Origin of the sequence: Streptacidiphilus jeojiense (assembly GCF_000719095.1) — a bacterium.
In the GTDB taxonomy this organism is placed as follows: domain Bacteria; phylum Actinomycetota; class Actinomycetes; order Streptomycetales; family Streptomycetaceae; genus Streptacidiphilus; species Streptacidiphilus jeojiensis.
The window spans coordinates 1-57,094 of sequence record NZ_JOEH01000008.1 but is presented as its reverse complement, the minus strand read 5'-3'; the positions used below and the strand labels follow the sequence as shown (position 1 = coordinate 57,094).

Here is a 57,094-nt window from a genome sequence, read left to right as displayed (position 1 = left end):
GCCCTCGACGCGGACACCCCGTCGTAGCGTCATCGGCCGGTCGGCTCATCTCGTGTGGCCCGGGCAGCACGCTCGTGAGAGCGTCGGCGACGAAGGAGGATCATGACTGACTACGCACACCGGATTCGACGACTGAGCGGGCTCGGACCTAGATACTCCGGAAACGACGCCCATCGCACCCTGATCGAGGACGTGGCGAGTGAACTCTCCGCGCTCGGATACACCGTTGAACGCGATACCCATTCCTTCGAGCGATGGGATGTCGCGGATGGCGGTAGTGCCCTCAGGATCGGCCAGAAGAACATCACCGTCTCCTCGGCCTGGCCGTACTCCGGCGAGACCGGCCCCCGGGGAGTCACAGCGCCGCTGACACTCGTCACCGGTCTACAGAAGAACTGGGATGCGGCCGCTGGGAAAATTGCCGTCATCGACGTGCACAACCTCGACGTGCCGTCGGAGCTCCTGTTCGACACCTGGTCGGACGAGCTCCCCTTCGAGACCGTGGCCAACCCCGTTGTCGGATCCGAGTTCGCTGGAACCGACCTGACGAAAGCCCGCGAGGCCGGAGTCGTGGGAGTCATCGCGGTCTGGAACGGGCTCGCGGATGAAGCGGCACGGGGGCAGTACCTGCCCTTCACCCACGACTACCAGGGCATACCCGCCGTCTGGATACCGGAATCCGAACGCGACATCGCTCTCACCGCCGCCAAGCACGGTGACCTGGCCACCCTGACCCTGGACGCGGCCAAGACCCCGGACGCCTCCATGGACACCCTGTGGGCGGTATCTGCCGGATCCGGGCCAGACGCTGACGAAGCAGTCCTCGTTGTCACGCACAGCGATGGCGGCAACGCCGTCGAAGAGAACGGACACCTCGGACTCCTCGCGCTCGCGCGCGATGCAGCGACAACCGATCACAACCGGACCATCGTCTTCGTCTACACCGCCGGGCATCTGCGCATCCCCGCTGTCACCGAGCACGGACAGGCAACGACCGCGTGGCTCAACGCCCATCCCGGGCTCTGGTCCCCCGACGCCGACGGCCTCACGGCCGTCGCCGGACTGGCCATCGAACACCTCGGCGCCAAGCACTTCGGGATCAGTCCCGTTTCCGGGCGCTACGAACCCGATGGCACTCTCGAGCCAGAGATACTTTACGCGACGACAGGCGAACTGGCAGAACTGACCCGCGCGACGTGGAGTGGTGTCTCCATCGACTCCTCCACTCCCCTGAAGCCGGGAGCACTCGTTCACCTGGGTGAGGGCGAGCCACTCCATGACCAACGCATCCCTGCTGTTGCGCTGGTCACCGGCCCCCTCTACCTACTCGCGGAACTCGAGGGAGACCTCGTCGACATCGACGCCCTCACCCGCCAGATCGACAGCTTCCGCCGCCTGCTGACCCACTTGGCAGGACCCGCAGAAAGCTCGTCATTCGGCACGGTCAAGCTGCCGACGAAAGAGGAGAAGGCCCTCGCCGGCGAACGAGTCCTTCGTTTCGTCGAGTCCCTGCACTAGGGCGCGATACGCGCGCTAGGCGGCGGGGCGTTGCGAGTGCGGGTCCGGCGGGTCGGCCGGTCTGCCGGACCGGGGCCGCAGGTCCGTCGCAGCCGCGGGTGTCTCCCGCAGTGAACGCAGCGGTGAGCGGAGCGCGACGGCCGCCCCGAGCAGCATGACGACGCTGCTGACCACCAGGGTCAGCCGCAGGTCCACGGAGCCGAGCAGGCCGCCGAGCAGCGCGCCCACGGGCTGCAGCCCGTACACCAGGAAGCGCCAGGTCGCATTGGTGCGCGACAGCAGTTCGGGCTGCACCAGCGTCTGACGGAGCGTCTGCTGGTTGACGCCGTAGAGGGAGGGTCCGGCTCCGCGCAGTACCTGGGCCAGGGCGACCACGGCGAGCACGACCGGCCGCGGGCCGGCGGCGAGGACGAGTACGAGGCCGGCCGACGCGGAGACCAGCATGCCCGCGATGAAGGCCGGCCCCGGCCCCAGCCTGCGGCTCACCCGCGTGGACGCGACCGCGGACAGCACGCCCGAGACGCCGACGAGCGTGATGGCCAGACCGGTGAACCCCGCCGACAGCTTCAGCCCCTGCACGAGGAAGAGGACCAGCATGACACTCTGCATCTGACCGGCGAGCGCGCCGAGTGCCGCGGCCGACATCACCGCTCGGAGGGTGGGCCGGGTGAGCACCGCGCGTAGGCCGACCGCGATCTCGGCCCCCAGGCGCTGCCGCCCGACGGTGCGCCGAACCGGTCCCGTGGAGCTGATCCGGGCCTTGCAGGCGCCGGCCACGGCGAAGGAGACGGCGTCCAGCGCGAGCGCGAACGGCGCCGCGAAGAGGGTGACCAGCGCGCTTCCCACGGCGGAGCCGGTGGTGCTGACGGTGGCACTGCCGGCCATCAACGCGCTGTTGGCCGAGGCCAGTTGGTCCCTGGGCAGCAGGCTCGGAGTGAAGGACTGCGCGGTCACGTTCTCGAACAGGCTCGCCACGCCGGCCAGGGTGACGACCAGATAGAGCTGCCACAGGCTCAGTGCGTGGAGCAGAGCCAGCACCGGCACCGCTCCGATGAGCACGGCCTGCGCGATGTCCGCGCCCACCAGGATGCGCCGGTACGGCAGCCGGTCCACCCAGACCCCCGCCGGCAGCCCCAGGACGAAGTGCGGCGCCAGGGCTGCCGCACCGAGCAGCCCCATCTGGAAGGGCGAGGCGTGCAGGTAGACCACCGCGGACAGCGGCAGCGCCACGGTGGTGACGCTGGAGCCCAGCTGAGAGACCGAGTTGCCGATGAACAGCCTGCGGAAGTCGGCATACCGCACCAGCACATGCGCGGAACGCTCACGGCGCACAGCGGCGCCCCCCTCCTCGGAACCGTCAGTTCCGCCAGCGGCGACAGGGAAGCCTAACCTGGTGCGGGGTGTCGGTGGTGTTGGATCATGGTGATGGACCTTCTGATCGAACAAGGGAGCCATCGATGGCACAGCTCAAGGGTGATGCGGACTACGGGCGGATCGGCGCGGGGTATGCGCGGCGGCGGCGTACCGACCCGCGGATCGCGGCCCGTGTCCACGCCGCGCTGGGCGGGGCCCGGACGGTTCTCAATGTCGGGGCGGGGGCCGGGTCGTACGAGCCGTTGGACCGTCATGTGCTGGCGGTGGAGCCGTCGGCCGAGATGCGGGCCCAGCGTCCGCCGCAGCTGGCGCCGGCCATCGACGCGGTCGCGGAGGCCCTTCCGCTGGACGACGACGCGGTGGACGCCTCCATGGCGATGGTGACCGTGCACCAGTGGCCCGACGCGGTGGCCGGGCTGCGCGAGATGCGCCGGGTAACCTGCGGGCCGGTGCTGGTGCTGAGCTTCGACCCGGCCGAGCTGGGACGGCTGTGGCTGATGGACTACGCCCCCGAACTCCAGCAGGTCGAGGCCGGACGCTTCCCCAGCATCGACACGCTCACCGCTGCGCTGGGTCCCGGCACCGAGGTCGTGCCGGTCCCCATCCCGATCGACTGCGTCGACGGATTCACCGAGGCCTTCTACGCCCGTCCCGAGGAATTGCTGGACCCGGAGGTCCGTCGCTCCCAGTCCGCCTGGAGCTTCCTGGAGCCGGGCGTCGAGGACCGCATCGTCGGGGCCCTGGCGGCGGACCTGGCCTCCGGCGCCTGGGACCGGCGGTACGGGGAGCACCGCACCCTGCCCGAGTTCCACGGGGCCGTCCGCCTGGTGGTCGGGCACTGACCCTTCGATAGGTTGAGGGCGGCGGATGATCACCGACGCCCGCCCGAGCCGACACGAGGACGTACCCGACCATGAGCGCAGAGGCCGACCAGATGTTGTTCTCCTACGGAACGCTGCAGTTCCGTGAGGTCCAACTGTCGCAGTTCGGCAGGATCCTGGAGGGCCGGCCGGACACTTTGCCCGGGCACCGGTTGACCATGATCGCGATCACCGACCCCGGGGTGATCGCGGCCAGCGGCACCGATCGGCACCCGCTGGTCGCGCCCTCCGAGGACCCGGGCGACAGGGTCGAGGGGGTCGTCTTCGCGATCACCGACGCCGAACTGGCCGCGGCCGACGCCTACGAGGTGGACGACTACGCCCGGGTCCGGGTCACCCTGGGCTCGGGCACCACGGCGTGGGTCTACCTCGACGCCGCCACCTCGGGGAACGAGTAGTAGTAGGGCGGCGCTCAGTCGGCGAGGCGCTCCAGGGGGATCTTCTGGCCGGCCTCGATCGCCACCGGCAGCCGGTTCTCGGCCGGCGGCAGCGGGCAGGTCGCCAGGTCGGTGTAGGCGCAGGGGAGGTTGGCGGCCCGGTTGAAGTCGAGCAGTACGGTGCCCTCGTCGTCAGGGGCGGCCACCGCGAGGCTGCGGTTGGCGGCGTAGGTGGTCACGCCTGAGGTGGCGTCGGTGAAGAGCACCAGCAGGCTGCCGGGCTCCCGGCCGTTGAAGGCGGTGAGCCGGTGGACTGCCCCGTCGAGCTGGAACTCGATCTGCCCGGGGGAGTCATAGACGTGCTGCAGCCCCTCGACCGCCGCTCCCACGGTCGTCGGCCTGGGCGTCTCGAACGGCAGGTAGTGGCCGGTCACGGCCCACTTCGGGTCGGGCCGGTAGGCCGGGGTGCCGGTGAACGCGGTGCGCAGGGCGTTCTCCGGGTGGCGCGGGCGGATGATGTCGTGGCCACCGCGCTTGGCGACCTCGATCACCGCGTCGCCGGTGGCGGGGTAGATGCTGGCCCGCTCGGCGATGACGCCGAAGCTGTGCCGTCCGGTGATCGTGACGCCGTCGAGGGTGAGTTGTTCGCCCTCGTCCAGGTCGACCACCACCCCCTCGTCGGAGGTGGACCAGGCGCCGGGTGCGTCCTCGAACCGGGTGGGCTGCGGGTCCAGCCAGTGCAGGCCGGTGATGGCGAGGAAGCCGTGCGGGTCGGCGAGGACCCGCGCGTGGGTGGTGCTCCACTCCTCCCACTGCTGGGTGAAGGCGGTGGGGTCGATCTCCTGAATGGTCGTCATGTCAACCATTCTCCTGCTCGATTGTGAACGGTGTACTGCGGCAGTGTGTGCGGAGCAGCGCCAGGCCGCGGGCATCCGGGCCGCCCGGCTCGGCGGTGCCGACCAGGAGGTGCTGGCCGGGGGCGTGCTGGACCTCGAAGGTCTGGTAGCTGAGGGTCAGCCGTCCGGCCTGCGGATGGTTGAAGGTCTTGGTCCGGCTGCCCAGTCGGCCGACGTCCTGGAGTTGCCACAGCGCTGCGAAGTCCTCGCTGTCGGCGAGCAGTCCGTCGATCAGGGCGGCGGTGCGGGGGTCGTGCGGCTCATGGCCGTGGGCCAGCCGCAGGGCGGCGGCGGTGTCCCGGGCCACCGAGTGCCAGTCGGCGAACAGCTCCCGGGCCGCCGGGTCGCAGAACAGCGAACGGGCCATGCCGCGCCGGTCCGCCAACGGGGACAGCAGAGCGTCGGCGAGGGCGTTCGCGGCCAGCACGTCCAGGCGACGGTTGATCACATAGGCCACGGCCGCCGGAAAGGCGTCCATCAGCCGGAGCAGCTCCGGGGCGACCCGCTCTGCGGCGGGGGAGGGGGCTTCGGGCTTCGGTACGAGTCCGGCCAGCCGGTAGGCGTGCCAGCAGCCGTCGGTGTCCAGGCGCAGGGCGCGGGCGAGCGCGTCGACCACCTGGCCGGAGGGGTGCCGTTCGCGGCCCTGCTCCAGCCGGGCGTAGTAGTCGGCGCTGACTCCGGCCAGGACCGCGACCTCCTCGCGCCGCAGCCCACTGACCCGGCGGTCCCGTGAGCGGGGGAAGCCCACGTCGGCGGGGCTGACGCGGGAGCGTCGCGCCAGGAGGAATTGCCCCAGTTCGTTACCGCTCATGTCGTGATCGTACGCCGGGGCTTCCTAGGAGCGGTGCACCCAGGAAGACCGGTCCTGCCCCCTGCGCGCGATCGGCCCCATGCTGACGGAGCCGGCCGGCGCAGCGCCGCGCCGTCGACATTGCGAAAGGGCAGGTCATGACCACTCCATCCACCGAGGCCGTTCCAAAGGTGGTCCTGATCACCGGGGCCGGCAGCGGGATCGGCGAGGCCACCGCCCGAAGGCTCGCCGCCGCGGGGTACCGGGTGGTGCTCGGCGCCCGCCGCGCCGACCGCCTGGCCGTTCTGGCCGAGGAGATCCAGGCCCGGGGCGGCAGCGCCCTGCCGCACCGGCTGGACGTGACCGACCCGGCCGCGATGCGGTCCTTTGTCCGCGCCGCGCAGGACCGGTACGGGCGGGTCGACGTCCTGGTCAACAACGCCGGGGTGATGCCGCTGTCGCGGTTGGACGCACTGCGGGTCGACGAGTGGAACCAGATGATCGACGTGAACCTGCGCGGGGTGCTGCACGGCATCGCGGCCGTCCTGCCGGTCATGGCGGCCCAGGGAGCCGGGCACATCGTGAACATCGCCTCGGTCTCCGGGCTGAGGGTCGATCCCACCGCGGCCGTCTACAGCGCCACCAAGCACGCCGTCCGGGCCCTGTCCGAGGGCCTGCGCCAGGAGAGCCGGGAGCTGCGGGTCACGGTGATCAGCCCGGGGCTGACCCGCAGCGAACTGACCGGTTCCATCGCCGACAACGGCGTCAAGGACGCGGTGGAGGCGCAGATGGGCATCGCGATCCCCGCCGCCGCGATCGGCGAGGCCGTCCACTACGCGATCAGCCAGCCCGCCGAGGTGGACGTCAACGAGCTGGTGGTCCGACCCACCGCCCAGGGCTGAGCGGAAGGAGTACCGATGGTGACCGAGCAGCAGGTGCGGGCCTGGGTGGAGGGCTATCTGCGGGCCTGGAGCAGTAACGGCAGGAAGGACATCGCCGCGCTGTTCACCCCGCAGGCCGAATACCACGAGCGCCCCTACGAGACCGACTGGATCGGCCGTGAGGCGATCGTCGACGGCTGGATCGACCGGGCGGGCTGGCAGGAGGGCGGCTGGGACTTCGACTGGTCCCTCCTGGCCATCAACGGGGACACCGCGGCGATCGAGGGCACCGGTCGCTACAAGGAACTGGGGACCTTCGCCAACCTCTGGACGGTCACCTTCGCCAGGAACGGCAGGTGCAGCGTCTTCCGCATGTGGAACAACCAGATCTGATCGATTGCGATGGGTCGTAGCATAAGTTACAGTCTATAACTGAGACGGTCGGTGAGTGGCTGAGAAGGAGATACGACCATGAGCACTGCACCCAGGGGCATCGACGACCCGATGGCGACGGAGACGGAGATCGCGACGGAGGTCGTGCTGCCCGGTGTCGTGGAGCCGGCCGGTCTGATCGTGCGTCAGCGCGCGCTCGGTCGTCCCGGGCCCGGTCAGGCCCGGGTCCGGGTGGAGGCGAGCGGGGTGTCCTTCGCCGAGCAGCAGATGCGGCGCGGCAAGTACTACGACCAGCCGCCCTTCCCGTTCGTCCCGGGCTACGACTGCGTGGGTGTGGTCACCGCGGTGGGTGAAGGGGTGGACGCAGGGCTGGTCGGCCGCCGGGTCGCCGCGCTGACCAAGGTCGGCGGCTGGAGCAGCGCCGTCCTGCTGGACGCCGCTGACCTGGTGCCGGTGCCCGACGGGGTCGACCCGGCCGAGGCCGAGACGGTCGTGGTGAACGGGATCACCGCCTGGGCGATGCTGCACCGCACGGCCAAGGTCCGGCGCGGGCAGACGGTGCTGGTGCTCGGCGCCAACGGCGGTGTCGGCAGCACCCTGGTGCAGCTCGCCCGGCACGCCGGGATCCGGGTGATCGGCACCTGCTCGCCGCGCAACGCCGACGCGGTCCGCGCGCTCGGGGCCGAGCCCCTGGACTACCGCGCCCCCGACCTCTACCAGCAGGTCCGCGCGCTCGCGCCGGAAGGCGTGGACGCGGTCTTCGACCACGTCGGCGGGGCCGGCATCGTCGACTCCTGGCGCCTGCTGGCCCCCGGCGGCTCGCTGGTCTCCTACGGCACCGCCTCGACCCGGGACGCGGCGGGCTCGTCCAGGCTGCCGGTCCTCAAGCTCTTCGCCCGGCTGATGCTGTGGAACCTCGCGCCCAACGGTCGGCACGCCTCGTTCTTCAACATCTGGGCCGGGCTGCGGCGCAGGGACGCCTTCCGTGCGCGGCTGCGTCAGGAGCTGACCGCGGTCCTGGAGCTGCTGGCCAAGGGTGTGCTCACCGCGCAGGTCGCGGCGCGCGTGCCGCTGGCGGAGGCCGCGGCGGCGATGGAACTCGCCGAGTCGGGCACCGTGGTCGGCAAGGTGGTGCTGGTCCCGTCCGGGCCCGACGGCGACTGACCCGGGGTCAGGCCAGCTGGAAGGCGTCGGCCAGGATGTCGATCTGGACAGCGAGCAGGGTGGCCGGCCGGTGTCCCATGCCGGTGAACTGACCGGCCGTCTCCAGGCTGACGGTGCCGTGGATCTGCGGCCAGGCGGTGATGGCGCCGGTCAGCGCGACGGCGGCGGCGGGATCGTCGGCGTCCAGTCCGGTCCACTGCCCCACCCAGGCCGCGACCTCGGGCTCCTCCCCGAGCCAGCGTCCGAACTCGTCGATGAGCGGGTCCAGCGTGCGTAGCGGTCGTCCCTGGGCGAAGACGGCGAGGAAGGGCCCGATGACCGCCCGTGCCAGCAGCAGGGTCTCGGCCGGCGCGGTGAAGCCGGGCACCGGAGTGCCCTGGATCAGCAGGTACAGATGCGGCTGGGCCACCGCCCACTCGCGGAAGGCCGCCGCCAGCGCGTGCAGCGCCGTCCGTCCGCCCGCCGAGGTGTCGACGGCGTGGATCGCGTCGGCGGCCTCCTGGTAGGCGTCGACGACCAGCTCCGACAGCAGTTCGTCCCGGCCGGCGAAGTAGCGGTACAGGGCCGGACCCGACATGCCGATGTCCTTGGCGATCCGCAGCAGTGCCACACTGCCCACGCCGCCCTCGGCGAGCTGGCGCACAGCGATCGCCTTGATCTCGGCCCGGGTCTGTTCGCGGTAGCGCTCGCGCGGGCTGCGGGTCTGGGCCGCCATGGGTGTACTCCTCCGCTGCGGGCGCCGGGCGCCAGGGCATAGCAACAGCTTCACTCTATCGCTATTGCGATACCAGCTGTCGCCCGGTCGCCCGCCGGAGTCACCGCGGGCGGTAGCGGATCTCCAGCATCACGCAGCCTGTGGTGGTGCGGTAGGGGCCGTGCGGCATGCCGGGAGGACGGCAGGCGTAGTGGCCGGCGGTGAACACGGTGCCGAGCGTGAGGTCCTCCAACTCGCCTTCCAGGATCAGGACTTCCTCGCAGTACCGGTGCCGGATCACCCCCGCGGCCGAGGTGTCGAGCCCGGGGGCCCAACGGGCCAGCCGGGTCAGTACGTCGCCGTCGCCGGAGGGCGCCGCACTCAGCACGCGCTCCGAGACTCCGGGCGAACCCGGCGCGTCGCTCCAGGGCAGGCTCTCGACGGCGAGGAACTCCAGGGCGCGCTTCAGGTCGAGACCGTCGGACACCGGCCCGCCTCCTTCCGGTGGTCAGCGGAATGCCGGGAGGCCGGTGAGGGCGTTGCCGATGACCAGGGAGTGGACCTCGCTGGTGCCCTCGTAGGTGAGGACCGACTCCAGGTTGTTGGCGTGGCGGATCACCGGGTACTCCAGGGTGATGCCGTTGGCGCCCAGTACGGTGCGGCACTGCCGGGCGATCTCCAGGGCCTCGCGGACGTTGTTGAGCTTGCCCAGGCTGATCCGCTCGGGGGTGGCCTGTCCGGCGTCCTTGAGGCGTCCCAGGTGCAGCGCGAGCAGCATGCCCTTGCCCAGTTCCAGGGCCATGTCGGCCAGCTTCTGCTGGGTGATCTGGAAACCGGCCAGCGGGCGGTCGAAGACCCTGCGGTCGGCCGCGTAGGCGATGGCGGTCTCCAGGCAGTCGCGTGCGGCGCCCAGCGCGCCGAAGACGATGCCGAAGCGGGCCTCGTTGAGGCAGCCGAGCGGCCCGGACAGGCCGCGGGCGCCCGGGAGCATCGCGTCGGCGGGCAGCCGGACGTCCTCCAGGACCAGCTCGCTGGTCACCGAGGCGCGCAGGGAGACCTTGCGCTTGATGTCGGAGGCGCTGAAGCCCGGCGTCCCGGCGGGGACCAGGAAGCCGCGGACGCCGTCCTCGGCGCGGGCCCAGACCACGGCGACGTCCGCGACCGAGCCGTTGGTGATCCACATCTTGGTGCCGTTGAGCACCCAGTCCGTGCCGTCCCGCTTGGCGTGGGTGCGCATGGCGCCCGGGTCGGAGCCGGCGTCCGGCTCGGTCAGGCCGAAGCAGCCGATGAACCGGCCGGCCGCCATGCCGGGCAGCCACTGCTGCTTCTGCTCCTCGGAGCCGTACTTCCAGATCGCGTACATCGCCAGCGAGCCCTGGACCGAGACCAGGCTGCGCAGACCGGAGTCGACGGCCTCCAGTTCCAGGCAGGCCAGGCCGTAGGAGACGGCGCTGGTGCCGGCGCAGCCGTAGCCCTGCAGGTGCATCCCGAGGACACCCAACTCGCCTAGCTTCAGCGCGAGTTCACGGGCCGGCACCACCCCCTGGTCGAACCAGTCGGCGACCTGGGGCCGCAGTTCGCGGTCGCCCATGGCGCGGACGGTGTCGCGGATGTCGCGCTCCTCGTCGCTGAGCAGGGTGTCGATCCCGAACAGGTCGAAGGGGTGGACGGGCTGGGCTGCCATCGAGGTCTCCCGACTGCTGACAAGGGCGCGCGGCCGACGCTAGAGTGGATATCGGATGTTGGATCCAATGTGGATCGTAGCCCGATGCCCGGTACTTGCCAAGGTATGAGCCACGGTACGAGCCAAGGTACGAGAGGAAGCCCGTATGTCGCCTCGCAGCGCGCAGCCCGAAGGGGCCCTGGCCGGGATCGTGGTGGCCGACTTCGGCCGGGTGCTGGCCGCCCCGTACCTGACCATGCTGCTCGCCGACCTCGGCGCCGAGGTCGTCAAGATCGAGCGCCCCGGCAGCGGCGACGAAACCCGCGCCTGGGGCCCGCCGTTCGCGGACGGGGAGGCGACCTACTACCTCGGCGTCAACCGGAACAAGCGCTCCGTCGCCCTGGACCTGGCCGAGGAGCAGGACCGGCAGGCCGCCAGGGCGATCGCCGCCCGCGCGGACGTGTTGGTGGAGAACTTCCGCCCCGGCACCATGGAGCGCCTGGGCCTCGGCTACGAGGAACTGCGGGCGCTCAACCCGGGGCTGGTGTACTGCTCGGTGACCGGGTTCGGGACCGCGGGCGGCGCCGCGCTGCCCGGCTACGACCTGCTGGTGCAGGCGATGGGCGGGCTGATGAGCGTGACCGGGGAGCCGGAGGGCCCGGGCACCAAGGCCGGCGTCGCCCTGGTGGACGTGATCACCGGTCTGCACGCGGGGATGGGCGTCCTCGCCGCCCTGCGCCATCGCGAGCGCACCGGGGAGGGGCAGCGGGTGGAGGTCTCGCTGCTCACCTCACTGCTGTCGGCGCTGACCAACCAGGCGTCCGCCTATCTGGCCGGCGGTGTGGTGCCGCGGGCCATGGGCAACCGCCACCCCTCGATCGCACCGTACGAGGTGGTCGACGCCAAGGACCGCCCGCTGGCGCTCGCGGTCGGCAACGACCGTCAGTTCGCAGCGCTGGCAGGTGAGTTGGGGCTGCCCGAGCTCGCTCGGGATCCCCGGTTCGCCGGCAACGCGGCGCGGGTGGCCCACCGCGAGGAACTGCTCGCGGCGCTCGACGGCCCGCTGCGTACCCGCTCGGCGGACGCCTGGTTCGAGGCCCTCGCCGCCGTGGGCGTTCCCTGCGGTCCGATCAACGACCTGGAGGCGGCGTTCGCCCTGGCCGAACGGCTGGGCCTGGCGGCCAGGGTCACCATCGACGACCCCGGCCGTGACACGCCGGTCGAGCAGGTCGCCAACCCGATCCGTCTCGGCGCCACCCCGGCCGCCTACCGCACCGCGCCGCCCCGGCTGGGCGAACACACCCAGCAGGTGCTGGCCGAGCTGGACCTGCCGTGTCCGCAGGACGTCAAGCGGAACCCCCTAGGATGAACGCGCCCGGCAAGATCCACCCCGGCACCGATGGAGAGAGAAGAGACCCGCGATGACCAGCCCCGTGCAGCGGCGGCGCCCGCCGACCGCCCAGCAGTTCGTGCTGGGGGAGCTGCGCCGGGCGATCACCAGCGGACAGCTGAAGCCGGGGGCGCCGATCCGTCAGGAGGCGCTGGCCGAGGAACTCGGCGTCAGCCGGGTCCCGCTGCGCGAGGCGCTGAAGACCCTGGAGGCCGAGGCGCTGGTGGTGCACGAGGTGCACCGCGGCTACTTCGTCGCCGAGCTCTCGCTGGCCGATCTGCGCGAGGTCTACCGGATCCGCGAGATCCTGGAGGCGGAGGCCGTACGGCAGGCGGCGGGGCGGATGGACGAGCAGGCCCTCGCAGCGCTCGAGGCGGCCCAGGCCCAGGTGGAGGAGGCGGCCGGGGCGGCGGACGTGTCCGCGATGACGGCCGCCAACCGCCGCTTCCACTTCGCCCTGTACGAGGCGGCCGGGATGCCGCGGCTGGCCCGGCTCATCGCCACGCTGTGGGATGCCACCGACGCCTACCGCTCGCTCTACTACGTCGAGGCCGCCAACCGCGACCATGTGGTGCAGGAGCACCGTGCGGTCCTGGCCGCGCTGCGCGGCGGGGCGGCGGACGAGGCGGTGCGCCTGCTCGACCGGCACCGGGCGCAGGCGGTCGCGGCGCTGGCGGAGATGCTCGAACAGGGCTGAACGCTCGGAGCGTCACCAGAAGCGCGGCTGGCCGGGGATGGATTCCAGGTCGGTGAGGACCAGTTCGCGGTCCTCGTCCTCGGCGATGTCCTCGGCGGCGGCCAGAGCCTGTTCGGTCCAGGTCCGGGCCTGCTCCTTGTCGCCGGCCACCGCGTGGGCGCGGGCCAGGGACTCGTAGGCGTAGGCCAGGTCCCAGTCGCCGATGTCGTTGGCGCGGCAGATCTCCAGGCCGCGCGTCGCGTGGTGCAGTGCGGGCTCGGAGCGGCCCAGCACGGCGTAGACGCGTGAGCACTGCCACTCGCCGCGGCTGAGGTTCACCGGGGCGCCGATCTGGCCCCAGTGGTAGCGCGAGGCGTGCACCATGTGCAGCATCCGGTCGTCGTCCTCGACGCTGCGGTCCTCCTGCTCCAGCAGTCGCCAGACCCCGTTGAAGAGGTCGACTGCGATGCGGCGCTCGTCGCCTGCGGTCTGCGGGGTCTGCTGCTGGGTGTCCTGGTCGGTCATGGGTGTGGTGACTCCGTCCTCGATGAGATGGTCGGTGCGGTGCAGGTCGCCGCGGACCCGGTCCAGGCGGGCCTGGAGCCGGCGCCGGTGCTGCAGCAGCACCTGCTGGACCACGGCCTGGTCCTGCGGTGCCGCCAGGCACGCGCGGACCTGCTCCAGCGGCACGTCGACCGAGCGCAGCAGTCCCACCAGCCGGGCGTCGGCGACCTGGTCGGGTCCGTAGAAGCGGTAGCCGGTGTCGGGGTCGACCACGGCCGGCGCGAGCAGCCCCACCCGGTCGTAGTGCCGCAGGGCCTTCGCGGTCAGGCCGACGCGGCGCGCCAGCTGACCGACCGTGATCAGTTCGGGTCCGTCCGCCATGTCCCGAACCTATGACCTTGCCCCGGGGCAACCTCAAACGCAGCGCCGATCGGGTCGGTCACGCGGAGGAACCCCGGGTCTCGACGCCTTGACGCAGTCGTGAGCATGACACTACGGTGAGTCCGCTCGAACGACTTGAATCGTTTTAATACCCCCACCGCATTCAAGGAGGCGAGTCCCGATGTCCTCACCCCGCGCCGGTGTGGTTGCCGGCTTCTCCCGTCTGCTCAGGTTCCTGTTGGTGGCCGCCGTGGTGGCGGTCGCGCTGGTCCCGGCCGCGGCGCCGGCCAGGGCCGCCACCACGGTGTGCGTGCTGGCCTGCGACACCCAGGACCCCTCGCTGGCCAAGCAGGAGAGCTTTCCGGTACCTAATCTGAACCTGAACGGCCGTCAGGTCGAGCTGCACGTCTCCGACGCCGACGACATGGCCTGGGCCAGCATCGACGGCGGCGTGACCGGCGACTCGGTGTGGATCGACCGGTCCTGGGACGGCGGCGCCAGCTGGGACGGACTGCTGGGCAAGGCCAGTATCCCCAGCACCTGGACCGGTACCAGGACGCTGATGTACAACATCACCGACGCCCGAAACCACAGGCGCGGCCTGGTCCGGGCCTGCGGCGACGCGGCCGCCGTCGGCTGCACCAACTGGGCCTACCCCACCGTCTGCGACACCCTCTGCGACGGCACTGACCCGGCCCAGGCGGCCGGCGACGTGCAACCGGTGGCCTCGACCACCCTGTACGGCCGCACCATCCGGCTGCACGTCGACCAGAAGAACGCCATGGCCTGGGCCAGCATCGACACCGGCGGCGCCGGTGACGAGATCTGGCTGGACCGCTCCTGGGACGGCGGCGCGACCTGGCCGGACGGCTCCTCGCTCGGCCGCACCAGCACCCCGTCCGGGGCCACCGGCACCCGCACCGCGATGTACGCCACCCGCGACCCGCGCGGTCTGCTCTACGGCGGCGCGGTACGCGCCTGCGGCCGGGAGGCCAGCCACCAGCAGGGCAGCTGCACCGCCTGGGTCCGCCCGGCACCGACCCCGGCCCGGGGCGCGGCGGACGCGCTGATGTCCGCCTACGACCCCTACAACGGCTGGTGGCCCAGCAGTTGGTGGAACTCGGCCGCCACCCTCACCGCCCTCATCGACTTCGCCAGGACCACCGGCACGCACGACTACGACTGGGTCGTCGCGCGCACCTTCGACCAGAACAAGGGGGTCTTCGCCGCCGGCGTGCGCAGCTCGGACGCGATCGAGGGCGACTTCATCAGCCGGGCCAACGACGACGCGGCCTGGTGGGCCATCGCCTGGCTGGACGCCTACGACTACACCGGCAACTCCCGCTACCTCAACGAGGCGGTCACCATCATGAACTACCTCCAGCAGTACTGGGACAACAGCACCTGCGGCGGCGGCATCTGGTGGGACCGCGAGCGCACCTACAAGAACGCGGTGATCAACGGTCAGTACCTGTGGCTGGCCACGGCGCTGCACCAGCGCATCCCCGGCGACACCGTGTGGCTGCAGCGGGCGACCACCGCCGCGGCCTGGTACCGGTCCAGCGGGATGATCGACTCCGCCGGACTGGTGAACGACGGGCTGACCTCGTCCTGCGCCAACAACGGCTCCACCGTGTGGAGTTACAACCAGGGGCTGGCCATCGGCGGCTTCACCGAGCTGTGGAAGGTCACCGGTGACAGCTCGCTGCTGGCCACCGCGCGCACCCTGGCCGACGCCGCCGTCAGCAGTACCGCGCTGACCAGTGGCGGAGTGCTCACCGAGTCCTGCGACACCGGCTCGGCGAGCTGCGACGACAACCAGGAGCAGTTCAAGGGCATCTTCATGCGGAACTTCGCCGACCTGGCCAGGGCCACCGGATCCAGCAGCTACCTGAACTACGTCCAGCAGCAGTCGACCACCCTGTGGGCGCAGGACCGCACCCCCCTCAACGTCCTCGGCGAACGCTGGGCCGGCACCAGCCCCGACCCGGCCGACTGGCGCACCCAGGCCAGCGCCCTGGGCGCGCTCACCGCGGCGGCGGGGTGACGTTCCGTCAGGGATTGAGGTAGGGGTCCTTCGCCATCCGGGCGTAGGCGGCGAGGGACGACGCGGACGAGTTGACCTGCCAGTGTCGTTCCTTGTCGACGTCGAACCAGACCAGGGCCTTGATCAGCGGGAACTTGCTCTTCAGGGTCGGGACGATCGAGTCGATCCACTGGGCCTTGGAGCCGCCGACCTCGTCCGAGGCCATCTCGCCGATGATGATGGGCTTGCCCTTGGCGGCGAGCTTCTTGTAGATGTCGGCGAAGAGGTCGTTGAAGCCCTGCCACTCGAAGTCCGGGTCGGAGGTGCCCCAGTTGTAGCCGTCGACCCCGGTCCAGTCGACGTAGCTGTCGCCGGGGTAGTAACTCATCGTGGTGGGGGCGTCGGGGCTGTCGGTGACGTTGGGGCACCAGGCCCAGACGACGTTGGTGGCGCCGCGGGCGACGAAGATGTCGTGGATGTGGCGGTAGGCGGCGATGTACTTCGCCGGGTCGTGGCCGCCCCAGCCCTCCTCCTCGTTCATCTCGGCCGCGAAGTCCAGGAAGAACTTCTTGCCCAGCGCCTTGGCGCCGTCGGCGCGGGCCCGGATCGTCGCGTCCAGCTTTCCGCTGACGATGTCGTCGAAGTCGACGTCGAACGGCTCCCAGTTGACCAGCGGGATGCGGCCGTCGGCGAAGTCGGCGCGGGTGGCTGAGGAGCTGGTCCAGTTGTCGGTCCAGCCGTAGTAGGTGAGGTGGACGGCCGGCTTGCGGCCGATGCGGGCGTCGGTCTGGGCGATGCTCCCCGCGCCGTAGTAGTGGCCGAGGAGCGCGCCCTTGGCGGGAACGAGGATGTCCCTCGACCTGCTCACCGTCAGATCGGCGCCCTGGGCATGGTCCAGCACCCGGTGGCCGATGGCCGGCCCGGAACCGGAGCATGCGGTGGTGAGCGCGGTGAGCGCCAGCAGCAGGGCGGATGTGCCGAGGAATGAGGTACCGGAGATCTTCACGGGCCCAGGATGGCGACCGGTTGATGAGGAGACGATGAGGTGGGTCAGGACGGGATGTGCTCGGGGATCACCAGGGTGAGCAGGGCTCCGCCTCCGGGTGCCTCGGTCGCGTCGGCCGTTCCGCCGTGGAGTTCGGCGACCCACCGCACGATGGCCAGGCCGATACCGGTGCCGCCGGGCCGCCCGGCGACCCGCTCCCCGAAGATCCGCTCGCGCTCGGCGGCGGCGATGCCCGGACCGTGGTCCCGGACCCGCACCGTGCCCGCCGCGACGTCGACCTGCACCGACGCCGCCCGGTCGGCTGCGGCGCCGTGGCGCAGTGCGTTCTCGATCAGGTTGCGCACCGCCTGCGCGAGCAGGTCGGGATCGCCGCGTACGACGGTCGGCTCGGTGCGCACGGTGACCTCGGCGCCGTCGTCGGGCAGCTCGTCGACCACCTGCTCGACCAACTGGTCCAGCCGCAGCGGGGTGAGCTCCAGTTCACGGCTGCCCGCCTCGATCCGGGCCCGGACCAGCAGCCCGGCCACCAGGCGGCCCATGTGGTCGACCAGCCGGACCGCCTCAGGCGTCGCCGGGGCCGAGCGGTCCGGTTCGGCGCTGCCGGCCTCCAACACCAGGCGCAGGGTGGCCAGCGGGGTACGCAGTTCGTGGGCCGCCTCGGCCAGGAACTGTTCCTGCTGGTCCAGCGCCCGCAGCGCCGGACGCATGCTGCGTCCGGACAGCAGGTGACCGGTTCCGGCCGAGATGAGCACCAGCGCGGCGCAGCCGGCGGCGAGCCAGCGGAGCAGTTCCTGGTGGCTCTGTTCCCGGGGCCCGGGGTCGATCGCGGTGAGGACGACGGCGCCGATGTCGTCGGCGTCCCACACCGGTGCCGCGGCCCAGCGCAGCTTTCTGCCGTCGGCTGCCGCCACCGTGGCCAGGTACGTCGTCTGCGTCCGGACCGTGGCCGCCCACAGTGCGTCGAGCCCCGCCGCTGCCGGCAGCGCGGTGCCGGAGGAGGGGCGGACCCAGCGGACCCGGACCGGGCTGTCGCCGCTGCGCTGGATCACTGCGGTGACGGTGGAGGCACCGGCCAGCTCGTCCTCCGACAGCGGCTCCAGGTGCAGCACGCCCTGGTCCATCCAGACGGCACGGGACAGCGCCTCGGCGTGGCCGGCCACCTCGGAGTCGAGGCTGTGGGCCCGGGAGCGGGTGTCGATGGCGGCGGCTATGAACACCAGTGCGATCAGGCAGGCGGCGCTGCAGGCCGCGTACAGCGGCGTCATCGACCAACGCATCCGGTGCAGCCTGGCGACGGCCGGGCGGTCGGCGGTCACTCGGGGCTCACTCCGGCTCGCCGATGCGGTAGCCGCTGCCCCGGACGGCCTCGATCAGGTCGGGCGGCCCCAGCTTGCGGCGCAGCTGGCGGATCACCACGTCGACCACGTTGGACATCGGGTCGCTCAGCTCGTCCCAGCAGCTCTCGATCAGCTCGCTGCGGGTCAGCACCTGCCCGGCCTTGAGCATCAGCGCCTCGAGTACGGCGAACTCCTTGGCGGTGAGGGTGAGCAGCACGCCGGCGCGGCGCACCCGGCGGCGCGGCAGGTCCATGGTCACGTCGCCGACGGTGAGCTCGGGAAGGCGCGGCGGCTGGTCCCGGCGGCACAGCGCGCGTACCCGCGCGGTCAGCTCGGCCATTGCGAAGGGTTTGACGAGGTAGTCGTCGGCGCCGTGTTCGAAGCCGGTGACCCGGTCGTCGAGGGAGCCGAAGGCGGTGAGCATCAGCACCGGGAAGGTCCGGCCGGCGCCCCGCCACACCTTGAGCAGGTCCAGGGCGTCGCCGTCGGGCAGGCCGCGGTCGGCGACGACGCAGTCGTAGGCGTTGACCGACACCTTGAGGTCGGCCTCGTCGAGCCGTTGCGCGAGGTCGGCCGCGAAACCCGCGGCGCGCAGCCCTGCCGCGATCGCGGGGCCGAGTCCGGGATCGTCTTCCACCACGAGCACGCGCATGACGGCTCACCCTACCTGCGGACCCGTTCGGCGCACGGAACCGACGCGTCCGCGGCCGACCCGTGTTCGAATCGGCCGCGGACGCTGTCGGACGTCACCCTTGCGTCACTGGACGTAGCAGAGCTTGGCTGTGCCCGGGATCGGGTCGCCGAACACGCTGTTGCCGCAGGCGGTGCCGCCGGTGAGGGACTGGTAGTAGTACTGTCCGTTGGCCCCGTAGGCGACCTCGTGGGTGCCGCTGAACGAGCAGGTGCCGCTCTCGGCGGCGCAGCTGGTCCAGGTGGTGAAGGAGGGCGGGGCGCCGGTCAGGTAGCAGGACTTGACGCTGCCGGAGGCCGGATCGCCGAAGGTGGCGTTGGAGCAGGAGGCGCCGCCGGGCAGGGTGGCGTAGTTGTAGGAGCCGTTGGCTCCGTAGGCCACGGTCATGACGCCGGAGAAGGAGCAGGTGGCGTTCTCGGCAGCACACGACGTCCAGGTGTTGGAGGCCGGTGGCGGGGTCTCGGTGTAGCAGGCCTTCGCGGTGCCGGGGTCGGGGTCGCCGAAGACGCCGGTGGTGCAGGCGGTCGAGCTGCCCAGGGTGGCGTAGTTGAACCTGCCGGCGGCGCCGAAGGCCACCGTCTTGTGCCCGTCGACCGCGCAGGTGCCGTTCTCGACCGCGCACTGGGTCCAACTGCCGGGCAGGGCCTGGTACTGGGTGGGCGAGATGGTGCCGGTGGCCGGGTAGCTGACGCTGTAGGAGCCCGGTGCGACGCCGCGCAGGTAGATGTAGTCGGCGTCCTGGTCGGCGCTGGTGATGCCGGTGGTGGCGGTGAAGGAGCTGCCGTTCCAGACGGTGGCGCCGTTGACGCTCACCACGTGGTCCTGCCCGAACCGGGGGACGGCGATCACTCCGGTCGACCCGCTGTTGCTGGAGCTGTCGACCTGCATGGCGAAGCTGCCGTCGGTCGGGTGGTCGTAGCTGACGTGGATCGACTTTCCGGTCGCGACGGTCAGCGTGCCCTCGACGTGAGTGAGGTCGCCGGGGTGCGGGACCACCTGGTAGCCGACGCCGGCGGCGGCGGTCGGCGCGATGCCGAGCACGTCCGTGGTCAGGGCGCCGGTCGGCCCGGTGGACCAGCCGTGCGCCATGCTGGTGAACGAGCCCGGGTAGGCGGACAGGGTTCCGTCGGCGCCGTAGCCCTCCCAGAAGGTGCTGCCGGTGCCGATGGGCGAGTTGAGCATGTAGCCCCACTCGGAGCGGATCAGGTTCAGCGCGTTGGTGTCGTCGTCGGCGGTGAAGTGCGCGTACACCTCCATGGAGCCGGCGAACGGTGAGATGTTGCCGTTGAACTCCGGGGTCTTCGCGCCGATGCTGCTCCAGTTGCCGCGCAGGTAGGTGGCGATGCTGGTGGCCTGGGTCGCGGAGGGGACCACGCCGTACCAGACGGCCAGTGAGTTGCCGTCCTGCGGGTGCAGGGTGCTGCTGGGGTTGTCCCGGTAGGCCCCGGTGCCCGAGTCCCAGAGCCGCGCGTTGATCTGGGTGCGCAGGGCGGCGGCCTGGCTGCTGTAGCTGCTCGCCAGCGAGCTGTTGCCCTCGACCTGCGCCAACGAGGCGCCGGTGCTCAGCACGTGGTAGAGCATGGCGTTGGCCTCGATGTTCTCACCGCCCTGGTCGCCGCGGGCCCAGTCGTTGGTGCCGGTGACGTCGAGCAGTCCGTTGCCGTCGACCTTGGCGGTGATGAAGCTGACGCCGCGCTGGTACTGCGACCAGATGCTGTCGAGCCAGCCCTTGTCGGCCGTCTCCAGGTAGTAGCTCGATGTGCCGATCAGCGTCCACATGTGGTAGGTGTCGGAGCTGTAGAGGTTGAACCCCGGTCCGCCCCAAGGGAGTTCGCCGGACGACTTCTGGTCCGCATAGAGCGCGTTCAGCGAGTTGCGGGTGCCGAGGGTGTCGCCGGTGCTGACGTAGGCGGTGGGGGTGGAGATGCCCAGGTCGCCGGACCAGATGGAGCGGTCCCGCTTGGCGCCGTCCACCAGCACCTCGCTGCCCGAGCCGACCGTGCCGTTGTTCTCCCAGCCCGAGGACACCGGCGGGTAGACCCGGCCCTGGGTGGGGTCGATGGTGTTCAGCTGCACGGTGTAGGCGCCCGCGTACCAGATCCGGTTGAGCAGGTCGTCGTTGGAGTAGAAGTAGTCGGGGTAGGCGGCCGGGTCGCTGACGCCCGGCGCCGCGGTGAAGTTGAGCGAGACGCCGTTGAGGTCCACCCAGCCGGACGAGTTGAGGAAGAGGGTCAGGTAGCGGAAGCCGCCGCGGAGCTTGTCGGTGGGCATGGTGTAGCTGCCTGAGCCCGAGACGGTGGCGTAGATGGCGCCGTCGGTGCCGCCGGCGGAGTTGTCGCTGCTGGTGCCGATGTACTGGGGCGACTCGGTGAAGGCCAGCCCGACGCTCTGGCTGCTGTTGCTGGAGCCGGCGAAGTGCAGGGTGACGATGCCGCCGACCTCCTTGCCGAAGTCCAGGGTGACCGCGGAGCCCTGTCCGGTCAGCCGGGTGGACTGGCCGGACAGCAGGTTGGACGGGCTGCTGACGGTCCCGGTGGTGCTGTGGACGGAGGCCGGGGACAGGGTCCGCGAGGTGGGCGAGAGGTTGTAGGCGCTGCCCGGATCGGTCGCCGAGGCGGCGGTCGCCCGGTCGGGCGATCCGAGGGTGGGCGCGACGAGCAGGGCGGTGCAGGCGCTGACGGTCAGCGCGAGGCGGTACGCGCGATGCAGGGGGACTCGGGACATCGTCCAGCCTTCCTCATGGGGGTGGTGGACGGAGCGGGGCTCCGTCCACCAGAGGGGTTCGACGGCGACATGTAACGATTCATTGTCGGGGTGTTGCATGCCGCCGTCGGAATTGTGCGTGGGATGTGCTGCAGGGCTACTGCACGTAGCAGCTCTTGACCGTCCCCGGAATGGGGTCGCCGAATACCGAATTGCTGCACCCGGTCGCGTTGGTGACGGCCTGGTAGGAGTACTGGCCGTTGGCTCCGTAGGCGACCTCGTGGGTGCCGCTGAAGGAGCAGCTGCCGTTCTCGGCGGCGCAGCTGGTCCAGGTGGTGAAGGACGGCGGGGGTGCGATCACGTAGCAGGACTTGACGCTGCCGGAGGCGGGGTCGCCGAAGACGGAGTTGGAGCAGGTGGTGCCGCCGGGCAGGGTGGCGTAGTTGTAGGAGCCGTTGGCTCCGTAGGCCACGGTCATGACGCCAGCGAAGGAGCAGCTGCCGTTCTCGGCGGCGCAGGAGGTCCAGGTGTTGGAGGCCGGTGGGGGTGTCTCGGTGTAGCAGGCCTTGACCACGCCCGGGTCGGGGTCGCCGAAGACGCCGGTGGTGCAGGGGGTGGAGTTGCCCAGGGTGCCGTAGTTGAACTTGCCGGCGGCGCCGAAGGCCACCGTCTTGTGCCCGTCGACGGCGCAGGTGCCGTTCTCGGAGGCGCACTGGGTCCAGGTCCCGGCCAGTGCGCTGCCGGAGCCGGAGCCGCCGCCGGTGCTGCTGCCCGAGGTGAACGGCTGGAAGGCGCGGGCGAAGTCGCCGGTGCTCTGGCTGATGCCGCTGCAGGTGCCCGAGGCCGTGGTCGTTCCGGGGCAGCCGCCGTTGTCGCGGTTCTCGTCCCAGTACGACAGCAGGGCGATGCCCTTGGACGCGTCGTAGCTCTCGACGCTGGCTGCGTCGGCGAGGGTGAAGATCTCACCGGCGCTGTCGTTCTGACCGATCATCGGGGTGTTTCCGAGCTTGGCGTACGCCGCGGCCGAGGAGATGCCGAAGGCGCTGGCGACCTGGCCGGCCGCGGCGTCCACGGCCGAGTTGGCGGCGTTGCCCATCTCGACGCCGGAGGCTCCGTAGTCCATCGTCATCAGGTTGACGACGTCGGGCGTGAAGCCGTCGGCGTGCGCGTTGTTGAGCAGGCTGACCCCGTCGCCGCTGAGGCCGCCGGAGGTGGCCGGCACGGTGAAGGAGATCGACAGCGAGCGGCCGTTGGAGCTCGCCCAGGAGCGGACCTCGGCCAGGGCCTTGTCGCGGCGGTCGATGCCGGTTGAGTTGGTCAGCGAGGTCGCCTCGATGTCGAAGTCGAGGTGGGACAGGTTGAAGGTGGTGACCACCGACTCGATCTGGGCCGCCGCCGCCTCGGGGGAGGAGCAGGAGTCGCCCAGCTCGGTCAGGTTGTTGTCGGTGGTGTAGCCGCCGAAGGACACCGAGACGTCGCCGCCGACGGCGCGGAGGCTGTCGATCTCGGACTGCACGGTGCTCTGCTCGCCGATCGACCACTGACAGCCGGTGCCGTCGACGAAGGCGATGGTGAAGAACTTGGTGCCGTAGGTGTTGGCGGCCTCGGTGAGGGTCACATTGTTCGACCAGGTGTCCACGAAGGGGGCGAACACATGGGCGGGCCAGGCGTTGGGGGACGAGGCCGCGACCGCCGGGGCGGCGGTGGTGAATCCGGAGACCGCGACGGCCCCGATCACCCCCAGGGTTGATAATACGGAGACGAACTTTCTGCGTGCGGACATCTTTCCTCTTTCTTCGATGCGGGCGGACGGCATCCGACCTCCGCTCTGAATCGATTCATGAGATGATCGCCATTGGTTTAGACCAAGTGGCGTGTGAGGTATTAGAGAAGCAGCCTGGACGAGTACAGTCAAGATGTCTGGAAAGGCGGGGAGCGCGGCACCGGACCCAGGCGTCGATTGGCGCAGGTGAGGTGAGGCGCGGTCAGATCGGGAGCCGGGTGGTGGACTTCCCGGCGGCCTCGAAGGTGCTGGTGGCGGTCGGGTCCGGGCCGGTGGTGGGGTGTGTGCTGCCTGCGTGGGCGGCCGCGCCGAAACCCTTGACTTGTATTGCAGTGCGACTGCAATAGTGGGGGCCCATCACTCGGGGCACCGCCGTCGGCGGGACTCCCGTCTCTCCTCCGTGAGGCGCACACTCATGACTCCGATCAACCGGCGCGGCTTCGTCACGGCCGCCGCGGGCGCGGCCGCTGCCGCCGTCGCGCTCAACCCGCAGACCGCCCAGGCCCTGGCCCAAGCCGGACCGGGCACCGGCGGCCCCGCCGAGTCCGCCACCGACACCAGCGGTCTGCCCTACGGCGACACCAGCGACTTCGCCGACGCGGACCGGGGCTTCATCGCGGCCGTACCGGCCGGCAAGATCACCGACAGCACCGGCCGGACGGTCTGGGACCCGGGCGCCTACGCCTTCCTCACCGGGACGGCCCCGGCCGGCGCCGACCCGAGCCTGTGGCGGCAGGCCAAGCTGCTCTCCCGGCAGGGTCTCTACCAGGTCACCGACCGGATCTACCAGGTCCGCGGCCTGGACCTGTCCAATATGACCATCGTCGAGGGCGACACGGGCATCATCGTCATCGACCCGCTGATCTCGGCCGAGACCGCGGCGGCGGCCCTGGCGCTCTACCGGGCGAACCGCGGCGACCGGCAGGTCACCGCGATGATCTACACCCACCCGCACATCGACCACTTCGGCGGCTGCCGCGGCGTGCTCCCGGGCGGCGCGGGCAGCGTGCCGATCCTGGCCCCCGCCGGGTTCATGGACCATGCGGTCACCGAGAACATCTACGTCGGCACCGCCATGTCGCGCCGGGCCGCCTACATGTACGGCGCCCAACTGCCCACCGGCGCCGCCGCGCAGATCGGTTGCGGCCTGGGACTGACCGTCTCGCTGGGCACGGTGGGACTGATCGCGCCGACCCAGTACATCTCGGCCACCGGGCAGGAGGTGACCCTGGACGGGGTACGGATCCAGTTCCAGATGACCCCGGGGACCGAGTGCCAGGAGGAGATGAACTTCCTCTTCCCCGACCTCAAGGCCGTGTGCATGGCCGAGAACGCCACCCACACCATGCACAACATCATCACCCTGCGCGGCGCCGAGGTCCGCGACGCCCATGCCTGGGCCGGCTACCTCACCGAGTCCATCGGCCTGTACACCGGCAAGGCCGATGTGGCCTTCGCCTCGCACCACTGGCCCACCTGGGGCAACGACAGCATCGTCGGACTGCTGACCCACCAGCGCGACCTGTACGCCTACATGCACGACCAGACGGTGCGCCTGATCAACCAGGGCTGGACCGGCACCGAGATCGCCGAGACACTGCAGCTGCCCCCGGCCCTGGACCGGATCTGGGCCAACCGCGGCTACTACGGCTCGCTGAACCACAACGTCAAGGGCATCTACCAGCGCTACATGGGCTGGTTCGACGGCAATCCGGCGCACCTGTGGGAGCACCCGCCGGTCGAGGACGCCAAGCGCTGGGTGGACTGCCTGGGCGGCAATGCCGCGGTGCGGCGCCGGGCGGGCGAGTACGCCAGGAAGGGAGACCTGCGCTTCGCGGTCACGCTGCTGAACAAGGCGGTCTTCGCCGACCCGAGCGACACCCGGGCCAAGACCCAACTCGCCGAGCTCTACACCCGACTGGGTCAGGCCACCGAGAACGCGGTCTGGCGCAACTTCTACCTGGCCGGCGCGCAGGAGCTGACCGCCGGGATCAGGACCGCCACCGGCTCCACCATCGGCCCCGACATGTACCTCTCGCTCACCGTCGGCCAGTTGATCGACGGCATCGCGGTCCGGCTGAACGGCCCCAGGGCCTGGGACGCGGCGCTGCAGATCGACTGGCTGGTCGCCGGCGTCTTCTGGCACCTGCGCCTCGCCCACGGCGTGCTCACCTGGACCACCGACACCACCGCGAACCCGGACGCCGGGCTGACCATGACGATGACCAAGGTCCAACTGCTGGCCCTGCTGGCCGGCAAGGGCAGCACCGGAATCACCATGACCGGCGACTCCACCCTGATCGCCCGGCTCTTCGCACTGCTGGACACCCCGAACCAGAACTTCGCCATCGTCACCCCGGACTGACCGGTCGATATCGACTTGCCCCCGGCGATAGCGGCCCTCGTCGGCCTGGTCGTGCTTCAGGGGTCGCTGCGCTGGTCGTGTGACCCAGGTCACCAAGAAATCGGGGCGGGGCATGTAACCGGGGCGGTGTCGGGCTGCGTAGAGGGCTTGGATCGTGCCTCGGTCCGGCAGGATGTTCGGATCGCGGCCCGGGGGAGCGAGGACGTGGTGGAAGCAGTGCGCAGCCGGTGTGGCTGCGCCCGGTAGTCGGTGTCCCGCGTACGGCGGGAAGGGCCGGATGCCGCCGGAGCAGGGAGCGGGAGCCGCTTGTCGCCTGACGAGTTCGACGAGTTCTACGCCGGCAGCTGGTCGCGGCTGGTCGGTCAGCTGTACGCGATGACCGGGAACCTGGCCGAGGCGCAGGACGTGGTCCAGGAGGCCTTCGTCCGGGCCTGGCGCGGGCGCGAGGAGCTGTCCGGGGCGCAGGCGCCGGAGGCCTGGGTGCGAACGGTGGCCTGGCGGCTGGCGGTGAGCAGATGGCGGCGGGCCCGCAGCTCGCTGCTGGCGGTGTTCCGGCACGGCGCCCTGCCGGACGCCCCGGGCCCGGGACCGGAGTACGCAGCGCTGGTGGCAGCGCTGCGCAAGATATCGGAGGAGCAGCGTCGAGTGGTTGTCCTGCACTACCTGTGCGATCTGCCGGTGGCCGAGGTCGCCCGGGAGACCGGGGCGCCGGAGGGCACCGTGAAGGTCCGGCTGTCACGGGCCAGGGCGGCTCTGGCCAAGCATCTGTCCGATGACCTGATGGAAATGTCAGCGTGATGAGCGAACGCAATGAGCGCCTCCGGGAGTCGCTGCGCGGCCTCGCGGCGACCGCCGCAGGTGAACCGCCGCTGAGTGGGGCCGAGTTGCGCCGCCGGGCGGAGCGGCGCCGGCGGCCCTGGGTGCTGGGCGCGCCGGCCCTGGCGCTGTCGGGGCTGCTGGTCGGCGGCACGGCTTTCGCGATCTCCGGAGCCCTCGGCTCCGGCCCGCAGCGGGTTCCCACGGTGTCCGCCGTGATCCCGACCACGTCCGCACCGGGGACGGCACCCGCCGCGCCGCGGACCACCGGGCCGGCGGAGTCGAGGCCGTCGCCGACCCCGAGCAGCGCCCCGGACGTGGCCGCCTCCACCGCCGCCGCCCCGATCAGGCCGAGCGGACCCTCGACCGCCGCCACCTCGGCGTCGTCGGACCCCGGCCAGGTGCTGGGCTGCGCGGTGGCCCGGACCGGGGAGACCCTGGAGCGGGTGCAGTCGCTCCAGCTGCCGGCCGGTCTCACCCCGGGCGTGGACGCACTGCTGTACGCGGTTCCGGTCGACTGCGTGCGCGGACAGCTGGTACCGAGCGGGGCGGTGCAGTTGCTCCAGGTGCTCCCGGACGCGGTGGTCACCACCACGGCCCCGCTGAGCGCGGGCACCGGTTCGTCGGTGAACACGCTCACGGGCCTGGCGGCCGGTCTGGTGCTCCACCCCGAGCAGCTGTTCGGCATCGGCCGGGACGCCCAGGGCCGGGTGGACCGGCTCGACCAGATCGCCACCGGGAGCTGACCCGTGATCGGTGCCGGAGCGGGTTACCGGAAATGTGTGAAGATGCCGTCACAATTCCGTGGGGAATAGTGGACGGTATTGCTGTCGGGTCCGGAAATGTTCACGGAATATCCGACAGGCTGACTGGACGAACCATCCTTTGTCATGATTGGATCAATCCATCGGCGGAAGTCGCAAGGACTGGCCCCCGATATTCGGGGTCCAGGCAACCGTTGAAGCGGCCGGCCTGGCGTCCTCCAGATCCGGCCGAAACAATTCGGCAGTACCCACAGCAGTGAAGGGAAACAAAAGCCATGCGTAAGGACTTCACGCCGCAGGTCGAGACCCGCGAGATCTCCGACAGCGACCTGGACAGCGTCTCCGGCGGCGTCGGCATCCTCGGGCTCGACGTCTCCGGCGTCACCTCGCCCGTCCTCGGTGCCACCGAGTCCCTGCTGCCGAGCGGCGTCGGCCAGACGCTCTCGCAGGTCACCAGCCTGGTCCCGGGTCAGGTCACCGGGCTCGCGGGCCTCTGACCGTCGGCAGCCAGTCTCCGACGTCGGGGGTCGCCCCGGACTTCACGGTCCGGAGCACATGAGCGGCGACGGGCCCCGGGATTCCTCGGGCCGGGGCCCGTCGCCGTTCGACAGAAGTGATGGACATCGTGTGGTGCGGTCGGGTGCAAAAATGCCCGACCGCTACCGGTGCATTCAAAGGAATGGTTTGTGCAATTCCGCCAGAAGGCGCTTTCGAAGCTGCAGTCGCCCGAGGAGCTCGACGTACCTGTGCATTTGGCGCGGCCGCAGGGCAGGCTGGTTCTGACGGTCACCGTGCTGGTTATGGCGGTGGCCGGGTTCTGGGCCGTCACCGGTTCGGTCTCGTCCAAAATAGCTGCGCCCGGAATTCTGACGTTCGCACAGGGGAGTTACACCCTGCAGAGCCCGTTCGCGGGACAGGTCACCGCCGTGTTCGCCGCCCAGGGGGACACGCTGGCCGCCGGGGCGCCGTTGCTGAGCCTGCGCACCGACGCGAAGGTCCAGACGGTGCGCACGGTGGCCGCGGGCCGGGTGACGGCCCTGGCGGCGGGAATCGGCGCCGTCGTCGCCGTGGGGGCGGACCTGGCCACCCTGGAGCGGATCAACAGCCCCGAGGACCCGCTGGTGGCGGTGCTGTACGCGTCCAGCGGCGGGGCGTCGACGATCCCGGTGGGCGCCGCCGTCGAACTGACGCTGCAGTCGGTGCCCGCGCAGCGCTACGGCACGCTGCGCGGACGCGTGCTGGCGGTCGGCCGGGTGCCGCAGACCCAGCAGCAGATCAGTGCCTTCCTCGGCGACGGCCAACTGGGCGCGCAGTTCTCGGCCCAGGGCCAACCGGTGGCCGTCATGGTCCAGTTGGACCGCTCCACGGGGACGAAGTCCGGGTACGCCTGGTCCTCGGCGCAGGGCCCCCCGTACGCGGTCGAGTCCACCACCCTGGTCGGCGGCTCCATCCAGCTGGCCGCCCAGCATCCGATCGATTGGGTCCTTCCGTGACCGCGCACCACGACCCGGCCGCGACGGAGCCGATGCCGCTCCGCGAGCGCGAGCGCGGGAGACACCGCCCCGACCAGAACCAGAACCGGGGCGCGGGGCGGGGCCGGCGCCAGCCCCGGGGCCGCAGGCCGAGGGCGGTGCGCAGCCCCACCGTCCTGCAGATGGAGGCCGTGGAGTGCGGCGCCGCGGCGCTGGCGATGGTGCTCGGCCACCACGGTCGGCATGTGCCGCTGGAGGAACTGCGGATCGCCTGCGGGGTGTCCCGCGACGGCTCCCGGGCCAGCAGCGTGCTCAAGGCGGCGCGTGGCTACGGCCTGGCGGCCAAGGGCATGCAGATGGAACCGACCGCGCTGGCGCAGGTGCAGGCCCCGGCGGTGCTGTTCTGGGAGTTCAACCATTTCGTCGTCTACGACGGCACGGTGCGTCGCCTGGGCCGCCGCGGCGTTCGCATCAACGATCCGGCCCGGGGCCGTCGCTTCGTCACGCCGGAGGACTTCGACTCCAGCTTCACGGGTGTGGTGCTGACCTTCGAGCCCGGCGCGGGCTTCCGTCGGGCCGGTCGCCGCCCCGGCCTGCTCCGCGCCCTGCCGGCCCGGCTGCGCGGCACCTCGGGCACCATGCTGGCCGCCCTGCTCGCCAGCTTCCTGCTGGTGGTCGTCGGCGCGGTGCTCCCGGCCCTGAGCCGCACCTACATCGACCTGTTCCTGATCGGTGATCAGACCTCGCTGCTGCCGGTGCTCTTCGCCGCGATGGCGGCCATGGTGGCGCTGACCGCCGGGCTGACCGCGCTGCAGCAGGCCAACCTGCTGCGCGGGCGCATGATCTCGTCCACGCTGAGCAGCGCGCGGTTCCTGCGGCACCTGCTCAGGCTGCCGGTCACCTTCTTCAGCCAGCGCAACCCGGCCGAGCTGGTCCAGCGGCTGCAGTCCAACGACACCGTGGCCGAGACCCTGGCCAGGGACCTCGCCGCCACCGGGGTGGACGCCGTGGTCGTGGTCCTCTACGCGCTGCTGCTGTGGACCTACGATCCGCAGCTGACGGTGCTCGGGGTGCTGATCGCGCTGCTCAACGTGGTGGCGCTGCGGGTGGTGGTGCGCATCCGCGGCACCGGTGTGCAGAAGCTGCGCGCGGACGGCGCCCGGCTGACCAACACCTCCTACAGCGGTCTGCAGCTGATCGAGACGATGAAGGCCACCGGCGGCGAGAACGGCTACTTCCGCCGCTGGGCCGGCCAGCACGCGCTCACCCTGGACGGGCAGCAGCGGCTCGGCGTGCCGAGTGCGGCGCTGGCCGTGGTCGCCCCCGCGCTGGCAGCCCTCAACAGCGCGCTGATCCTGCTGATCGGCGGTCAGCGGGCTGCGGACGGCGGTATCTCGATCGGGCTGCTGGTGGCCTTCCAGGCGCTGGTGACCAGTTTCACCGGGCCGGTCACCCGGCTGAACGGCGTCGCCGGCCGGGTCCAGGACTTCGCGGCGGACATGGCCAGGCTCAGGGACGTGGAGAGCTTCCCGGTGGACCCGCTGTTCGCCCGGCCCGAACCGGCCGCGAGCACCCGCAGGCTCAGCGGGCACGTGGAGCTGGACCGGGTCACCTTCGGCTACAGCCCGCTCGACAAGCCGCTGCTCACCGACTTCTCGCTGTCGGTGGGCCCCGGCCGGCAGGTCGCCCTGGTCGGCGGGTCCGGCAGTGGCAAGTCGACCGTGTCCCGGCTGATCTCCGGCCTCTACCGGCCCTGGGAGGGCGAGATCCGGATCGACGGGCGGCGGTTGGCGGAGATCCCGCGCGGCTCGCTGTCCGCCTCGGTCTCCTTCGTCGACCAGGACGTGTTCCTCTTCGAGGGCACGGTCCGCGACAATGTGGCGCTGTGGGACCCGTCGGTGTCGGACCAGGCGGTCTTCGCCGCGCTCCGGGACGCCGCGGTCCACGACACCGTGTCCAGGCGACCGGGCGGCATCCACGGCCGGGTGGAGCAGGACGGCCGCAACTTCTCCGGCGGCCAGCGGCAACGGCTGGAGATCGCCCGGGCCCTGGTGCGCGGGCCCAGCGTGCTGGTCCTGGACGAGGTGACCAGCGCCCTGGACGCGGAGACCGAGCGGGTGATCATCGACAACATCCGGCGGCGCGGCTGCGCCTGCGTGGTGATCGCGCACCGGCTGAGCACGGTGCGCGACAGCGACGAGATCGTCGTCCTGGACCACGGGACCGTGGTCGAACGCGGGCGCCACGAGGAACTGGTCGCCGCTGCGGGGCGGTACGCCGAACTGGTGCGTGAGCATTGATCCCCGGGGAGCTGACCCTGCCCGGCGACCTGGTGGTCGGCGCCCTGGGCGGGCTCGGCGATCCGGTCGACTGCGCCAACCTGCGCAGCCTGTCGCTGGAGCGGCCCGACGTGCTCTGGCTGGTGGCGGCCGGCGGCATGGACCTGTTCGCCGTCGACGCCGCCGAGCAGGGCCGCTGGCACTTCCTCGGCCGGCTCGACACCGGGGCCCTGCTGCTCGGCCCGGTCGAGGGACCCCGGCACACGCTGGTCGGCAGGCCGCTGCAGGGCTGTGTGCTGCAGCGGATCCAGCTCCGTGAACTGCTGCGCCCCGACCAGTACTACTACGTCGAACAGGTACTCAGCCCGCTGGAGGACGCGTTCGCCCGGGGGCTGGGGCGGAGCCTGCGCGCGGTGTTCGAGACGACCGTGGACGGGGCGGCACCGGACGGCGCGGTGCCGGCGGGGCCCGACGAGTCCTCCGACGACGGCATCCTGTGGACGCCGGTGGACCCGGGCAGCGTGCAGTACGGCGCGGCCTACAGCGCGGAGATGGCCAGGGACCTGCTGGTCGACGGGGCGCTGTGGCAGCGGCTGGTCGACCAGCAGACCCGGCTGATGTCCGCGGTGGACCGCCGGATCGAACAGCTGGAGCGGGCGCACGAGGACCGGGCGGCGGCCGGGATGAAGGCCGGACGGACGGTCAGGGCGCAGGCCGACCGGGCGCTGCTGGACTCGATCGACACCTCCGACGCCTCGGGGCGGGCCACGGGACGACCGGCCGCAGGATCCGACGAGGCCGCCCTCGCCGTCTGCCGCACCGTCGCGGCCGCTGCCGGAATCACCGTCGCCCCGCCCCCGGCCCTGGCCCCGACGCCGCCCGGGCCCGGGCAGAGCGGCGCGCCGCCCGACCGGCTCGGTCCGGTCGAACGCATCGCGCTCAGTTCCCGGTTCCGCACCCGCACGGTCAGGCTCACCGGGCGCTGGTGGCGCGAGAACGCCGGTCCCCTGGTAGGCCACCGGGTCAGTACCGGGGCCCCGGTCGCACTGCTGTGGCGGCGCGGCGGCTACCGGGTGGTGCATCCCGGCACCGGACGGACGACCAGGGTCGGCGCCGCGAATGCGGCGGAGTTCGAGGACCGCGCGGTCATGTTCTACCGCCCGCTGCCGGAACAGCCGCTGCCCGCCTGGCGGCTGCTCCGCTTCAGCCTGCGCGGAACCCGGACCGACCTGCGGAACCTGGTCCTCGGCGGACTGGTGGCGGTGCTGCTCGGGGCGCTGGTGCCGATCGCGACCGGACAGGTCCTCGGCAGCTACGTCCCGAACGCCGAGAAGAGCCTCATCGTCCAGACCTCGCTGGCGATCGTGGCCACCACCGTGGTCTCCGCCGCCTTCATGCTGCTGGAGAACGTCTCCATCCTGCGGATGGAGGGACGCATCGAGGCCACGCTGCAACCGGCCGTCTGGGACCGGCTGCTGCGCCTGCCGACCCGCTTCTTCGCGGAGCGCTCCACCGGGGAGCTGGCCACCGCGGCGATGGGCGTCAGCGCCATCCGCCGGGTGCTGTCGGGCATCAGCTCGGTGGCGGTGCAGGCCGGCACGGTCAGCGCGGTGAACCTGGGCCTGCTGCTGTACTACAGCGTCCCGCTGGCGCTGGCGGCCCTGGCCATGGTGGCCGTCATCGGCACCGTGTTCCTGGTCCTGGGGTTGTGGCAACTGCGGTGGCAGCGGCGGTTGGTGGCGGTCAACAACAAGCTCAACAACCAGGCCTTCCAGACTCTGCGCGGCCTGCCCAAACTGCGCGTTGCCGCAGCCGAGGAGTTCGCCTACGCCGCCTGGGCGGGCCGGTTCGCCCGCAGCCGCGAACTGCAGCGCCGGGTGGGCCGGATCAAGAACCTGATCACCGTCCTCAATGCGCTCTACCTGCCGCTGTGCACGCTGGTGATGTACATGCTGCTCGCGGGCCCGGCCCGGGGGACCCTCTCGGCGAGCAGCTTCCTCACCTTCAGCACCGCCGTGACCATGGCGCTGACCTCGGTCACCCAGCTCACCGGCGTGCTGCTGTCCGCCGCCTCGGTGCTGCCGCTGTACGAGCAGATCAGGCCGGTGCTGGACGAGGTCCCCGAGGTGGGCGGCGGGAGCATCGCGCCCGGCGTGCTGTCCGGCGCGATCGAGGTCGCCCAGCTGTCGTTCCGCTACTCCGAGGACGGGCCGCTGGTGCTCGACGACGTCTCCTTCCAGGTGCAGCCGGGCGAGTTCGTGGCGATTGTGGGGGCCAGCGGCTGCGGCAAGTCGACCCTGCTGCGGCTGCTCATCGGCTTCGACCGGCCGACCTCCGGCAGCGTGCGCTACGACGGCCAGGAACTGGCCGCCCTGGACCGCACCGCGGTGCGGCGTCAGTGCGGGGTGGTGCTGCAGAACGCCCAGCCGTTCACCGGCTCGATCCTGGACTGCATCTGCGGCGCCGAGACCTTCTCACTGGAGGAGGCCTGGGAGGCCGCCGAGATGGCAGGCCTGGCCGAGGACATCAAGCGGATGCCGATGGGCATGCACACCGTGCTCTCCGACGGCGGCGGCACCGTCTCCGGCGGGCAGCGACAGCGGCTGATGATCGCTCAGGCGCTGATCCGCCGTCCGCGCATCCTCTTCTTCGACGAGGCCACCAGCGCCCTGGACAACCGGACCCAGCGGGTGGTGACGGAGAGCACCCGCGCACTGCGCGCCACCCGGGTGGTGATCGCCCACCGGCTGTCCACGGTGCTGGACGCCGACCGGGTGCTGGTGATGTCGGAGGGCCGGGTGGTCCAGCAGGGACCGCCGGCCGAGCTGCTCGCCGACGCAGGCAGCCCGTTCCACGAACTGGTCCGCCGTCAGATCCGCTGACTCGGGCGTGCTGGGCCTCGGTCCTGCTGGGGGCTCAGTCGGGCTGGGACCTCAGTCGTGCTGGGCCTCAGTCCTTCTGGGCGGGCAGGCGCAGGGTGAACACCGAGCCCTTGCCCACGGTGCTGTCCACGGAGACCGTCCCGCCATGGGCCCGGACCAGCTGGCGCACGATCGCCAGCCCCAGGCCGCTGCCGCCGGTCTGCCGGCTGCGGGACTTCTCCGCGCGCCAGAAGCGCTCGAAGACGTGCGGCAGGTTCTCGGGGCTGATGCCGTCACCGGTGTCGCCGACCTCGATCAGCGCCTCCGGTCCGTCCCGCCGGGCGCCGACGGTCACGCTGCCGCCGGCGGGGGTGTGCCGGATCCCGTTGGACACCAGGTTGCCGACCGCCTGGCGCAGCCGCAACGGATCGGCCACCAGCCCGGGGTCGCCCTCGGTACGGGTCTCCAGGGTGACGCCGGCCGCCCGGGCGGCGTCCTGGTGCGCTGCCGCCACCTGTTGCAGCACCTCGCGCAGCCGGACCGGCTCGGGGTGCAGCCGGAAGGTGTCCGCGTCGGCGGCCGCCAGGTCGCGCAGGTCGTCGATGATGTGCTGCAGCAGCAGGGCCTCCTGCAGCAGAGCTGACACCAGCTCAGGATCGGGGACTGCCACGCCGTCCTGGACCGCCTCCAGCCAGCCGCGGATGTTGCTCAGCGGAGTGCGCAACTCATGGGCCACATCGCTGACCATCGCCTCGCGCTGCTGCTCGATGCGTTCGCGGCGCTGCGAGAGGTCGTTCAGCGCGGCCGCCAGGTAGCCGATCTCGTTCCGGCCCCGGACCGGCACCCGGGCGTGCGGCTCGTTGGGCCGCTGCGCCGCCTCGGCCAGCGCCCGCAGCGGGCGCACCAGCCGGGTGGCCACCAGCACGGTGACCGCCACGGTCACCGCCAGGACCAGCGCGGTCACCTCCACGATCCGGATCGTGTTGGCCCGGGACAGGTCGAACACCGAACCGGGGGTCCGGGCCGGGCTGGTGACGAAGAGCAGCGCGGCCGGGGCGACGTAGGGGGCCAGCTGCTCCCGGCGTCCGGACTCGATGCAGGTCGCGATGGACTGGGCGGCCTTGGTGGAGCTGGCCGGGCGTCCGGTCCAGGAGAAGTTCAGGTCGACCTGGACCGGCGGAATCCCCTGCCGTGCGAGACAGGGGTTGACCAGGGCGTCGAGCTGCTCCAGCGCCGTCTGCTCGCTCTGGGTGGGGAAGAGCAGCGGCTTGGCGTTGCACTTGTCCATCATCATCAGCCCGGCGTAGCCGCTGTTGGTGACGACGCTGGGCCGGCCGGCGGGACTGGTGCTGATCTGGGCGGTCAGCCCCAGATCCTCCAGGCAGCCGACCGTCTCGTCCGCTGCGTCGCGCAGCTCCGCCTGCTCCTTGCTGCTGAGCTGGAAGGGACCGGTGGCCTGGGGAGCGATCCGGCTCGCCCCGGAGCCGAGGGCCAGGGAGGGGTCCAGATTGAGCGGGTCCACGACCGCCGAGGCCTGGGCCGGGAGCGGTGCGGCAGCCGTCGGGGTGGATGCGGGCGCGGGGCTGCCCGCGGGTTGGGAGTCGGCTATGGAGGCGCGCGCGGAGGTGGTGAGGGCGATCCGGCGGCCGGTGCTGCGGGCCAGAGCGCTGACGGTCGGCCCGACGCCGTCCCAGTTGTGGTGGGTGGCGGCGAAGTCCAGCAGGGTGCTGTAGATGCTGGCGTCCTGGGACAGGGCCTGGCTCTGCTGCTGCTCGATGGCGCGGGAGGTGGACTTCACCGCCAGCCAGGCGGTCGCGGCGATCGAGCAGACCGCGACCAGCACCGAGGTTGCCAGCAGCCGCACCACCAGACTCCGGCGCAGCGGGACGCTACGGGGCACGGCGCCGACCGCCCGTTCCGTCGGTGAGCTTGTAGCCCACGCCGAACACCGTGACCAGGCGGACCGGACGGCGCGGGTCGGCCTCGATCTTCTTGCGCAGGTTCATCACGTGCATGTCGATGGTGCGCTCGGTGGTGCCGAGGTCCAGGCCGTGGATCTCCTGCAGCAGTTGGGCGCGGCTGAAGACCCGGTCCGGCTGGGCCGCCATGGCCGCCAGGATCTCGAACTCCCCGCGGGTGCACTCCACCGGCGCCGCGCCGATCCACACCCGGCGGCCGCCCGGATCGACGCCGAGGTCGCCCACGTGCAGGGCCCCGTCACCCCACGGGCTGCCGTCCCGGTTGCGGCGCAGCAGGGTGCGGACCCGGGCCATCAGCTCGCGGGGGCTGTAGGGCTTGGTCATGTAGTCGTCGGCGCCCAGGCCGAGCCCGAGCAGCAGGTCGTCCTCGCTGGTGCGGGCGGTGAGCATCAGCACCGGCACCTCGCTCTCCCGGCGCAGTGTCCGGCACAGCTCCAGGCCGTCCATGCCGGGCATCATCACGTCGAGGATGATCAGATCGGGGTGCCTGCGGCGGGCCTGCTCCAGCGCGGCGAGCCCGTCGTGGGCGACGAGGGCGGTCAGGCCCTCGTGCTCCAGATAGCGCCGGACGAGTTCGGCCTGCATCTTGTCGTCCTCGGCCACCAGGACACATGTACCCATGGGCGTGATCCTAGGCAGCCCGATCCTGGAAATCACCGGGCGGGGGAGCCGGAACCGGAATCTGACAACTATCTGACAACCTCTTCGTCCCCAGGTCAGGGTGCGCTGTCCGGGACCCCCGGACTCGCGGCGTACGCCTGGATCGGGGTCATCCCGACGCCGTTGACCTGGACGGTGTACAGATCGCCGACCTGGGCACAGGAGTTGACCTGGTCGCCGGTCTGGGCATGCGCACCGTCCAGAGCCGCACCGGCGCCGGTGGACCGGCTCGCGCGGGACGGGTTCGGCGCGGCCGATTTGGCTGCCGCGGCCTTGGCCGCTGCTGCCTCGGCGGCCGTCGTGGTGGGGGTCGTCGAGGCCATGGCACCGGCGGAGGCGGAGGGATCGGCGGAGGCCGAGGGGGAGGGGGTGGGCTTCGCCGCTGCTGCCGTCAGGGAACGGTCGTTGATGATCGCGTCGAACAGCTGCTGTGCCTTGGCGTCGACGACGACCCGGTTGGAGTCCTGCGGGTCGGCGTGGGTCTGCATGGTGGTGAGGGTGATCCGGTCCGCGGGTACCTTGCCCAGGTCCTCGCCCAGACCGATCAGCTTGGCCAGACTGCCCAGACCGGTGTCGACGGTCAGCGCCTTGGTCGCGGAGTTCGCCAGCCGCCACAGCGCGGCCGGATCGCTGAGCGTCCCCGCGGTCTTGACCTTGTCGACCATCTGCGTGATGAACACGTGCTGGGCGTAGGTGCGGCCGAGGTCGCTGCCGTCGTCGAAGCCGTGCCGGGTGCGGAGGAACTCCAGCGCCGCCGTCCCCTTCAGAGTGTGGGTGCCCTTGCTGAGCTTGAGGCCCGAGTACGGGTCGTAGACGTTGTTGTCGACGCAGACGTTCACCCCGCCCACAGCGTCGGACATACTCACGACGCCACTGAAGTCGATCATCACGAAGTGGTCGATGGGTATCCCGGTCAGCTTGTGCACCGCCGCCACCGAGCAGGCCGGGCCGTACTGCAGGGCGCTGTTGATCTGGTCGTAGGAGCCGGAGGTGTGGTCCCCGGTGGTGGGGTCGGTACAGGCCGGCAGGTCCATCATGGTGTCGCGCGGGATGCTCATCACCGTGGCGTTGCTGCGGTCCGCCGACAGGTGCACCAGCATCTCCACATCGGCGTTGGCGCCGGGCCCGCAGTCGCCGCCGATCTGGCAGTCGGCGGCGCTGTCGCGGGTGTCCGAGCCGATGAGCAGGATGTTGAGCGGGGTGTGACCGAAGGCGTCCGGTTTCTCGACGCCCAGCCCGCTGCTCCGGTGCCCGGCGTCGGCCTGGGTACCGCCCGGAGTGTCGGTGTAGAGCGAGGCGGTCCTGATGTTCCCGTTCAGGTGCTCGTAGAGGTACCCGGCACCGGCGGCCCCCAGGACCAGGATGCCGGCAGCGGACAACGAAAGGATCTTCAGCGCCTTCCTACGACCGACGCGCCGGCCCCCGCCGCCCGCTTCGACAGACCCTGCGTCATCCATGCCCGCAGCTCCATGACTTGGTTCCAGCATGGTCCGGACGCTAACGAAGAGATGTCAGAAACCGATCAGCACAGCACAGGAGCATGCAGAAGTGCTCCCCCGCTGCCGCCGGAACGAACCCTGCTGCGGCCTCTGTGACCGAAACCGGGCGGTTGGAAGTCCTCGCGGACGTGCGGGCCGACCGGTATGTCCGTATGCGGGGTCAGCTCGCCTGGATGCGGTCCGACCCCCGCAGTCTGATGCCGGGTTCGGTGCGCAGGCGGGTACGCAGCCACAGGTGGTCGGTGATCGTGGCGACCTCCTCGACGACCTCGATCGACTCGATCGCCTGCGCTGCCTGCGGGCTGGCCAGGATCCGGTCGGGGCGGTTGACCAGCTCGTGGCCGGGCCAGTGGCCGGTCGTCGGCTTTCGGCTGTCGAGGAGCTCGGCGACGTCGGAGAAGCCCGCGTCGGCCAGCCGCTGGACCGGGCGCAGGTCCGGGACGGTGCTGCCGGGAAGGGCCAGGCCGGCGCGCAGCCGGGGCGAGATGCCGGACAGGTCGGTGTCCGCGTCGGCGGTGTTGGCGTCCATGCCGAGCAGGACCAGGCCCTTGGCCGGGACGTGCTCGATCAGCTGCTCGGCCTCCAGCAGCCGCTGGGCCGGGCTGCGCGGGCTCAGGTGCGCGGAGACGACGGTCAGTTCGGTCTCCGAACCTCCGGGACCGGGGAGGGTGAGGTCCACGCGCAGCGCACCGTGGTGCCAGAGCCCGCCACTCAGGATCCTACTGGCCGTGACGGCCAGCGGTGCCCTGACGAACACGGCCACGTGCAGCCCGGTCCTGACCCGACCGAGGACCCCGCGCATCCCCAGGATCCGCTCGGCCCGGTAGAACAGCCGCCGGTCGTCGTCGGCGAACCACATGCACTCCTGGAAGCACACGACATCGGCCTGCTGGCGCCCGGCCGCGTGCATCAGGGCATCGAACCGGCCCTCGGTCCGCGAGCCGCCGAGCCCGCCGGTCAGCAGGTTCGCCGAGACAAGCGTGACCACGTTCGCCATTACGCCTCAATCCCCGGGGCTGTCGGTCTTCCGACTGCCAGCTTGCATCACGGTGGTCCGGGCGTCGGCAAAGCAGGCCGTGTCGTGGCGGGCGAGTGTGCGGTACGCGGCGTGGCGCTGCCGCGTCAGGTCTGTGCGCCGGGTGTGCGCTCGGCGGCCCGCTCCTAATGATGCACGTATGTATAATAGCTGTAGTGCTTATTGATTGCCTGGTGATGGGTGAAGGGCGCATGGACAAGCCGACGGGGATGTTCGACCGTGATTTCGAATGGAGCGAACTGGTGCGTTTCGCCTCGTACGAGGGGGCGGAGGCGACGCTGGGGGTGGTGTCGGGGCGTCGTCGGCAGGGCAAGACGTTCCTGTTGGACGGACTCTGCCGGGTGACCGATGGGTTCTTCTTCTCCGCCAGCGAAGCGACCGAGGCGGAGTCGCTGCGGCAGTTCGGAGGGGCGCTGGCGCGCTTCGAGGGGCGTCGCACGCCGTACCGCTTCGCCCACTGGGAGGAGGCGGTCGCGGAACTGATGGGCCTGGCCGTGCAGGGCGGCGCGCCGCGGGTCGTGGTGCTGGACGAGTTCCCGTTCCTGGCGAAGGCCTCGCCGGAGCTGCCCTCGTTGCTGCAGCGGGCGCTCGGGCCGCAGTCCAGGCATGAGGGGGGGCCGGTGCGACTACTGCTGTGCGGCTCCGCGCTGTCCTTCATGGGTGGCCTGCTGTCGGGCACGGCCCCGCTGCGCGGGCGCGCCAGTCTCGAACTGGTCGTGCCCACCTTGGACTTCCGTCTGGCCGCCGACTTCTGGGGGCTGACTGCGGATCCGCGTCTGGCCCTGCTGGTCAACTCGGTGGTCGGCGGCACCCCTGCGTACCGGCGCGAGTTCGTGCTCGGCGACGCGCCCTCGGACGTGGACGACTTCGGTCCCTGGGTGCTGCGCAATGTGCTCAACCCCGGACGCCCGCTGTTCCGCGAGGCCCGCTTCCTGCTCGCGGAGGAACCCGACCTGCGGGACACCGCCCTCTACCACAGCGTGCTCGCCGCTATCGCGCAGGGAAACCACACCCGCGGCGGCATCGCCGGCTTCCTGGAACGCAAGTCCACCGATCTGGGCCATGCCCTGACGGTCCTGGAAGACACCGGAATGATCGTACGGGAGCCGGACGCCTTCCACGGCAAGCGCTCCGCCTACCGCATCGCGGAACCGATCCTGACGTTCTACTACGCCTTGATGCGCCCGCAGTGGAGCGACCTGGAACGCCCCGATCAGGCCACCGCCGTATGGGAACGGGCGCAGCCCACCTTTCGCAGCCAGATCATCGGTCCGCATTTCGAGCAGGTCTGCCGCACCTGGACGCGCTGGTACGCCTCCGCCGACACCCTCGGCGGACAGCGAACCCGCGTCGAATCCGGAATCGTCCCCGACCCGGTCGCCAAGACAGGCCACGAAGTCGACGTGGTTGTCTTCGGTCGCCGTGCCGACGGCCGCGAGGTACTCCTGGCCATCGGGGAGGCGAAGTGGAACGAGACCATGGGCCTGAATCATCTTCAGCGGCTCGAGCACATCCGGGCTCTGCTGCGCTCACGTGTCAACGTGGACGCCGAGCAGACCCGTCTCCTGTGTTTCAGCGGGGCCGGCTTCACCCCGGAACTACTGAACCTCGCCGAGCGGGACCCCGGAGTCCGATTGATCGACCTGCATCGACTCTACGCAGGTGAATGAACGGAGCAGACGGGGGGCAGATCGGGGCGGGTCAGAAGATCGCCCGGATCCAGTTGTCGACAGTCGCTGCTCCCGCGACCGGCCATACGATCGCGATGATCGGCTGGAGGACGGCGGCGGTGCCGAGGAGCAGGCACAGGGGGCGGCTCGGGCGGGCCGGGATGGTGGCGGCCGGGAGGAGGGTGAGCAGCAGGAAGCTGGTCATGGGGGAGTAGATGAAGCCGAGCCAGTCGCCGAGGAAGAGGACGATGATCGGGACGAAGAAGCCGAGGGTGATCATCGCGCGGACGAACAGCCGGTGCCCGGTGCCGATCGCGCCGGTCAGGATGCAGGCGGCGACCAGCAGGTAGAGCGGGGCGTGGAGGACGGACGCGGCGGCGTCGCGCAGAGCGACGCTGGAGCCGCTACGGACGTGGAACGGGGTGCCGTTCCCGCTGTTGCTCAGCCAGGCGAACGGATGGCCGGCGAGGCGCCACACGGTGAAGGTCCAGCCCAGTGCCGCCGCAGCGATCGGGAAGCCCAGCACGAGCGCGGTTGCGAGGATCGCCGCGGGCTCGGCCCGGAAGCGCCGGACAGCGAGCAGCGGCGCGCCGATCACCAGCGAGAGGGCGTAGGCCAGGGCGATGGACCCGCAGCCGAAGGCCACGGCGAGGAACAGTCCGGCCTGGAAGCCGCCTTCGGTCTCGGCGAAGGCGGCGAAGCGCAGGAAGCCGCCGAGGGCGAGGGTGAGGAAGAGCAGCGAGGTGATGCCCGAGAGGTCCTGGGTGCCCAGGTACCAGAGCGAGGTGTTGCAGAGCAGAGCCGCGCACAGCAGCACGATCAGCGTGATCGGGAGCTGTGCCACGACCAGGCGGGCGAGGTAGACCGAGAGCAGTGTCCCCGCGGCGAGGGCGCCGACGATGCTCTGCGCCGCCGGGCGCCAGCCGGCGGGGAGGACCGCGAGCGGTCCGGTCAGGAGCGGCGGATAGGCCACCCGGGCCGCCGAGAGGTCGTGCCAGCCGGCGCGGACCGCGGCGGCGTGCTGTTCGAGCAGGGCGCGCGGGTTGCTGGTGTAGCCGAGGTGCAGCACCCAGTAGGCGAACAGAACGAACGGCAGCGCCAGCGCCAGTCGCAGTGCCCAGCGGCGGACGGCGGTTGACGGCCAGTCAGCCCCGGTCCAGGCCCACTGCCGGCTGCGGCCCGGGGACCAGGTCCGGGCCCTGACCGGGGTGGCTGACGGTGCTGAGGCCATGGGTGGTCTTCTCCCAGTAGTGCGGACGGGTGATCAGTTGCCACAGCGCCTTGTACGCCGCGGCGCAGTGGAGCAACCAGTACAGGGGGGTGAGCAGGGCCCAGGGCACCAGCCGGTAGCGTCGGCGGCGGAAGGCGCCCATCATTCCGACGTAGATCATCGCGGTGTTGCCGATGACCAGGTCGATCATCGAGACCGCCAGCAGCCAGGCCGGAAGGACCTCGATGAGTCGATTGGTCGGCACCAGCAGCGAGCACACGAACAGCAGCAGCAGGGGCGGTGCGGCCAGGAAGCCGGCCGGGGTTCCGCCGATCAGCAGCACGAAGGCCAGGGTCTGCCCCAGGCCGATGGTCCGGGTCAGCCGCACCGGTGCGCGCAGATGCACCAGCAGCGTCTGCAGGTAGCCCTTCACCCAGCGGGAGCGCTGCCGGATCCAGTTGCCGTAGGCCCGGTTGGCCTCCTCGTAGGTGGTGGAGCCCACCACGCTCACCCGCCAGCCCTCGGCCGCCGCCCGGACGCCCAGGTCGGCGTCCTCGGTGACGTTGAACGGGTCCCAGCCGCCGAGTCGGCGCAGCGCGTCGGTGCGGAAGTGGTTGGAGGTTCCGCCCAGCGGGATGGGCAGCCGCAGGTCGTCCAAGCCGGGGAGCATGTAGTCGAACCAGAAGGAGTACTCCAGGGTGAACATTCTGGTGAGGGCGTTCTCCTCGGCGTTCCAGTAGTTGAGCGCGGCCTGGACGCAGACGGTGTCGCCGTCGGCGCGGGTGAAGGCCAGGTGCGCCTTCTTCAGCTGGTCCGGATCGGGCTGGTCCTCGGCGTCGTAGATGACCAGGTAGTCGCCGCGGGCGAAGAACAGACCGACGTTGCACGCCTTGGGCTTGGTCCTGGGCTCGCACTGCGGGACCACGACCAGCTTCATCCAGGCGGGTGGTTGGGCGGCCCGGGCGGCTGCGACGGTTTCGCTGTCGTCCTCCTCCAGCAGCACCAGCACTTCGAGCTTGGCCCGAGGCCAATCCAACTCCCCAAGATTCAACAGCAGTTGGCCGACGATCCCGGCCTCTCGGTAAACCGGGACCAGTACGGTGAAGCCCGGCAGCGAGCCCTCGTCCAGGGCGTCCAGGTCGGCGGCGCTGATCGGCTCCTCTCGCTCCCGCTCGGCACCGCGCATGCAGACCAGGAACTTGAACCCGACGCTGAACAGGAAGGCGACGTTGACCACCGCGAAGACGGTGGCCAGCGCCGAGCGCCAGTCGGCGAGGAAACCGAGCACGATCAGCACCACCAGCCCTGCGGCCAGCAGCTGCTGAGCCCGGGTCAGCACCCGCTGTGCCGACTGGAGCGGGGCCCGGAGGGCCAGGCCGGACACCGCCAGCTCCACCAACTCTTCACGGTGGCACCGCAGCAGGGCCTCACGAAAGGCGTCCTGACTGACCACGGCTGCTTCCACCGGGGCGCCCACGACCTGCGCCACCTGCTGCACACGCTCCTGGTCCGGTCTGCCGACGAAGCCGACCCGTACCGCGCCGCCGTCCGCGGACCGCCACAGCGGGATCCAGCCCTCCCGCCACAGCCGGGCTGCGGGCTGCGCGTTCACCAGGACCGGGTCGGCCGTCGACTCCCGCAGAGTGATGTACGGCACCTCCCAGTGCCCGGCGAGCAACCGGTCCAGCTCCTCCTGGCCGACCGCACCCTCGGCCGCCAGCTGCTCCGCCAGCGGCACCCGGAGCCGGACGGCCTCGGCGTGCGCCCGCGCCAGTGCGTCGCTCGGCGGCAGCACGGCCAGGACGTCCTGGTCCGGTGGGGAGTACGGAAGGGTTTCCATGGACGCGATGATCCGGCCCGGCAGGTGCGCCACCGGGTACGTGGAGCGCTGCCGTGCTCAGGAACACCCTGTTGGCCGAACCCGTGCGCCTCGCCCTGACGGGCCGCGGTGTACGGGTCAGCCGCCGGGCCGCCAGCCGAGGGCCGGGCCGAGGTGGGTGGCGATGTCGGTGAGGATCTGGACGTAGTCCTCGTGCTCGAAGGTGAACGGGAGCGCGAAGGCGACCTCGTCGATCTCGCGGAAGGCGGCGTGGGCGTAGAGCTGTTCGGCGATCTGGGCGGAGGTGCCGACCAGGTCCGGTGCGAACAGCAGTTGCCCAGGCCCCTGCGGGGTCGTGGTCCGTGGCATCCGCTTGTCGGCTAAGGCCCGGTACTTTGCGCGCTGCTCCGCCGAGGCGGAGTCGACGGGGATGACCACCAGGCCCTGCGAGACCCGGGCCCGGTCGCCGTCCGGGTGGTGCGCGCGGAAGGTGCGGATGAGGGACTGCTGGATCGCGGCGAAGTCCGGCGCCGTCCCCGCCTCCTGCGCCTCCGGCGACTCCGCCTTGACCACGCTGCTGGTCAGGAAGTTCATCCCGTGCTCACCGGCCCACCGGGCGGAGCGCGAGCTCGCGCCCCCGTACCACATCCGCCGGCCCAGGCCGGGGGAGTGCGGCTGGACCCGGTCGGAGAACACCTCGAAGCCCTCGACACCGCTGAAGCCGGTGACCGGCACGCCGCGCACGCAGTCCAGCAGCCGCTGCATCCGGTCGTAGCCGAAGTCCTCGGCATCGGCGGTGCCGGGGTAGAGCGCGTCCTGCACCTGGTCCAGTCGCCTGGGCGGGCCGACGCTGAGACCCGGGTTGAGGCGGCCTCCTGACAGGATGTCGACCGTCGCCAGGTCCTCGGCCAGCCGCAGCGGGTTCTCCCACCCCAGCGGGATCACCGCGGTGCCGAGTTCGATGCGGCTGGTGCGCTGGGAGGCCGCCGCCAGCACGGCGACCGGCGAGGAGATGCCGTACTGCAGGTGACGGTGGCGCACCCAGGCGCTGTCGAAGCCCAGTTGCTCGCCCAACCGGATGATCTCCAGGGTCGACTCGTGCCCCGGGCCGGGGTCGTTCCCGTCGAACAGTCCGATGGTGAGGAATCCGAGCTGGCGCAACGGCTCCTAGGTCAGCGGCACAGAGTTCTCCTCGATACGGTCCGCAGCGTGCGCTGCCCCATCACCTCGACGGGACCGATTCTGCCAGGCCGACGGTGTGGACGGTCGCCGGTCCGCGTGCGGAAAGGGGTTGGCGGGACGATCTTCGACTGGTAGCTTCCTCTTGACCGTGACACCGCCTCAGGAGGTGAGACCCATGAACGCTGTATCGCTGTGGGTGCTCCCCCTTGCCGTCACGGTCGGCCACTGACGTAGGTGTCGCCGGGAGCGCCTTGACAACACGGGCACTCTCGAAAGGCAACACCCATGTACTCTCTGACGATCACTTCTGAATCCACGTTCAACGGCATGGTCGAGCGCGACTTCACCGTGGACGGGGTCCCCGGTGTCCTCTGGTCGCCTGCCTCCGGCGCGGCCGACCGTGCGCCGCTGGTCCTGATGGGACACGGCGGAGGCAACCACAAGAAGCATCCGGCGATGTCGGGCCGGGCACAGCTGCTGGTGAGCGGCTGCGGCTTCCACGTCGCCGTCCTCGACGCGCCCGGCCACGGCGACCGGCCGCGTACGGCGCACGACGAGGCCGAGGTCGCCGAGCTGTTCCGGGCCAGGGCGGCGGGCGAGCCGGAGGGCCCGATCGTGGTCCGCTACAACGCCCACCTGGCGGAGCTCGCCGTGCCCGAGTACCGAGCGACCCTGGACGCCCTCCAGGAGCTCCCGGAGATCGGCACCGGCGGGCCGGTCGGCTACTTCGGCATCAACATGGGGACGGCGATCGGCATCCCGTTCGTAGCCTCCGAGCCGCGCATCACCGCCGCGGTCTTCGGGCAGCACTGGCCCGACGTCCTGGCTGAGCACGCCGCGAGGATCACCGTCCCGGTCGAGTTCGCCATGCAGTGGGACGACGAGCACATCACCCGCGAGGAGGCGCTGGCCCTCTTCGACGCCTTCGCCTCCAAGGAGAAGTCCCTGCACGCCAACTCCGGCCGCCACAAGGAACTTCCCCGCTTCGAGGCCGACAGCGCCGCCCGGTTCCTCGCCAGGCACCTGGGCAGCGCCGCGTCATAGCGGCCCGGTCCCACCCCTCGGGGAGCCGCGGCGGCGCAACCTCTGCGCCGCCGCGGCGGTTCCCGGGGCCGTCCCGCCAGGCGTGTCGTGACGTGCGGTCACCTGGTCCGGTGGCCGGCCCGGTAGCGCAGTGCGGACTCGGCCGGGTCATAGGTGTAGCGGTCCGCGTCCAACTCCCCGGCGAAGTCCAGCAGGACATCGAGCCAGCTCCGCGCGCGGACGTCGTCGATGCTGCCCTGGTCGGCGTAGATGAGCTGGCCCACGTCACCCTCGGGGCCCGGGTCCAGATCGAGGATGACGCTGGAGCCGTCGGGCTCGTGGTCCAGGGGGACCCAGCCGCGCCGCCACTCCTGGTCCCGTCGGATCTCGTCGTCCGGGTCGGTCGACCCGCTGCTTCCCTCCTCCGCCAACTCGTCACGCCACTTCGCCAACTCGCCGATGTCGCCGTGGCAGACGTAGGAGAACACACCGCTGACTTCCACGCTGCGGTGGACCGCGCAGGAGGCCGCGAAGTCCACGGGCAGGGCGAGGCCGAGGTCTCGTTCGACGGCGGTGATCTCGTCCGGGCTCGCCGGGCCGCCGAGCCCGGCGGAGACCGCGGGGGCATGCTCATGCAGCCAGCCGTCGATGCGCCGCCATGCGTCGGCGACGGCGGCACGGATCTCCGCCGCCCGCTGCGGGGTCGGCACCGGGTGCGGATCGCCCGCTGCCGGGTCGCTGACCACGGCGTCCCGCAGGAACCGCTCGGCCTGTTCCCGGGCGGCCCTGTCGACCAGTTCGAGCCGCCCGGCGGCCTGCCGGCGGTAGGAGGGTTTGGCCGACGGATCCCGTACCAGCCGCCACAGAGCGCTGCCCACCTGGTCCCGGTACTCCTCGCCGGCGGCGAGCACCGCGGAGGCGATGTCCTGCGGGTCCGGGTCCTGCTGCCGGGCGAGGTACTGCTTCGGGTCCAACGGCAGCGACGCGAGGGCCAGCTCCACCGCGTGGGGCACGAAATCCGGGTGCAGGTCCGTGAGCGGCCGCGCGAGCAGGCCGATGGGTGTGCCCCGGGCGATCACGCCGTCCAGCGCCTCCCTGGTGCGCCGGTGCTGGGTGGGCCCGAGCGACAGCAGACAGGCTGCCAGACAGCCCGGATTCGTCCCGCCCGCAACCGCGTCGGCCAGGCGCTTCCCCACCAGATCGCACTCCTCGGGGCCGAGCCCGGCGAACTCCTCGGCCAGCTGGCCGAGGGAGACGATGTCGCAGGCCCGGGCGGCGGCGCGGGCAGAGCCTGCCTGCGCCGGGTCCAGCACCGCCAGCGCGATCCGGCTGCTCAACCCGACCCAGCCGGGGACCTGCGACCAGACCGCGGCGTTGGCCACGACCAGTGGATCCGACGCGGGCTCGGCGACGAACCCGAGCAGACCTGCTACCGCCGCCGCACGCTGCTCCGGAGCGAGATCGACGATGGCCCGGGCGACCGCCACCCGCTGGCCACCGCGACCATGGCCCAGCATGTGCACCAGGAGCTCGCCCGTCTCGCGCCGACGCTCCGCATCCGTGACGGGCACCGCCGCGGCGGCCGCGAGGACCGCACCGACATCACCATGCTCCTGCCTGTCCATCAGAAGGCCTCCCTCGCGTCCTCGTCCACCACGGGCAATGACAGGGAACGCTATCGGCCGGCACCGACAGCGGCACCGGTGGCCCTACGGGCCGGCAGGGCGGCGGCAGCGGATGGGCCGAACGGGCGGGGTCGGCGGGCCGAACGGCGCGCGACCGCGGGGCGTACCGCGGAAGTGGGCCCGTTTGGCCCTGTGACCGGGTAGGTCGGCCGGGGGAGTGTGGTTGTCGGAGCCGCACCACCCGGACTCGCCAGCCCGCCCGTTAGCCCGCCAGCCCCCAGCCCAAGGAGCGCCCCGCGATGAACCAGTCCCTCACCGACGCCGAGGTCCAGACCCTGGACGTGCACTGGCGTGCGGCCAACTACCTGGCCGTGGGTCAGATCTACCTGCTGGACAACCCGCTGCTGCGCGAGCCGCTGCGGGCCGAGCACGTCAAGCCCCGGCTGCTGGGCCACTGGGGGACCTCGCCGGGCCTGAACCTGGTGCACACCCATCTGAACCGGCTGATCCGGGCCCGCGACCTGGACGCGATCTGCATCTGGGGCCCCGGACACGGCGGCCCGGCGGTGCTGGCCAACTCCTGGCTGGAGGGCAGCTACAGCGCCGCCTACCCGGACATCACCCGCGACGAGGAGGGCATGCGGAAGCTGTTCCGCCAGTTCTCCTTCCCCGGCGGGGTGCCCAGCCATGTGGCGCCGGAGACGCCGGGCTCGATCCACGAGGGCGGCGAGCTGGGCTACTCGCTGGCCCACGCCTACGGCGCGGCCTTCGACAACCCCGGCCTGCTGGTGGCCTGCGTGATCGGTGACGGCGAGGCCGAGACGGGCCCGCTGGCCGGCTCCTGGCACGCCAACAAGTTCCTGGACCCGGTGCACGACGGCGCGGTGCTGCCGATCCTGCACCTGAACGGATACAAGATCGCCAACCCCACGGTGCTCTCCCGTATCCCGGAGGACGAGCTGGACCAGCTGCTGCGCGGCTACGGCCACGAGCCGATCCACGTCACCGGCGACGACCCGGTCGCCGTGCACCGGGCGATGGCCGCCGCTATGGACCAGGCGGTGGACCGGATCACCGCCGCCCAGCGCGCGGCCCGTGAGGAGGGCGCGGTCGAGCGCCCGCGCTGGCCGATGATCGTGCTGCGCACCCCCAAGGGCTGGACCGGGCCGGACAAGGTCGACGGGCTGCAGGTGGAGGGGACCTGGCGGGCGCACCAGGTGCCGTTGGACGGGATCCACACCAACCCCGAGCACCTGGCGCAGTTGGAGGCCTGGCTGCGCTCGTACCGTCCCGAGGAGCTGTTCGACGAGAGCGGCCGGCCGCGCGCCGAGGTGCTGGTGCACGTCCCCGAGGGCGAGCGGCGGCTGGGTGCCAACCCGCACGCCAACGGCGGGCTGCTGTTGCGCGAGCTGCCGGTGCGCGAGCTGGAGCGCTTCGCGGTACCGGTCGACAAGCCCGGCGCGACGATGCACGAGCCGACCCGGATCCTGGGCGAGCTGCTGGAGCAGGTGATGGCCGACACCGCGGGCCGGCGCGACTTTAGGCTGGTGGGCCCGGACGAGACCGCCTCCAACCGGTTGCAGGCGGTCTACCAGGCCACCGGCAAGGCCTGGCAGGCGCAGGTGCTGCCGGTGGACGAGAACCTGGCCCGCGACGGCCGGGTGGTGGAGGTGCTGTCCGAGCACCTGTGCCAGGGGTGGCTGGAGGGCTACCTGCTGACCGGCCGTCACGGCCTGTTCTCCTGCTACGAGGCGTTCGTCCACATCGTCGACTCGATGGTCAACCAGCACATCAAGTGGCTGCGGACGACCCGTCAGATCCCCTGGCGGGCCCCGATCGCCTCGCTCAACTACCTGCTGACCTCGCACGTGTGGCGGCAGGACCACAACGGGTTCTCGCACCAGGACCCCGGCTTCGTGGACCACGTCCTGAACAAGAGCCCCGAGGTGGTCCGGGTCTACCTGCCGCCGGACGCCAACACCCTGCTCAGCGTGGGTGAGCACGTCCTGCGCAGCCGTGACTACGTGAACGTGGTGGTGGCCGGCAAGCAGCCGTGCTTCGACTGGCTCTCGCTGGACCAGGCCCGGGTGCACTGTGCGCGCGGCGCCGGGATCTGGGAGTGGGCCGGCACCGAGGACGGCAGCCGGGACCCGGACGTGGTGCTGGCCTGCGCCGGGGACGTGCCGACCATGGAGGTGATGGCCGCCGCCCAGCTGCTGCGCGAGCTGCTGCCGCAGCTGGCGGTGCGGGTGATCAACGTGGTCGACCTGGCCCGGCTGATGCCCGCCGACGAGCACCCGCACGGGATGAAGGACAAGGAGTTCGACTCGCTGTTCACCCCGGACAAGCCGGTGATCTTCGCCTACCACGGCTACCCCTGGCTGATCCACCGGCTGGCCTACCGCCGCACCAACCACGACCAGCTGCACGTACGCGGCTACAAGGAGTCCGGGACCACCACCACCCCCTTCGACATGGTGGTGCGCAACGACCTGGACCGCTACCGCCTGGTCATGGACGTGATCGACCGGGTGCCCGGGCTGTCGGTGCGCGCCGCCGGGGTGCGCCAGCAGATGGCCGACGTCCGCGCCCGCCACCACGACTGGATCCGCGCCCACGGCACCGACCTGCCCGAGGTCGCCGACTGGACCTGGAACGGCTGACCGACCGACGGCCCGACGAGGAGCGAAGGCGGTCGTTGTAAGGTGGACCGTTATCCGGTCAGGCAGCGTGCTGGTGGGCGCCGGTGCCTGGTCCGACGTACGGACCGCATCGCGCACGCCTCCGGGGGAGAGGGGTGTCGGGAGATGCGGCAGGCGGGGGTCCTGGACGTGGGGTGCCACAGCGCCCTGTTGACCGTGGTGCAGCGGCGCAAGAGCGGGGCGATCGAGCCCGTGCTCTCGCACAAGGTGCGGCTGAGGCTGCATCAGGCCCTGGGCCCGGACGGGCGGTTGCGCGGCAGGGCGGTGCGGAGCGTGGAGCAGGCCGTGGGCGAGGCGGTGGACGCGGACCCGCGGGTGCTGCTGCCCGAGGTGTTCGCCTTCGCCACCTCGGTCATCCGTGACGCGCCCAACCGGGACGAGGTCATCGCCCGGGTCGCCCGGACCACCGGGGTACGGCTGCTGGTGCTGCCCGGCGAGGAGGAGGCCCGACTGGCCTATGTGGCCGCCCGGCACTGGGCGGGCCCCGAGGCCGGCCCGCTGCTGGTCCTGGACATCGGCGGCGGCACCGTGGAGCTGGCCTGGGGCGACGCGGCCCGGCCCGGCGGCGTGCTGTCGCTGCCGCTGGGCGCGCGCCGGGTCACCCGCGAGCTGCTGCCCGGCAGCACCCCCGCCTCCGAACGGCGGCTGGACCGGGCGCGGCAGCAGCTGCGCCGGGCCCTTGCGGCGGCCCCCGGGCTGCCGCAGGCCGAACCGGGCGTCCGGGTGCTGGCCTCCTCCAAGACCTTCACCCAACTCGCCCGGCTCGCCGCCGTCAGGGGCGTGCCGCAGCGCCGGAGGCCGCGCAGCGCCGACGAGTTGACGCTGCGTGACCTCCGCGCGGTCATCCCGCTGCTGGCCGCCGTGAGCGTGCCGCGCCGCGGCACACTGCCGGGCATCGCCCCGCACCGGGCCGAGCAGTCGCTGGCCGGAGCCCTGGTCGCCGAGACCCTGATGGAGGCCTGCGGAGCCGACACCGTGACCATCTGCCCCTGGTCCACCCGTGAGGGACTGCTGCTGGAACACCTCGGGATGACGGCGGCCGGGGCATGAGCGGTCCGCTGCGAGCACGGCAGCTCAGGTCCGTCGGCTGAAGTCCTGTTCCTGGTAGGGGAGTTCCTCGCACACATGCCCCGCGCGGTCCCGGGCCACCAGGACGGCGGTGACCGGGCCGCGCTCGGGGAGCTGGTCGAGGTCGACCCCCGCGACCAGGAACGTCCTGCCGGCGATGCGGGCCGCCAGGTCGGGCATGCCGTCGCGGCGCAGCGTCACCGAGGCGACCTCGGCGTCGTCGACCAGGCCCAGGACGGCGACGGTGCCGCCGGCCCCGTCGTGGAAGCCGTAGTACATCCGGGTGAAGGAGATGCTCCTGCCGACCACGGCGAAGTCCCGGACTGGGCCCGGTTGCGGGGTGAAGTCGAAGACGAAGGGATCCTCGGCGTCCTCCTCGGGCCCACCGGTCCGCTGCCAGACCAGCAGCCTGCCGTAGCGGGCGAGCCGCAGCTGCTCGGTCGGCGTGAGGTCGGCCCGGACGCCGGGGCGCCACTGCTCCGGATCGACGATCGGGGGCGCGTCGGCCGCGGCGAGGACCGTCGTCAGATCCGGGACGGAGTCGGTGCCGGCGGCCGGGACGGCCTCGACTGCCGGTGCGGGCCGGTCCACGACGGCGGCCGAGAGCGGTGGCAGGGCCGTCAGCGGTACGACCTCGCCGCGCGCACTGCCGTTGGTCCGCAGGACCAGGCCTGCCGGTCCGACCTGGAAGGCGTTGGGCGCGACGAACACGCCGCCGGCCACCAGCGCCCAGCCCAGCGGGCGACGGTCCGCGACCGGTTCCACCATCAGACCGGTGACATCCGGTCCGACGACCCCGGCGATCGTGCCGAAGGCACTGCGGAAGCAGACCGCCACCGCCTTACCCGACGGCACGTCAGAAACAGCTAGAGACAGGGTGATTCGCTTGGGGGTGAGTTCGGCGAACAGCACCCCGGCCGGAGAGTCGAGGGCGATCACCTTGACGCCGTTGCGGTGCACGGTGAGCAGCGGCTGCCACTGCGCCGGATCGGGGTGCGCCGGGGTCGCGGCCGCGGCGCAGCGGCGCAGGTCCGAGGCGTCGGCCCAGCCGGTCCGCAGCCGGAAGAAGTCCTCCACCGTGCGCATACCGCTGCGGGGCCGGTCGGCGGAGGGTTCGGGGTGCGCGGCGAGATGCTCACGCAGGCGCGGCCAGCTCGGGAAGCCGTAGAGCCGGGCGATCACCAACTGGGCGGCGTCGAGGGTGAATCCGGCCGGATCCTCGGCCCTTCCGGGCGCATGCCGGGCGACCAGCGCCAGCGCGGTGGGGGACTGGGCCCGAACCGCCCGCTGCAGGTCCTTCGCCCGCTTCTTGAGCTGCTGCGGACTGGGACGCTCGGGCAGGGGCATGGTTCGCGGTGCCGTCGACACAGGGGCCTCCTTCGGTGAACCGGTGGTCCGCCACGCCGGCCGAAGGACGGTAGGGCACGCTGACACGCTCGCGTGAACCAGGTGGGCTCTGCCCTTCCCGCGGACCCGGAGGCGCCCTGAACGCCTGCCCGATCACTGTACGGCATCGCGCCCGGGCCCGTCGGCGACCCGCTGGCGACCCGTCGGCGGCGGGCTGGGGGATATCCCCCAGCCCAGGATGGACGCTGCCCGGCTGCCTGCGGCCAAGGCCCGTCCGTAGCGTTGTCGACGAGGCGGAAGACGCCCTCCGGAGCGGCCGGCAGTGGCCCGACCATCCGTCAAATCGCTTACTCGCACGAGGAGTTCGACATGTTCAAGATGCGGGCCATGCCCACGATCATCGCCGCGGTGTCTGGCGGAGCCCTGCTGGTGGGGGGATGCGCGGCAGCGGCCGCGGCCCCGGCGACCCCGGCTGCCAGGGCGACCCCGGCCGCCCAGGCGGCCAGGACGACCCCGGCTCCGGCGGCGGCCCACGGCGGCGCGGTGCACCTGATCGACTACAGCGTCGACAGCGACGGCCCCAAGTCCTCGGTCCTGCTGACCGGGGCGATCGGCGACTATGGGCAGGCGGTGACCGTCCACCCGGACGGCACGGTCGACCCGGACCACACCAGCCAGATGCAACTGGGGCTCCGCCACGGCTCGTTCCGGCTGGACATCGCCCAGCTGGACAAGAAGATCATCAAGGCCTACGACCCCTGGCCGCACAACGCGGCCACCTGCTCGGGCAGCATCAGCTTCACCGTGCCGACCCCGGTGGTCCCGGGCTCCGGCACCGGTTCGTACCGGGGGATCAGCGGGACCTTCGACCTGACCGTCACCATCGACGAGGTCGACACCACCGTGCCGGCCTGCGACGGCACCAGCGGCTTCCTCTCCCAGATCATCCTGCTCACCGGCAACGGGCACGTCGCCCTGCACTGACCGGGGCGGAGCGGCCGGGGAAGAGATGGACGAGGAGATCCTGCGCAGCGGGTGCGCCGCGCAGCCGGACCCCTACCCTGGGGAGGTGCTGCTGAGGGGGAACTCATGGGTGCGGCGCCATCCCTGGCGGGCCGACACCGCACTGGCGCTGCTGCTGTTCGCGCTGAGCCTCGACGAGGTGCCGCGCGGACCGGCCGGCACCGCCCTGGCGCTGATCTGCGTCAACGCCCTGATCGCCGCCACCGTGATCCCGCGCCGGCGGTTCCCGGTGGCGGCGTTCGCCACGGCGGCGGCGTTCGGGGCCCTGCAGATCACCCTGGGCCAGCAGCCCGGCAGCATCCCCCCGGTCCCGGCCCTGCAGCCCAGCATGACCGATCTGGCGATTCCGGTCCTGCTCTACACCCTGGCCGCGCACCGGCCGCGACGGATCTCGGTGGCCGGGCTGACGGTCTGTCTGATCGGTGCCGCGGTGGCGGTGTCCCAGTGGGCGCCGGCCCACCGGGCGTACCCGGGGATCCCGCTGCTGGCCGCCGCCGTCGCGCTGGGCGGCTCGGCGCTGGTCGCCTGGGTGCTGGGGGACTCGGTGGCCTACCGGCACCGTCGGATCCAGTACGCCTCACTGCAGGAGCGCGCCGCCCGGCTGGAGGCCGAGCGCGACGCCCAGGCCCGGATCGCCGCCGCCGCCGAGCGGGCCCGGGAGCTGCAGGAGAAGCGCGCCAGAGTGGTCGACGAGTCGGCGGCCCGGCTGCGCCGGATCGAGCGCGACCTGCACGACGGCGCCCAGGTCCGGCTGACCGCGCTGGCCATGTCCCTCGGCGAGATCAAGGAGAACCTGGAGCAGGACCTGGACGGCGAGCACACCCTGGCGCTGCTCGGCGCGGCGCACCGCAACGCCAAGGAGACCCTGGCCGAGCTGCGCGACCTGGCCCGGGGCATCCACCCGGCGGTACTGGACCGGGGCCTGGGCGCGGCACTGTCGCTGCTGGCCGAGACCAGCCCGATCCCGGTCGACCTGGCCGTCGGCGCCGGAGTCGGAGCCGGCCTCGGTGTCGGCGCGGGCGAGCGGCCCTCGCCGGCGATCGAGGCCATCGCCTACTTCTGCGCGGCCGAGCTGGTCGCCAACGCGGCCAAGCACAGCGGCGCGGCCCGGATCACCATCGATGTGCACGAGCAGGAGGGCAGGCTGCTGATGACGGTGACCGACGACGGGAACGGGGGCGCCCGGCCGGACCCCGCGCGCGGCAGCGGACTGGCTGGGCTGCGGGAGCGGGTGCAGAGCGTGGACGGCCGCCTCGACGTCACCAGCCCGCCCGGCGGCCCCACCGCCGTCACCGTCGAACTGCCCAGGCACGCCTGATGGACGGCCGACTGCGGGTGGTGATAGCCGAGGACGCCGCGATCATGCGGGAGGGACTCACCCAGACCCTGACCCGCCGCGGACTGGACGTGGTCGCCGCGGTCGCGGACGCGCAGGCGCTGCGGCTGGCCGTCGAGGAGCACCGGCCCGACGTCGCCATCATCGACGTGCGGATGCCGCCGAGCCACACCGACGAGGGGATGCGGGCCGCCCGGGAGATCCACCGCGACCTGCCCGGGGTCGCGGTGCTGGTCTTCTCCCAGTACATCGAGACCCGTTCGGCCACCGAGCTGTTCGCCGAGCAGGCCGGCGGGGTCGGCTACCTGCTCAAGGACCGGGTCGCCGACGTCGGCGAGTTCGTCGAGGCCGTCTCCCGGGTGGCGCGCGGCGGCACCGTACTGGACCCCGAGGTGGTCCGCCACCTGCTCGGGGCCGCCCGCCGCGCCGACGCCCTGTCCACCCTCACCCCGCGCGAGCGGGAGGTGCTGGCCCTGATCGCCCAGGGCCACTCCAACGCCGCCATCGCCGAGCTGCTCACCATCACCCCCGGGGTGGTGGAGAAGCACGTCGCCGCCATCTTCGCCAAGCTGGGCCTGGCCCCCTCCACCGGCGTCAACCGCCGCGTCGTCGCCGCGCTCAGATACCTGGGGTCATGACCGGCTGGGAGTTGCCTGAAAGAACCCTGAGAAGTCTCACCTTCGGGATGCAACCCGTGCGGGGTGGCCGACGTCCAATACGACGAACAGATGATCGGTACACGTGCCACTCTGGTAGCAGGAGGATTCCCATGAACACTGCCAAGTCGATCTTCATTCGCCGGGCCGGTTCGGCGGCGGTCGTCGCCGCCCTCGCCGCCGGCGGGCTGGCGGTCGGTGCGGGGTCCGCCTCGGCGAAGTCGGCCATCTCCGTCGGCGTCAGTGCCCGCACCGTCGCGGTCGGTCACATCGTCCGGGTCAGCGCCTCGGGCAGCAGCGACGACTTCGGCGCCACGCCGATACAGCTGTGCATCGACGAGAAGGTCGGCTCGGGCGCGTGGAAGCAGCTCGCCTGTACCAACAAGTACAACCTGGCTCTGAACATTCGCGCCCCGCACCGCGGCGAGCTGCAGTTCCGTTCCCAGCTGATCGCCGTCTTCAACGCCCACCACCGGGTGCTGGACCGCACCTCCGGCACGGACGTGGTCCAGGTGCGCTGAACGGTCGGCCCGGTCAGGGCTTGCGCTGCCGGGTGCCGTTCCGGAACGGGGCGATGATCTTCCGGACGGCCTCGGCTGCGCCCCAGTGGTCGTCGTCGTGGGCGATGACGCTGAGCAGTTCGCGCAGGTGCAGCAGCGGCATCCGTTCCTCCCAGCCGTCCTGGAGCGGGGCGGCCTCACGGTAGACGGCGAAGAAGCGCTCGGCGGCGTCCGGGCGCGGCGAGCACCACAGCATGCTGAGGTCGACCTCGGGCCAGGTGTAGGACACGGCGGGGTCGATGAGCACGGGGGCGCCCGCGCCGGTGGCGACGATGTTCTCCGACCACAGGTCGCCGTGGGTCAGGCACGGCGGCTGGGCCGGAACCAGCTCCGGCAGGGCCGCGCAGAGCCGCTCCAGGGCTCGGCGCTCCTCGCGGTCGAAGGCGGCCTCGACCAGCGGTTCCGGGAGCCAGCGCAGGATGCGCCGTTCCGCGAAGAAGCTGTGGCCGTCGGTCGCCCAGGTGTTGTCCTGGCGCAGCCGGCCCAGCCAGCCGTCACGGTGCCAGCCGAACCGGTCGGAGACGGTGGCCAGGTGCAGTGCGGCGACCGTCCGGGCCAGCTGCTCCCAGAACTGTCCGTCGTCCCGGCGCGGCCGCATCCGCTCCAGGACGAGCAGGCGCGAGGACGCGTACAGCACCTCCGGTGTGGGGGCGCCGCCGAGAGCGCGCAGTTCGGACAGGCCGACGGACTCGACCGGGAACACGTCCCGGTCGGGTCCGAGCAGGGTCTTGGCGAACAGTTCGGTCCCGTCCTGGAGGGTGACCAGGCCTGCGACCGCGACCACTCCGCCGACGGCCTTCTGCACCTCCCTCGGGGCGTAGCCCGCTTCACGAAGCCGGTCGGCAAGAATCTCCTCAGGTGACATTCGAAGATTCCTAACATGCTTTCACATGGCACACCAGGGAGCGGTGACGGTCAGTCGGTCCTACGTTGTTGGCATGGGTTGAACGGGCTGTCGTAAGGTCCAGAGGCCCAGAGACGCCGGGTATGGCTTTCAGTCGGTTGCACTCGATG

Annotated in this window: 47 protein-coding genes (1 of these 47 cut by a window edge); 25 read left to right on the top strand and 22 right to left on the bottom strand. The window is 71.5% G+C overall.

All coding sequences use genetic code 11. The features are described 5' to 3' along the window. Both IF29_RS0111365 and IF29_RS0111360 read left to right on the top strand, forming a co-directional pair. Positions 1–27, top strand: partial view of a LysR family transcriptional regulator gene (locus tag IF29_RS0111365; RefSeq protein ID WP_030253010.1) — the end only. It extends 897 nt beyond the left edge of the window; the window shows 27 of its 924 coding nt (coding positions 898–924); its start codon lies beyond the left edge, outside the window; it ends in the stop codon at positions 25–27. A 75-nt stretch (positions 28–102) separates the two neighbouring features. Next, positions 103–1,518 carry a hypothetical protein gene (locus tag IF29_RS0111360; protein ID WP_030253008.1) on the top strand — a complete coding sequence of 472 codons (1,416 nt, stop codon included), beginning with the start codon at positions 103–105 and terminating at the stop codon, positions 1,516–1,518. Positions 1,519–1,533: 15 nt separating this feature from the next. Here the strand turns inward: IF29_RS0111360 and IF29_RS0111355 are convergent, their stop codons facing one another. After that, the gene (locus tag IF29_RS0111355; protein ID WP_030253006.1) at positions 1,534–2,850 is read right to left on the bottom strand and encodes an MFS transporter; all 1,317 of its coding nucleotides are present in this window, start codon (positions 2,848–2,850) and stop codon (positions 1,534–1,536) included. Positions 2,851–2,975: 125 nt separating this feature from the next. Here IF29_RS0111355 and IF29_RS0111350 point away from each other — a divergent pair, with 125 nt between their 5' ends. Both IF29_RS0111350 and IF29_RS0111345 read left to right on the top strand, forming a co-directional pair. Next, positions 2,976–3,734, top strand: a complete 759-nt coding sequence (locus tag IF29_RS0111350) for a class I SAM-dependent methyltransferase (protein WP_030253004.1) — start codon at positions 2,976–2,978, stop codon at positions 3,732–3,734. Between the two features lie 71 nt (positions 3,735–3,805). Next, positions 3,806–4,171 carry a gamma-glutamylcyclotransferase family protein gene (locus tag IF29_RS0111345; RefSeq protein ID WP_030253002.1) on the top strand — a complete coding sequence of 122 codons (366 nt, stop codon included), beginning with the start codon at positions 3,806–3,808 and terminating at the stop codon, positions 4,169–4,171. A 14-nt stretch (positions 4,172–4,185) separates the two neighbouring features. Here the strand turns inward: IF29_RS0111345 and IF29_RS0111340 are convergent, their stop codons facing one another. Both IF29_RS0111340 and IF29_RS0111335 read right to left on the bottom strand, forming a co-directional pair. Further along, entirely contained in the window at positions 4,186–5,007 is an 822-nt protein-coding gene (locus IF29_RS0111340) for a DUF1684 domain-containing protein (protein WP_030253000.1), read from the bottom strand. 1 nt (position 5,008) lies between these two features. Further along, positions 5,009–5,857 carry a helix-turn-helix domain-containing protein gene (locus IF29_RS0111335; protein ID WP_030252998.1) on the bottom strand — a complete coding sequence of 283 codons (849 nt, stop codon included), beginning with the start codon at positions 5,855–5,857 and terminating at the stop codon, positions 5,009–5,011. A gap of 137 nt (positions 5,858–5,994) precedes the next feature. Between IF29_RS0111335 and IF29_RS0111330 the strand changes: the two genes are divergently transcribed. The 3 genes from IF29_RS0111330 to IF29_RS0111320 all read left to right on the top strand — a co-directional run bounded on the left by IF29_RS0111330 (position 5,995) and on the right by IF29_RS0111320 (position 8,274). Beyond that, positions 5,995–6,738, top strand: coding sequence for an SDR family oxidoreductase (locus tag IF29_RS0111330; RefSeq protein WP_030252996.1), 744 nt, complete (start codon positions 5,995–5,997; stop codon positions 6,736–6,738). A gap of 15 nt (positions 6,739–6,753) precedes the next feature. Beyond that, on the top strand, positions 6,754–7,110 hold the full coding sequence (locus IF29_RS0111325) for a nuclear transport factor 2 family protein (protein WP_030252994.1): 357 nt from the start codon (positions 6,754–6,756) through the stop codon (positions 7,108–7,110). A 78-nt stretch (positions 7,111–7,188) separates the two neighbouring features. After that, positions 7,189–8,274 carry a medium chain dehydrogenase/reductase family protein gene (locus IF29_RS0111320; protein WP_232242107.1) on the top strand — a complete coding sequence of 362 codons (1,086 nt, stop codon included), beginning with the start codon at positions 7,189–7,191 and terminating at the stop codon, positions 8,272–8,274. Between the two features lie 7 nt (positions 8,275–8,281). On the opposite strand, the gene IF29_RS0111315 is transcribed toward IF29_RS0111320, so the two are convergent. From IF29_RS0111315 to IF29_RS0111305, 3 genes are all read right to left on the bottom strand, one after another. Further along, positions 8,282–8,989 carry a TetR/AcrR family transcriptional regulator gene (locus tag IF29_RS0111315; protein ID WP_030252991.1) on the bottom strand — a complete coding sequence of 236 codons (708 nt, stop codon included), beginning with the start codon at positions 8,987–8,989 and terminating at the stop codon, positions 8,282–8,284. A gap of 100 nt (positions 8,990–9,089) precedes the next feature. Next, entirely contained in the window at positions 9,090–9,455 is a 366-nt protein-coding gene (locus IF29_RS0111310; protein WP_232242106.1) for a cupin domain-containing protein, read from the bottom strand. 21 nt (positions 9,456–9,476) lie between these two features. After that, positions 9,477–10,652: an acyl-CoA dehydrogenase family protein gene (locus IF29_RS0111305; RefSeq protein WP_030252987.1), complete on the bottom strand. Its 1,176-nt coding sequence runs from the start codon at positions 10,650–10,652 to the stop codon at positions 9,477–9,479. Positions 10,653–10,797: 145 nt separating this feature from the next. Here IF29_RS0111305 and IF29_RS0111300 point away from each other — a divergent pair, with 145 nt between their 5' ends. After that, the gene (locus tag IF29_RS0111300) at positions 10,798–12,000 is read left to right on the top strand and encodes a CaiB/BaiF CoA transferase family protein (RefSeq protein ID WP_051725188.1); all 1,203 of its coding nucleotides are present in this window, start codon (positions 10,798–10,800) and stop codon (positions 11,998–12,000) included. Positions 12,001–12,052: 52 nt separating this feature from the next. Further along, positions 12,053–12,718 (top strand): GntR family transcriptional regulator, encoded by a 666-nt coding sequence (locus tag IF29_RS0111295; RefSeq protein WP_030252979.1) that lies wholly within the window; start codon positions 12,053–12,055, stop codon positions 12,716–12,718. 12 nt (positions 12,719–12,730) lie between these two features. Here IF29_RS0111295 and IF29_RS46805 read toward each other — a convergent pair whose 3' ends face one another. Then, complete coding sequence (locus IF29_RS46805; protein WP_198037400.1) at positions 12,731–13,582, bottom strand: MerR family transcriptional regulator; 852 nt, start codon at positions 13,580–13,582, stop codon at positions 12,731–12,733. A gap of 181 nt (positions 13,583–13,763) precedes the next feature. Here IF29_RS46805 and IF29_RS0111285 point away from each other — a divergent pair, with 181 nt between their 5' ends. Continuing rightward, a complete protein-coding gene (locus IF29_RS0111285) occupies positions 13,764–15,629 on the top strand; it encodes a glycoside hydrolase family 76 protein (protein ID WP_051725187.1) in 1,866 nt (621 codons plus the stop codon). A gap of 7 nt (positions 15,630–15,636) precedes the next feature. Here the strand turns inward: IF29_RS0111285 and IF29_RS41775 are convergent, their stop codons facing one another. The 5 genes from IF29_RS41775 to IF29_RS0111260 all read right to left on the bottom strand — a co-directional run bounded on the left by IF29_RS41775 (position 15,637) and on the right by IF29_RS0111260 (position 23,128). After that, positions 15,637–16,614: a glycoside hydrolase family 26 protein gene (locus IF29_RS41775; RefSeq protein WP_232242105.1), complete on the bottom strand. Its 978-nt coding sequence runs from the start codon at positions 16,612–16,614 to the stop codon at positions 15,637–15,639. A gap of 44 nt (positions 16,615–16,658) precedes the next feature. Next, the gene (locus IF29_RS41770; protein ID WP_232242104.1) at positions 16,659–17,930 is read right to left on the bottom strand and encodes a sensor histidine kinase; all 1,272 of its coding nucleotides are present in this window, start codon (positions 17,928–17,930) and stop codon (positions 16,659–16,661) included. Between the two features lie 7 nt (positions 17,931–17,937). After that, positions 17,938–18,603: a winged helix-turn-helix domain-containing protein gene (locus IF29_RS0111270; RefSeq protein WP_030252970.1), complete on the bottom strand. Its 666-nt coding sequence runs from the start codon at positions 18,601–18,603 to the stop codon at positions 17,938–17,940. A 105-nt stretch (positions 18,604–18,708) separates the two neighbouring features. Further along, positions 18,709–21,366, bottom strand: coding sequence for an alpha-L-rhamnosidase-related protein (locus tag IF29_RS48485; protein WP_084713929.1), 2,658 nt, complete (start codon positions 21,364–21,366; stop codon positions 18,709–18,711). A 136-nt stretch (positions 21,367–21,502) separates the two neighbouring features. Beyond that, positions 21,503–23,128: a chitinase gene (locus tag IF29_RS0111260; protein WP_030252966.1), complete on the bottom strand. Its 1,626-nt coding sequence runs from the start codon at positions 23,126–23,128 to the stop codon at positions 21,503–21,505. Between the two features lie 415 nt (positions 23,129–23,543). Here IF29_RS0111260 and IF29_RS0111255 point away from each other — a divergent pair, with 415 nt between their 5' ends. The 7 genes from IF29_RS0111255 (at position 23,544) to IF29_RS0111225 (ending at position 33,706) form a co-directional block, all read left to right on the top strand. Then, entirely contained in the window at positions 23,544–25,493 is a 1,950-nt protein-coding gene (locus IF29_RS0111255) for an alkyl/aryl-sulfatase (RefSeq protein ID WP_030252965.1), read from the top strand. Positions 25,494–25,799: 306 nt separating this feature from the next. After that, positions 25,800–26,291: a SigE family RNA polymerase sigma factor gene (locus tag IF29_RS0111250; protein WP_030252963.1), complete on the top strand. Its 492-nt coding sequence runs from the start codon at positions 25,800–25,802 to the stop codon at positions 26,289–26,291. Beyond that, complete coding sequence (locus tag IF29_RS0111245; RefSeq protein WP_030252961.1) at positions 26,291–27,055, top strand: hypothetical protein; 765 nt, start codon at positions 26,291–26,293, stop codon at positions 27,053–27,055. Before IF29_RS0111250 ends, IF29_RS0111245 begins: the two co-directional genes overlap by 1 nt. A gap of 293 nt (positions 27,056–27,348) precedes the next feature. Then, positions 27,349–27,570, top strand: coding sequence for a hypothetical protein (locus IF29_RS0111240; RefSeq protein ID WP_030252960.1), 222 nt, complete (start codon positions 27,349–27,351; stop codon positions 27,568–27,570). 189 nt (positions 27,571–27,759) lie between these two features. Continuing rightward, a complete protein-coding gene (locus tag IF29_RS0111235) occupies positions 27,760–28,566 on the top strand; it encodes an HlyD family efflux transporter periplasmic adaptor subunit (protein WP_030252958.1) in 807 nt (268 codons plus the stop codon). Further along, positions 28,563–30,845 (top strand): NHLP family bacteriocin export ABC transporter peptidase/permease/ATPase subunit, encoded by a 2,283-nt coding sequence (locus IF29_RS0111230; RefSeq protein ID WP_269665001.1) that lies wholly within the window; start codon positions 28,563–28,565, stop codon positions 30,843–30,845. Before IF29_RS0111235 ends, IF29_RS0111230 begins: the two co-directional genes overlap by 4 nt. Then, positions 30,842–33,706, top strand: coding sequence for an NHLP bacteriocin export ABC transporter permease/ATPase subunit (locus tag IF29_RS0111225; protein ID WP_030252950.1), 2,865 nt, complete (start codon positions 30,842–30,844; stop codon positions 33,704–33,706). Before IF29_RS0111230 ends, IF29_RS0111225 begins: the two co-directional genes overlap by 4 nt. 67 nt (positions 33,707–33,773) lie before the next feature. On the opposite strand, the gene IF29_RS0111220 is transcribed toward IF29_RS0111225, so the two are convergent. The 4 genes from IF29_RS0111220 to IF29_RS0111205 all read right to left on the bottom strand — a co-directional run bounded on the left by IF29_RS0111220 (position 33,774) and on the right by IF29_RS0111205 (position 38,820). Then, entirely contained in the window at positions 33,774–35,585 is a 1,812-nt protein-coding gene (locus IF29_RS0111220) for a sensor histidine kinase (protein ID WP_030252948.1), read from the bottom strand. Further along, a complete protein-coding gene (locus IF29_RS0111215) occupies positions 35,575–36,285 on the bottom strand; it encodes a response regulator transcription factor (RefSeq protein WP_030252946.1) in 711 nt (236 codons plus the stop codon). Before IF29_RS0111215 ends, IF29_RS0111220 begins: the two co-directional genes overlap by 11 nt. Before the next feature lie 95 nt (positions 36,286–36,380). Beyond that, the gene (locus IF29_RS0111210) at positions 36,381–37,703 is read right to left on the bottom strand and encodes an LCP family protein (RefSeq protein WP_332262531.1); all 1,323 of its coding nucleotides are present in this window, start codon (positions 37,701–37,703) and stop codon (positions 36,381–36,383) included. A gap of 280 nt (positions 37,704–37,983) precedes the next feature. Continuing rightward, positions 37,984–38,820: an endonuclease/exonuclease/phosphatase family protein gene (locus tag IF29_RS0111205; RefSeq protein ID WP_030252942.1), complete on the bottom strand. Its 837-nt coding sequence runs from the start codon at positions 38,818–38,820 to the stop codon at positions 37,984–37,986. 230 nt (positions 38,821–39,050) lie between these two features. Here IF29_RS0111205 and IF29_RS0111200 point away from each other — a divergent pair, with 230 nt between their 5' ends. Next, positions 39,051–40,529: an AAA family ATPase gene (locus IF29_RS0111200; protein ID WP_030252941.1), complete on the top strand. Its 1,479-nt coding sequence runs from the start codon at positions 39,051–39,053 to the stop codon at positions 40,527–40,529. Positions 40,530–40,560: 31 nt separating this feature from the next. On the opposite strand, the gene IF29_RS0111195 is transcribed toward IF29_RS0111200, so the two are convergent. The 3 genes from IF29_RS0111195 to IF29_RS0111185 form a co-directional block, all read right to left on the bottom strand. Beyond that, entirely contained in the window at positions 40,561–41,760 is a 1,200-nt protein-coding gene (locus IF29_RS0111195) for a hypothetical protein (protein WP_030252939.1), read from the bottom strand. Further along, entirely contained in the window at positions 41,675–43,579 is a 1,905-nt protein-coding gene (locus IF29_RS0111190) for a glycosyltransferase (RefSeq protein ID WP_157623692.1), read from the bottom strand. Before IF29_RS0111190 ends, IF29_RS0111195 begins: the two co-directional genes overlap by 86 nt. 117 nt (positions 43,580–43,696) lie before the next feature. After that, on the bottom strand, positions 43,697–44,719 hold the full coding sequence (locus tag IF29_RS0111185; protein ID WP_030252935.1) for an LLM class flavin-dependent oxidoreductase: 1,023 nt from the start codon (positions 44,717–44,719) through the stop codon (positions 43,697–43,699). Between the two features lie 306 nt (positions 44,720–45,025). On the opposite strand from IF29_RS0111185, the gene IF29_RS0111180 reads away from it, so the two are divergent. Then, complete coding sequence (locus tag IF29_RS0111180) at positions 45,026–45,784, top strand: alpha/beta hydrolase family protein (protein ID WP_030252934.1); 759 nt, start codon at positions 45,026–45,028, stop codon at positions 45,782–45,784. 98 nt (positions 45,785–45,882) lie between these two features. On the opposite strand, the gene IF29_RS0111175 is transcribed toward IF29_RS0111180, so the two are convergent. After that, positions 45,883–47,388 carry an SMI1/KNR4 family protein gene (locus IF29_RS0111175; protein ID WP_030252928.1) on the bottom strand — a complete coding sequence of 502 codons (1,506 nt, stop codon included), beginning with the start codon at positions 47,386–47,388 and terminating at the stop codon, positions 45,883–45,885. A gap of 299 nt (positions 47,389–47,687) precedes the next feature. Between IF29_RS0111175 and IF29_RS0111170 the strand changes: the two genes are divergently transcribed. Together IF29_RS0111170 and IF29_RS0111165 are read left to right on the top strand one after the other, a co-directional pair. Beyond that, positions 47,688–50,051, top strand: coding sequence for a phosphoketolase family protein (locus IF29_RS0111170; protein ID WP_030252925.1), 2,364 nt, complete (start codon positions 47,688–47,690; stop codon positions 50,049–50,051). Positions 50,052–50,195: 144 nt separating this feature from the next. Continuing rightward, complete coding sequence (locus tag IF29_RS0111165) at positions 50,196–51,140, top strand: Ppx/GppA phosphatase family protein (RefSeq protein WP_030252923.1); 945 nt, start codon at positions 50,196–50,198, stop codon at positions 51,138–51,140. Between the two features lie 24 nt (positions 51,141–51,164). Here IF29_RS0111165 and IF29_RS0111160 read toward each other — a convergent pair whose 3' ends face one another. After that, complete coding sequence (locus IF29_RS0111160; RefSeq protein WP_157623691.1) at positions 51,165–52,526, bottom strand: hypothetical protein; 1,362 nt, start codon at positions 52,524–52,526, stop codon at positions 51,165–51,167. 348 nt (positions 52,527–52,874) lie between these two features. Here IF29_RS0111160 and IF29_RS0111155 point away from each other — a divergent pair, with 348 nt between their 5' ends. From IF29_RS0111155 to IF29_RS0111140, 4 genes are all read left to right on the top strand, one after another. After that, on the top strand, positions 52,875–53,489 hold the full coding sequence (locus IF29_RS0111155; RefSeq protein WP_030252916.1) for a hypothetical protein: 615 nt from the start codon (positions 52,875–52,877) through the stop codon (positions 53,487–53,489). Positions 53,490–53,514: 25 nt separating this feature from the next. Then, positions 53,515–54,846, top strand: a complete 1,332-nt coding sequence (locus IF29_RS48480) for a sensor histidine kinase (protein WP_051725185.1) — start codon at positions 53,515–53,517, stop codon at positions 54,844–54,846. Beyond that, positions 54,846–55,502 (top strand): response regulator transcription factor, encoded by a 657-nt coding sequence (locus tag IF29_RS0111145; protein WP_198037398.1) that lies wholly within the window; start codon positions 54,846–54,848, stop codon positions 55,500–55,502. Before IF29_RS48480 ends, IF29_RS0111145 begins: the two co-directional genes overlap by 1 nt. 131 nt (positions 55,503–55,633) lie before the next feature. Next, on the top strand, positions 55,634–56,041 hold the full coding sequence (locus tag IF29_RS0111140) for a hypothetical protein (protein WP_030252912.1): 408 nt from the start codon (positions 55,634–55,636) through the stop codon (positions 56,039–56,041). Between the two features lie 13 nt (positions 56,042–56,054). Here IF29_RS0111140 and IF29_RS0111135 read toward each other — a convergent pair whose 3' ends face one another. Further along, positions 56,055–56,945: a fructosamine kinase family protein gene (locus IF29_RS0111135; protein WP_030252910.1), complete on the bottom strand. Its 891-nt coding sequence runs from the start codon at positions 56,943–56,945 to the stop codon at positions 56,055–56,057. Positions 56,946–57,094: the final 149 nt, after the last annotated feature.

Bases quoted from the DNA above. Each gene is read 5' to 3' on its own strand.
- IF29_RS0111360 (WP_030253008.1), top strand. From the start codon at position 103: ATGACTGACTACGCACACCGGATTCGACGACTGAGCGGGCTCGGACCT.
- IF29_RS0111350 (WP_030253004.1), top strand. From the start codon at position 2,976: ATGGCACAGCTCAAGGGTGATGCGGACTACGGGCGGATCGGCGCGGGG.
- IF29_RS0111345 (WP_030253002.1), top strand. From the start codon at position 3,806: ATGAGCGCAGAGGCCGACCAGATGTTGTTCTCCTACGGAACGCTGCAG.
- IF29_RS0111340 (WP_030253000.1), bottom strand. From the start codon at position 5,007: ATGACGACCATTCAGGAGATCGACCCCACCGCCTTCACCCAGCAGTGG.
- IF29_RS0111335 (WP_030252998.1), bottom strand. From the start codon at position 5,857: ATGAGCGGTAACGAACTGGGGCAATTCCTCCTGGCGCGACGCTCCCGC.
- IF29_RS0111330 (WP_030252996.1), top strand. From the start codon at position 5,995: ATGACCACTCCATCCACCGAGGCCGTTCCAAAGGTGGTCCTGATCACC.
- IF29_RS0111325 (WP_030252994.1), top strand. From the start codon at position 6,754: ATGGTGACCGAGCAGCAGGTGCGGGCCTGGGTGGAGGGCTATCTGCGG.
- IF29_RS0111320 (WP_232242107.1), top strand. From the start codon at position 7,189: ATGAGCACTGCACCCAGGGGCATCGACGACCCGATGGCGACGGAGACG.
- IF29_RS0111315 (WP_030252991.1), bottom strand. From the start codon at position 8,989: ATGGCGGCCCAGACCCGCAGCCCGCGCGAGCGCTACCGCGAACAGACC.
- IF29_RS0111305 (WP_030252987.1), bottom strand. From the start codon at position 10,652: ATGGCAGCCCAGCCCGTCCACCCCTTCGACCTGTTCGGGATCGACACC.
- IF29_RS0111300 (WP_051725188.1), top strand. From the start codon at position 10,798: ATGTCGCCTCGCAGCGCGCAGCCCGAAGGGGCCCTGGCCGGGATCGTG.
- IF29_RS0111295 (WP_030252979.1), top strand. From the start codon at position 12,053: ATGACCAGCCCCGTGCAGCGGCGGCGCCCGCCGACCGCCCAGCAGTTC.
- IF29_RS46805 (WP_198037400.1), bottom strand. From the start codon at position 13,582: ATGGCGGACGGACCCGAACTGATCACGGTCGGTCAGCTGGCGCGCCGC.
- IF29_RS0111285 (WP_051725187.1), top strand. From the start codon at position 13,764: ATGTCCTCACCCCGCGCCGGTGTGGTTGCCGGCTTCTCCCGTCTGCTC.
- IF29_RS0111270 (WP_030252970.1), bottom strand. From the start codon at position 18,603: ATGCGCGTGCTCGTGGTGGAAGACGATCCCGGACTCGGCCCCGCGATC.
- IF29_RS48485 (WP_084713929.1), bottom strand. From the start codon at position 21,366: ATGTCCCGAGTCCCCCTGCATCGCGCGTACCGCCTCGCGCTGACCGTC.
- IF29_RS0111260 (WP_030252966.1), bottom strand. From the start codon at position 23,128: ATGTCCGCACGCAGAAAGTTCGTCTCCGTATTATCAACCCTGGGGGTG.
- IF29_RS0111255 (WP_030252965.1), top strand. From the start codon at position 23,544: ATGACTCCGATCAACCGGCGCGGCTTCGTCACGGCCGCCGCGGGCGCG.
- IF29_RS0111245 (WP_030252961.1), top strand. From the start codon at position 26,291: ATGAGCGAACGCAATGAGCGCCTCCGGGAGTCGCTGCGCGGCCTCGCG.
- IF29_RS0111240 (WP_030252960.1), top strand. From the start codon at position 27,349: ATGCGTAAGGACTTCACGCCGCAGGTCGAGACCCGCGAGATCTCCGAC.
- IF29_RS0111215 (WP_030252946.1), bottom strand. From the start codon at position 36,285: ATGGGTACATGTGTCCTGGTGGCCGAGGACGACAAGATGCAGGCCGAA.
- IF29_RS0111205 (WP_030252942.1), bottom strand. From the start codon at position 38,820: ATGGCGAACGTGGTCACGCTTGTCTCGGCGAACCTGCTGACCGGCGGG.
- IF29_RS0111200 (WP_030252941.1), top strand. From the start codon at position 39,051: ATGGACAAGCCGACGGGGATGTTCGACCGTGATTTCGAATGGAGCGAA.
- IF29_RS0111195 (WP_030252939.1), bottom strand. From the start codon at position 41,760: ATGGCCTCAGCACCGTCAGCCACCCCGGTCAGGGCCCGGACCTGGTCC.
- IF29_RS0111190 (WP_157623692.1), bottom strand. From the start codon at position 43,579: ATGGAAACCCTTCCGTACTCCCCACCGGACCAGGACGTCCTGGCCGTG.
- IF29_RS0111180 (WP_030252934.1), top strand. From the start codon at position 45,026: ATGTACTCTCTGACGATCACTTCTGAATCCACGTTCAACGGCATGGTC.
- IF29_RS0111175 (WP_030252928.1), bottom strand. From the start codon at position 47,388: ATGGACAGGCAGGAGCATGGTGATGTCGGTGCGGTCCTCGCGGCCGCC.
- IF29_RS0111170 (WP_030252925.1), top strand. From the start codon at position 47,688: ATGAACCAGTCCCTCACCGACGCCGAGGTCCAGACCCTGGACGTGCAC.
- IF29_RS0111165 (WP_030252923.1), top strand. From the start codon at position 50,196: ATGCGGCAGGCGGGGGTCCTGGACGTGGGGTGCCACAGCGCCCTGTTG.
- IF29_RS0111155 (WP_030252916.1), top strand. From the start codon at position 52,875: ATGTTCAAGATGCGGGCCATGCCCACGATCATCGCCGCGGTGTCTGGC.
- IF29_RS48480 (WP_051725185.1), top strand. From the start codon at position 53,515: ATGGACGAGGAGATCCTGCGCAGCGGGTGCGCCGCGCAGCCGGACCCC.
- IF29_RS0111145 (WP_198037398.1), top strand. From the start codon at position 54,846: ATGGACGGCCGACTGCGGGTGGTGATAGCCGAGGACGCCGCGATCATG.
- IF29_RS0111140 (WP_030252912.1), top strand. From the start codon at position 55,634: ATGAACACTGCCAAGTCGATCTTCATTCGCCGGGCCGGTTCGGCGGCG.
- IF29_RS0111135 (WP_030252910.1), bottom strand. From the start codon at position 56,945: ATGTCACCTGAGGAGATTCTTGCCGACCGGCTTCGTGAAGCGGGCTAC.